Consider the following 54,529-nt stretch of genomic DNA (forward strand, 5'->3'; position numbering starts at 1 on the left):
TCAAACTCTCCAATAAAGTATTGAAAAGAGCGATAAGCTCATTTTGAAACTGACGAGATTAAAAATCTCATTTATTTTGCTTCGAAATCATACAGTCCGAAGACTCGTACCGATTTCTCAGCGTCGATCTTGCAAGCAAGATCGTTACTCACTCGTTGTTCAGTTTTCAAAGATCAAACTTGATAATTTCCTTGCTTTTTCGTCACCATTTTCTCTCAGCGGCGACTTTTATAATATACCATGCTTCGTTTGTTTCAGTCAAGCTTTTTTTTGAAATTCTTTTTTTAAGTTCTCATCGAACCAATCATTTCGTCAAAAGCATTAACCAAGCAAGCAAAGCAACGAGATATAATGTACCATATAAACATCGCAGGAGTCAACTACCCAAACAAAGAAATTTTCAAACCTAATAATAAACCAACACCCGGCAATCCCAGAATGCTTACAGTACCTATTGTAGCAGGGTTCAGTGGTATGTAAGCTCCTGTGATCCACCCTGAATAATTAACAACATATATCCCCACTGCAGCCAGTACCAGATGAATTCCGAATGATGTAAAAAAGGATAGCCCAATCCGTTTTCTAAACAAGATGATTATCAGCCCTAGTAATGACACAACAAGTACACTGCCTAAAATAAGACTCTTCATACTTAGCACCCCCATAATTGAATGTCAAACCTTCAACTACATGCCCATCCCCCGATCACCTATAACCGCCTTTTTAATCCCTACACGTTTAGCCCGCTTCAGATGAATCTGATATTTACGCTCCGCGGCCTCCAGCACATAGATCGCATAATCGATCTCATCCTGCCCCTGCGCCTCTTCAAACTGTCTTACAGCCCTTTCCCACTCTGCCTTGGCTTTCTGAATATCTGAATAGATCTGGTCCTCTTCCATCTCCTTTAGCATTCTTTCACGCTTCTCCACCGATCTTCCTACATTTCGCCATGTAAACATAAGCCCTCCCCCTCCTGATCAGCACGCATATTCTCATACATATCAGGGAAAGGACAAACTTAGAACTGAGCTAAATAATTTAATGAACAGTTAATTTGATCTCAACGCAATTCTATGGATTAATATCCATACATCAGCAGAAGTGAAGACTTCACATTTGGCCAATGTTAAAAACGAGTATTAAAACAAAAAAAGAGAGCCAAATAGGCTCTCTAATTAATCCAAACTCATCTATTCTATTCTTTTTTTCAGGAAATCGAACATTATATGCGCATGCTCTCATCAAGAAACACGCATAACTATCTCATTTCCCTGCGCCCTTCCAGCGCCTTGGAAAGAGTCACTTCATCCGCATACTCCAGGTCGCCCCCAACAGGCAATCCATGGGCAATCCGAGTCACTGAGATCTCAAACGGACGGACCAGACGGGATATATACATCGCCGTGGCCTCTCCTTCGATATTCGGGTTTGTAGCCAGAATCAGTTCCTTAACTCGCTCATCGCTTAAACGGGTCAAAAGTTCCTTCAGACGGATATCATCCGGACCTATTCCCTCCATAGGAGAGATTGCACCCTGCAGCACATGATAGTATCCGTCAAATTCCTTGGTACGCTCCATAGCCACCAAATCTTTGGAATCCTGGACTACACAGATTACCGAGACATCCCTGGATTTATCCTGACAGATCCGACACGGGTCAGTATCCGTAATATTACAACACACCGAACAGTAATGAAGATTCCGCTTCACACTGACGAGTGCTTTGGCAAAATCAATAACGTCATCTTCCTTCATGTTAAGCACATGAAAAGCTAGTCGCGCTGCAGTCTTGGGGCCAACACCTGGCAAACGGGTGAAGGCGTCAATCAGCTTCGCTATCGGTTCGGGATAATACAATCGATTGCGTCTCCTTTGATAGGATCAATTTAAATTAAAATAATCCCGGAATTTTCATGCCGCCTGTGAATTTACCCATATCCTGGTTCGCAATTTCATCAGCTTTGGTCATTGCGTCATTGACTGCTGTCATAACCAGATCCTGCAGCATTTCTACATCTTCTGGATCAACCGCTTCTGGCTTGATGGTGATAGCCAGCAATTTCTTATGTCCGTTAACTTCAGCAGTTACAACGCCGCCACCGGAAGTACCTTGGACTGTTTTGTCCGCCAGCTCCTCCTGTGCCTTCAGCATTTGCTCCTGCATTTTCTTCACTTGTTTCATCATTTGGTTCATGTTGTTCATGATTATTCATCTCCTTTGGTATAATTATCGCGCCAGGCGCATGTATATCTATTCTTTGATCACTACAAGGTCCTCACCAAAGAGCTGGATGGCTTCATCAATCCAAGGCTGCTTGTTGCCTGAACCGCCGTCTTCATGCTCAGGTTCAAGCTTAAAGTCCTCCTTTGGCGTTTCAGTAGCTCCTTCCATCGCTCCAGTCCAATCTTTGAGCATCATCGTCACAAGACGCGCTGAACGTCCAAGCTGTTCAGACAGCACCCGTTCAATCACTTCACGATTAGCCTGCTTCTCCGTAGTTTCACGGTGGATGTTGTTCTTAAACGCCACCAGAACATTGTCTTCCAGCAGCGATACCGGTTCACCATCCATAAACCAGGCGTGAACGGTTACTTTCTCTTCTTTTACACGCTGCAGGATCTGCCCCCACTTCTTGCTGACCTCCACAAACTCAGGAGATCCCTTACGCGCAACATACTGATCGAGCTGTGCAGGCAGCTTCGCTGGCGAATTGCCTCTCGACACCGGAGCTCTTGTTGCTGGACGTGAAGGAGCACTTGATGCAGCCTCTCCCCCAGACAAACCACCCTTAAGCGCACGATCCAGCTTTTTCTCCAGTTCAGCAAGCTGTTGCTTCAATCGGTTGATCTCCCCGCCATCCGCTGGCGAGGATACAGCAGGAGCAGCGCCGACCGAACCCGCCACCTGACCCGATGACGCCCCTTGAGCAGGAATACTGCACAGTTTAAGGAGAGCTACTTCAAACAGCGTCTGCGGCTGTACTGCATATTTCATTTCACTCTGGTACCGATTAAGGGTATCAATCATCTGGAACAGCTGTTCCTTGGTGAATGATTCCGCCATATCACGGAACGACTCAGGATTAAGCACCCGATCCGTCAATTTATCTGCATCCGGCACCATCTTAATCATAAGCAAATCACGGAAATAATAAAGCAAATTTTCCATGCACTTGTCCGCACTCTTGCCTTCATGCATGAACCCTTCGATCATTTGCAAAATATGACCTACATCGCCCTTGAGCAAAGAAGCAGCCAGCTTTGCAAACTGTTCGGAAGGAATGCCTCCGGTCATATCCATAACCTGCTGATAGGTTACCCTTCCATCTGTAAAGGAAGAGATCTGATCCAGGACACTGAGTGCGTCCCTCATCCCTCCGTCAGACAGGCGGGCGATATACTGGAGTGCGTCCTGATCGGCTTCCATGCCTTCCTGTTCGCAAATCAGCGTAAGTCGTGCTGTCTGTTCTTCCAAGGACACCCGGCGAAAATCAAATCGCTGACAGCGAGAAATAATCGTCGCCGGAAGACGATGGGGTTCTGTTGTTGCCAAAATAAACATCACATGTGGCGGAGGCTCTTCCAATGTTTTGAGCAGCGCATTGAATGCCTCTGTCGTCAGCATGTGCACTTCGTCAATAATATACACTTTCTGCCGGACTTCAGTCGGGGCGTATTTCACCTTTTCCCGAAGATCGCGGATTTCTTCAACGCCACGGTTGGATGCGGCATCAATTTCCTGCACATCCATCACAGCGCCAGTCGTAATCCTGCGGCAAGCTTCACACTCGTTACAAGGCTCAGGCGCAGGCCCGCGCTCGCAGTTTACAGCTTTGGCCAAAATCTTGGCGGCACTCGTCTTCCCTGTTCCTCTGGGCCCGCTAAACAAGTAGGCATGGGAAGTCCGCTGTTCACGAATCGCGTTCTGCAAGGTCTGAATAATATGCTGTTGTCCCACCATATCTTGAAACGACTGGGGACGCCAAGCCCGGTATAACGCGATATGCTCCATGATGCGTTACCTTCCTTCCACTTCGCATTCGAGTCCTTTGTCGTTCCCCCATTATACTATATTCCGGGGTGAATCCAAACTTTATCTGACTCTTCATGCTTGGTTTTTTTAGACATATCAAAAAGACCTCTGCATACATACAACTGCAAAGGTCTCTACATATAAATGGTAAGCCGTGCACCTGCTATCGATATTTGCGATCCAAGCGGCACCCCTTAACAACAGCTCGGGCTAGGCGACCCTCCGGCACAAGAGTGATCTCACTTATGGCTGCTTCCTTCCGGACCTGACCAGGTTCATGAGTACTCATTGCGGAGGACCCAACCGTCAACACCACGTTAAGGGACCAAACCTCACATCGACAAAACCTCTAGCAGGAATTCAACCTCGCTGTAGCGGATTGCGAGTTACAGGGCACCGCTACCTCCCCATCTAGCACGGTAAGAAATAGTATAACTTAAGGCTGTCTAAATTGCAACCAGAGCGAAATGAGTGGCATTACAATCACATAAAAACATATAAAAACCCCTGCCGGAACGGCAGAGGTGATTTGGATGTAATAGTCAGACAATCCCCAAGGAATTGCTGAATTAGATTCCGTATTTTTTCTTGAAACGATCAACACGGCCGCCAGCATCGATAAACTTCTGTTTACCGGTGAAGAACGGGTGGCACGCGGAGCAAATCTCTACACGAAGTCCGTCTTTAACCGAACCAGTTTCAAAAGTATTCCCGCAAGCGCAAGATACTTGACCAATCGTGTATTTAGGATGAATTGCTGCTTTCATTACCTTTCACCTCTTTCCGCCCTGAGCCTCAAGCGGACCCAGAGTAAATGGCACAACATCGAAGATTATAACACGGCCTAATGCCGGTTGCAATCCATTATTGTCAAGAGGTGATCAGGCGTTTGGGACGTGCCATTCCAGCTGGGGGAACATGCGTATAGGAGCCGATAACGACATCAGGCAGCTCTTCCTCAAAGATCTCAATCATTTGCTTCATGCCCAAAATATCACCTTGAGCTGGAGGAATCAATTCCAGATAGCTCTCCGGGTCTATATTAAGATTACGCATTTGAATAAGACGCAAATCGGTTCTGCGAGCAAACTCAATCATCGCTTCAATCTCTTCCTCACGATCCGTTACTCCCGGGAAGATCAAATAGTTGATCGACGTATATACACCCTGGGAAGCAGCGTATTTCATCGATTTTTCTACATTGGCTAGTGTATATCCACGAGGTTTGTAGTATGCATTATAGTGGTCATCCAGTGCACTAATTGTACTTACGCGCATTAGATCAAGCCCTGCATCTACAATACCTCTCATGTGATCATTCAAACCAGCATTGGTGTTAATGTTGATATATCCCATGTCAGTAATGGAACGCACTTCGCGGATGGCTTCAATAATCAATTTGGCCTGTGTGGAAGGCTCCCCTTCACAACCTTGACCAAAGCTGATAATCGATTCCGGCGTCTTCAAGTGCTCCAGCATTACTTCAACGATTTCGTCCACACGCGGACGGAAATTCATACGGGTCTGCGGGGAAACGAAGCCACTATCATCCGGTTGCTCGGAAATACATCCGAAACAGCCAGCGTTGCAGGAATAGGATACCGGAACTCCGCCTTCCCAACGATTCAGGAAGGTGTTGGACGAAGTCAGACATTCATATCCGAGCGCACAATTGGACAGGTGGGTATAGAGGCGGTTTTCGGGATATTGCTTCGTTAAACGTTTAACACCCGCACGCACGTCATCCCGATCACAGTTCAGCGGGTTCCATTGGTCTGGATGATCCGACATCCGGGCAGTGACGTAAAACTGACCATCTTTCCACACAACAGCCGAGTATCCGAACAAAGGCAGTTTGTACTCCTTATCCGTTTTTACATACCCCGGCAGACACAGCCGAGTGAATCCTTGCGGAAGCAAAGCCCCAACCGCCTGTGTATCACTAGGCATTGGCAGCATTTCGCCAGTATCCGGGTCCATACCAATCGGACGTGTACTCGGCAGCCCAACCAGCGTTGCACCTTCCGGCAAAGGAATCAGCTCATCCTCCATAATTTCGACGATCATATCTCCACTGCGGGCAAGCCCGTACAGGGAAGGGTGATCAAATACATTACCTTTTTCATCTGCGTATACTAAATACATGATGTTCTCCTCACATCTAATGGGTTAAAGCCAAACGACGAGTATATTGTTAATCAGCAGCAACGCTGCAAAATTTGAGTTAATATCAACGACGTAATTCTAGGTGGTTGTACCGGACGCTGCAGTCTGTCTTGGCGAGCGCCGAGTCGTAGTCGATCCGGAGTTGCTGGTCGGACTGCTGCCAGCTGTATCAAATGCCGCCAAGAACTCAGCATTCGTTTTGCTATTACGCAGTTTCTTCAAGAAGCCTTCAACAAAGTCGTGGGAATCGTTCATGTTTTTACGAATCGCCCAGATTGTATCCAGTTCTTCCTTGCTCAGCAACACTTCTTCGCGGCGTGTACCGGAACGACGAATATCGATAGCCGGGAAAATACGACGCTCTGCCAGCTTACGGTCCAGATGAAGCTCCATATTGCCCGTACCTTTAAATTCTTCATAAATGATATCATCCATACGTGATCCCGTATCAATCAACGCTGTGGCCAGGATCGTCAGGCTTCCACCCTCTTCCACATTCCGCGCAGAACCGAAGAAACGTTTCGGGCGATGGAATGCCGCCGGGTCAATACCCCCACTAAGTGTCCGTCCAGACGGTGGAATGACCAGGTTATATGCACGAGCAAGACGCGTAATGCTATCCAGCAGAATAACGACATCTTTTTTTGCTTCAACCAGACGGAGCGCACGTTCAAGCACCAATTCCGCAACTTTGATGTGGTTCTCTGGCAGCTCATCAAACGTAGAAGCCACAACTTCCCCTTTAACCGAACGCGACATATCCGTAACTTCTTCCGGACGTTCATCAATCAACAGGACAAATAGTTCGATTTCTGGGTTGTTGGTTGAGATGCTGTTGGCGATTTCTTTGAGGAGAAGTGTTTTACCCGCTTTGGGAGGTGCTACGATCAATCCGCGCTGTCCCAGTCCTACCGGGGCGAGCACATCCATAATGCGTGTGGACAAATGGTTGGGGGATGTTTCGAGAACCAGTTTCTTCTGCGGGTACAATGGGGTTAATGCCGGGAAGTGAAGTCTTTCCGCAGCCGCCGATGGATTCTCACCATTTACAGCGTTGACTTGCAGCAAGCCGAAGTATCGCTCGTTTTCTTTAGGTGTTCTACACTTTCCTGATACGAGGTCACCTGTTCTTAGGTCAAACTTGCGAATCTGTGAAGCTGAGATGTAGATGTCTTCCGTACTTGGCAGGTAATTGATCGGACGAAGAAATCCGTAGCCTTCAGGTAGAATTTCGAGCACACCCTGCATAAACATCAATCCGCTCTGTTCAGCTTGTGCACGTAGTATGGCGAAGATCAATTCTTTCTTTTTTAATGTACCGTAGTAGGGAATTTGATATTTTTTGGCCAGTTTGTAGAGGTCCGTTAGTTTCATTTCTTCCAAATCGGAAATTTGTAGATCCATATAATAACCACCTATTCAATTAATAAGTCCGTGAAATGGATAGTTTCGCTTGATGTTCCGGCTATAAGAGCAGCATCGTTCTGAACTTCTCTTCTGTCCATTGTACGGAATGTAACCGTTATAATGCAAATACTTGTCTTTGAGTGTGAGTTTCCGGGCGGGATGGCCAGCTTTCGGCAAGATCCGCTAGTGAGTGAACACGAATATATGAGGCGTTCGATCCGGGCAGACCGGCTATGGAGCGCAGTTCAAACAAAACCGGGGTTTGGGGAAAAGGCAATGATGTTCTTACAGCCATATGAAGTCTCACTCAAAAAAAGACCCTCCGGTAAAGGAAACAGGAACATTCCATCTTATCCCGGAGAGACTGAGAACTCTATTAAAACAGGTTTACCCAATTACTGAAAGGATATGCAGTTCTGTCAAAATAATTACTTTAATGCCGTAAAACTCGTCATACAATACAGAATTAATCGGTTTCTCGCCACACATCTGCACCTAGCAGACGCAGATTGGTTACTAGATGATCGTACCCACGATCAATAAACTCCACGCCTGTCACTTCGGTCACACCTTCACTGACGGTGAGACCTGCGATCACCAGCGCTGCACCGGCGCGAAGATCGGATGCTTTTACCTTGGCCGCATTCAATGCACTGCCTTCAATAATAGCTGAGCGCCCTTCGACACGAATCTTTGCGCCCATGCGCAACAGCTCAGGAACGTGCTTAAACCGGTTGCTATATACAAAGTCGCTCAGAACGCTCACACCCGTTGCCTGTGTTAACACACTGGTCATCGGGGACTGCAAATCCGTCGGAAAACCGGGATATACGAGCGCCTTAACATCTACATGATTGTAACTCGGTTTGCCAATGACACGAATACTTTCGTCGAGCTCTTCAATGCCAACACCCATTTCCAGCAACTTTGCCGTCAAAGCCTCCAGATGTTTGGGAATGACATTGTCAATCAGAACGTCGCCACGCGTCGCAGCCGCAGCGATCATATACGTGCCCGCTTGTATACGGTCCGGAATGATGGAATGACGGCAACCCTTGAGCTCCGACACACCTTCGATACGGATCGTTTCGGTACCTGCACCCTTAATGCTGGCACCCATTGAATTCAAAAGTGTTGCTACATCTATAATCTCAGGCTCTTTAGCCGCGTTTTCGATAATTGTAGAGCCTTTGGCACGAGTAGCCGCCAGCATGATGTTAATGGTTGCACCTACACTGCTTACATCAAGATAAATCTTTGCTCCGCGCAGCTCTTTGGCATGCAAATGAATGGAGCCATGTTCGTTCGTTACGGTTGCGCCAAGCGCTTCAAACCCTTTTATATGTTGATCAATTGGACGAGGCTCAAAGTTGCAGCCTCCTGGTAAACCAATGGTTGCTTCTTTAAAACGCCCAAGCAGTGCTCCCATCATATAATACGAAGCACGAAGCTTCTTCACGGGACCATTCGGCATGGGAATGGATTTAATATCGGAAGGATCGATCTTCATCTGACTGCCTTCCCAGTGTACACGAGCTCCGAGTTCCTCCAAAATTTCTGCATAAACCGCCACGTCACTCAAAAGCGGCAGGTTGTCCAGCACGACTTCTGACTCGGCAAGCAATGCTGCAGGAATAAGCGCGATGGCGCTGTTCTTGGCGCCGCTTATAGTTACAGTTCCCTGTAACGGACGTCCGCCACTAATCATTAATTTTTCCATAAAGCTTAATGTCCCCCTACGTGTTTTGCAGCCGGTTAACGGCAATACGTGCTGTTGGCTTACGATGTAGAAATAAGGCGTGAAAATGGAAAGACACCGGCTAGGCGGTGTTCTTTCCACTTGCACAGTATGGAACTGGTAAAGACAAATTACGCTTTGTTGTTGGAACCAAACTCGCGAATTTTACCTTTAACGGTTTCTTTGATTGCATCACGGCCTGGTACGATGAATGTACGTGGATCGTAAGCATCCGGTTTAGCTGCAAGCACTTCGCGAACCACTTTGGAGAACGAAATTTGGTTCTCAGTGTTCACGTTGATTTTGGAAGTTCCCAGGGAAATGGCTTTGTCGATATCATGTTTAGGGATACCTGTACCACCATGCAGTACCAGTGGAACGTTAACTGCATCGCGAACTTCTTCCATTTCTTTGAAGCCCAGGTTAGGCTCGCCATGGTAAGGACCGTGTACGGAACCAAGAGCTGGAGCCAATGTGTCGATACCTGTTTCTTTAACGATACGTACACACTCGTTCAGGTCAGCGTACATGATGCCACCGATAACGTCGTCTTCTTGTCCACCAACAGTACCTACTTCGGCTTCTACAGAAACGCCTTTAGCGTGTGCATATTCAACAACTTTTTTAGTCATTTCGATGTTTTCATCGATGGAGTGATGGGAACCGTCGATCATTACGGATGTAAATCCAGCATCGATCGCTTCTTTACACTTATCAAAGCTGGAACCGTGGTCCAGGTGAATAGCAACTGGAACGGAGATTTTCATGTCGTGAATGAGTCCTTCTACCATTTTAACTACTGTGTAGAAACCGCTCATGTGACGCGCTGCGCCTTCGGATACGCCCAAGATTACTGGGGATTTCTCTTCTTCAGCAGCAGCAAGAATCGCTTGAGTCCACTCAAGGTTATTGATGTTGTATTGACCAACTGCATATTTTCCTTCGAGTGCTTTGTTCAACATGTCTGTCATAGATACTAATGGCATGGTTTCAATCCTCCTAGGGGTGTTGGGTTGTGTCTATGGTTTTTAGCCGAAATCACATACGGGCTTATTATACCACATCCCATGTCAAATACTAAACAAGCATTTGCAAAAATGCTGTGCTTTGCAGCACAGTTTTCATAGACACAGCATGACGATGTCCCTATTTCCAATATTCCCCGGATAATTGACTGAAATACCCTGTATGCCCACCCGTAAACTCTCAAATCTCCACACACAAAAAAATCCTGTATCTACAGGATTCAGCTGCACTTATTCGCAGTATCGTTTCGAAACTGCATATTGACTGCCACTCGCATTTCATCGATATCAAACGGTTTCGTAAAATGCATGAGCGCTCCAAGATCCGTAGCTTCCTTGATCATGTCCAGTTCACCATAAGCCGTCATCATGATGACTTTAATATCCGGATCAATTTCCTTAATATGTTTCAGAATTTCCAGGCCGTCCATGCCAGGAATCTTCATATCAAGCAGCACAAGATCGGGTTTGTCATTATTTACTATCTCCAGGGCAATCTTCCCATTAGGCGCTTGAAACGTGTTATATCCTTCGCTGCTGAACACTTCCATTAACAGGATTCGAATACCGTTTTGGTCATCGACAATCAACACTTTTTTATTTTCCACTGATTAACCTCCTAGAATTAGGAAAGCATGTACGTCTGAATCTGGATAACAATCCCATAGTCGTCATGATAAGTATTCTACCTCCCCCATTGAAATCCTGCTTACATCCCAAAATGCCAAAAACCATTTTCGCTTCTCTGGACGCACTAAAAAAGGATGTCCCCGGCATCCTTATTGGTTGCCAAGAACATCCCTTTATTTATAGCTTAATGTTCAATACTTATTTTCCAGCGCTCTCCAGAGAAGCTTTTACAAACTCACGGAACAACGGCTGTGGACGGTTCGGACGGGAAGTGAATTCCGGGTGGAATTGTACTGCCAGGAACCATGGGTGTCCCGGAAGCTCCACGATCTCAACCAGACGTCCATCCGGGGATGTACCCGAGATAACCAGACCGGCTTTTTCAATCGCTTCACGGTATTCATTGTTGAACTCGTACCGGTGACGGTGTCTCTCATAGACCAGCTCATCATCATAACAAGCCATTGCCAGGGAACCTTCTTGAAGCTTACAAGGATACAGACCCAGACGCATTGTACCACCAAGGTTTTCGATATCTTTTTGTTCAGGCAACAGGTCGATTACCGGGAACTCCGTAGCCGGATTGATCTCGGAGCTGTTCGCCCCAGTCAAACCAACGATTGAACGTGCATATTCAATAACAGAAACCTGCATACCCAGGCAAATACCGAAGAACGGAATTTGTTTCTCACGGGCATAACGAATCGCAGATACTTTACCTTCAATACCCCGATCACCAAATCCGCCTGGAACGAGGATTCCGCCTACGCCGTGCAGCAGATCACCTACATTCTCATCAGTGATATCCTCGGAGTGAATCCAGCGGATCTTCACATCAGCATTGGATGCAAATCCTGCATGAGACAAGGATTCAACAACACTCAAATAAGCATCATGCAAAGCTACATATTTACCTACAATGGCAATCTCCACTGTATGCTTCAGCTTGTTGATACGGTCAACCAGCCCTTCCCACTCGCTCATATCCGGTGCAGGAGTAGTCAGCTTCAGGTGGTTCACCACGATCTCGTCCAAACCTTCTTCACGCAGGTTCAAAGGCACTTGGTACAATGTGTCTGCATCACGGCATTCTACCACGGCATTTTCATCAATATCACAGAAGAGAGCGATTTTGGCTTTCATGTCTTTGGACAGCTCATACTCTGTACGGCAAACAATGACGTTCGGCTGAATTCCGATGCTGCGCAATTCCTTCACGCTGTGCTGCGTTGGTTTGGTTTTCACTTCACCGGCAGCCTTGATGTAAGGAATAAGTGTTACATGGATGTACATGACGTTGTCACGACCTACATCACTCTTGATTTGACGAATAGCTTCCAGGAACGGCAAGCTCTCGATATCACCCACCGTACCGCCGATCTCCGTAATAACGACATCCGAACCCGCTTCACGTCCTGCGCGGAATACGCGCTCTTTGATTTCGTTCGTAATGTGCGGAATAACTTGTACCGTTCCGCCCAGATATTCCCCGCGCCGCTCTTTGCTGATGACGGAGGAGTATACTTTACCAGTCGTGACGTTGCTGTTTTTGGAGAGGTTGATGTCAATAAAACGTTCGTAGTGGCCAAGGTCAAGATCCGTTTCCGCGCCATCATCCGTTACAAATACCTCACCATGCTGATAAGGACTCATTGTTCCCGGGTCGATATTGATGTATGGATCAAATTTTTGAATGGTTACCTTCAACCCTCTGTTTTTCAGCAATCTGCCCAGCGAGGCAGCCGTTATCCCTTTGCCCAGGGAGGACACAACTCCGCCCGTCACGAAAATATACTTTGTCACTGTTATTACCCTCCTAATATAAGTACAGAAATTCAGGCGATATATGGTATTATCGTAACCCGTTTCCCAGGTAATCATCGTTAAAAAGAGCAATGGCAGAAATTCCCTGCATCTGCGAACTGCTCTTTCATGCGAAGACCGTGTGTAAACAACGTTGTTCTACAGCGTAGAATGGTGCAAACCTTCCGGGAGCCATCGTTCCGGGCCTGCTCTAAATAGTTATCATTGCATCGATCCATTTGGTGTTTTGGATATACAAAAATAGACCACGGATTGTTGGCCGGGAGCATGCGGAATTCAAATCATTTTGCAAAATTCTGCCTCTAAAAATACAAAAAAAGTACTCCCGCAGGACGGGGCACTTTTTATAAAAAACATAAATATTTTGTCGCTCATTCATAAGCCCATGCAATAGTTTACCCGTTACCCCGTCTGCTGTCAAGGCTGACTATGCGGGGAAAACGGGTAAACTATCGCTGTCAAAAATGACTGTTACTTATCGGAATCGTCGTCAAATTCACCCTCGTTTTCGGACTCTTCTTCATCGTCTTCATCGAGGTCTTCCTCTTCCAAATCGTCATCTTCAACTAGAACTTCTTCATCGCCATCTTCTTCGTCAAAGATGTCGTCTTCCTCATCATCATCATCTTCATCATCATCTTCGTCCTGATCATCGTCAGAATTATCGAAGTCTTCGTCACTGTTGTAGCTGTCTTCTTCCCCGAAGTCCTCATCTTCCAGATCATCGTCTTCATCGTTGATGATGCGCGGACGCTTCGCACCCGTCATGGTATCTTCCGATCCAGCTACCGGATACCAGCGCTTCAAGCCCCACAGACTTGTACCGACGCAAGCAAAACGGCCATCGATATTAATCTCGGTATATAGCTGGGCGATAAACTCGTTAATTTCTTCATCAGTCATTCCGCGCTGCTTAGCTACCTCATTCATCAAATCACGGTAGTAATACGGCGTATTGGCCGCTTTCAGCACCATAAAGGCGAGGTCCACCAAAGGAATCTCTCTGACCTTTTCTTTATCAATTTTCAAATTGAGCGAGGTACTCACTGACAGACACTTCCTCTCACACAAAATTCACTTTATATCCCTACGAACTGGAACGTTACGTATAACATATCCATTAACAAACCTAAGTAAAACCTATTTAGCGTTAAAAAGCAAGTTTTTATGTATCGATGTCTCATAATTCCAAGAAGCGACTTCAAACGAGCAATATACAGACCGTAAGAGACATCTAACTCGCATGCATATCGTCTTTGGGCAAAAAAAGGCATCATCATATAAAAAAGACGGAGTCCCCTCCGCCTTCTGACTGTATACCCTTGAAGGATCGCTCCTCACCAGGGTCCCCGCAAGAGCCCTCTAGCCCTCCATCCATCATATGTCCCTGCGCCCGTTTTGACACGAAGAGAATGTGTTTTTGTAAAAAAAGGGCATGTTCCCCATGCGGCGGGATCAACGCATTCATAGAATACCTCAGCATGTTCATCCCGAAGGGGGCTGCCCATTATGGACTATACTGGTTTTCTACATCAATTGGTTGAAGGAATGCAACGTCCCGAACCAGAACAGGGGCGGCGGTACCTGATCCGGTTCGCCAAACCGAAGCAATATGAAGCCTGCCTCGTGGAACTGTCGCGGATGAGGAATGAATTTACGGATCTTGGTGCGATACGCTCCTCCCGACTGGCCCGCTCCATTATCGCCCCGGTGCATGACCCAGAAGAACTATCTCGCTACAGCGATGAGATTACAGTAGAAGAAGATGTGTCGGTCTCCCTTCATGCCACCGCGCTTCACAGTAAACCGAGCAGTGCTCAGGGCATACCTTGGGGCGTAAAACAGATTCATGCTCCCAAAGTATGGTCCGTATCCACGGGACACCGGATCAAAATTGGCGTGATTGACACAGGTGCCGATTATCAACATCCGGATCTTCGCTATTCGCTGGCACGTGGAATCAATCTGTTAAACCGCAGCCTGCTTCCTCATGATGATAACGGTCATGGCACTCATATTGCCGGAACCATTGCCGCAGCCAATAGTACGGCAGGTATGATTGGCGTAGCTCCTCGCTCCCTAATCTATCCGGTGAAGGCATTCGACCATAATGGTTCGGCCTTCGTGTCAGACATTGTGCTCGGCATCGACTGGTGTGTGCGCAATCGGGTTGATATTATCAATATGAGCTTTGGCATGAAAACGCGTAGCAAAGCATTGCTTGATGTCGTGAACCGTGCCTATCAGGCCGGGATTGTCATTGTCGCTTCGTCAGGAAATGACGGCAAACGCCGCAGCATTGATTATCCGGCACGTTATCCGCAAACGATATCGGTTGGGGCAACCGATAAAAACCGGCGGATTGCCTCGTTCAGTAACCGAGGTGCATACGTCGATGTATATGCGCCAGGGGACAAAATTGTCTCCTCCTGGGTGCAAGGCAAGCACCATGAGATGAGCGGCACCTCCATGGCGACATCGCACGTCAGTGGCGCGATAGCGCTCTTACTTGCGAAGCATCCCGGCCTGTCGCCAGCCGAAATCAAAACGTTCGTGAAGCGTGCGACCGTTCCGCTTCGCGCACGCAAGACCACCACCGCGAAGAGCAAAATACGCGGTGGCGAGATTGACGCCCTCAAGCTAATGCAGGAGGGCGGAGGGTAAAGAGCGCTGCCTGCCACAGGGAGCCGTACCGTGAAGCATCGCTAAGCGCAGCACTGCTGCGCGGTGTGATGCTTCACGGTGGTTGCCCACGGCGGCAGGCGGCGCTGGCTCTGGGTGCCTCGGGACCGTGTGAACTCGGCCGCGGGCACAGCAAAAAGTCTCCATGTCCACGCTGCATTGCAGGCGTGGTGCATGGAGACTTTTTGCCAAAGCCATAGGGCGGCTGAGCACCGCCAAGGCTTGAATTACATTTTGTCCGGTGCGGATACGCCCACCAGACGAAGCGCTGTTGCGATGACGGTGCGTACAGCACCGATCAGCGCCAGACGCGCCTGAGTTTGTCCCGCGTCTTCAGTAATGACGCGCTCTGCACGATAGTAACTGTGGAACAGGGATGCCAGTTCATATACATAACGAACAATACGATGCGGCGCATATCCCGTAGCAGCAGTCGCGATTTCTTCAGGCAGTTCACCCATTTTGCGAAGAAGGTCATATTCATGTTCCGTTGTCAGCTTCGAAAAGTCGATCTGTGCCAATGGCAACAACTCAATGCCTTGTTCTTCTGCCTGACGGTATACGCTGCATACCCGAGCGTGAGCGTATTGTACATAGAATACAGGGTTTTCATTGGACGTCGAAATCGCGAGGTCCATGTCGAAGTCCAGATGAGAGTCCATGCTGCGCATGGTAAAGAAGTAACGAATGGCATCAATGCCTACTTCGTCCATCAGATCTTCCATCGTCACTGCCTTACCTGTACGTTTGGACATCTTCACTTTCTCGCCGTTCTGGAACAAGCTCACCATCTGTGCAATCAGTACGACCAATTTCTCAGGATCGTTGCCCAGTGCCTGCATGGCCGCTTTCATCCGCGGAATATAACCGTGGTGGTCTGCTCCCCAGATGTTAATCATCGTGTCGTATCCACGCGCATATTTATCACGGTGATAAGCAATGTCCGGCGTAAGGTACGTGTACGTACCGTCATTTTTGATCAAAACACGCTCTTTGTCGTCGCCATACTGCATGGTTTTCAACCAAGTTGCTCCGTCTTGCTCATAGATTTCATTACGATCACGCAATTCGTCAAGCACACGCAGCACTTCTCCGTTATCATACAGTGAAGTTTCGCTGAACCAGATGTCGAAATTGACACGGAAGCGATTCAAGTCACGTTTGATCTTGTCCAGTTCTTTCTCCAAACCGAAGTCGCGGAAATAAGCTGCACGGTCACCTGGATGCATGGACAGCAAAGAATCGCCTTTCTCAGCCACTAGCTCCTTGGCGAATCCTTTGATATCCTCACCATGATAACCGTCTTCCGGCATCTCTGCGTCCTGGCCCAATTCCTGCAAATATCGAGCTTCAATGGAGCGAGACAGATTAAATACCTGGTTACCCGCGTCATTAATGTAGTATTCACGTGTTACATCATATCCGGCATAGTCGAGGATGTTGCAAAGCGCATCACCCACAGCCGCTCCACGCGCATGGCCCAGATGCAGACTGCCTGTCGGGTTGGCACTGACAAACTCCATCTCGACCTTGCGCCCTTCACCAACATTGATTCTTCCATAATTCTCACCCTGCTCATGTACAAGCCCCAGCACAGGATAGAGATAACTCTTGTCCAACTTAAAGTTAATGAATCCCGGTCCGGCAATTTCCGCCTTCTCGATTCCAGCTTCAGTCAGGTTGAGATTGGCAATAATCTCTTCTGCGATCTGGCGTGGATTACGCTTGGCAATCTTGGTCAGTTGCATAGCCGCATTGGTCGCCAAATCGCCGTGTGTTTTCTCGCGTGGTACTTCAAGGGTGATGGTCGGCAGGTCCCCCTGTGCAACAATGCCAGCAGTCACAATGGCATTGCCGATGGCTGTACTTACCCGTTCGTTAATCGTATCTAATGGATTACGTGTCATGAAATTGGTTCCTCCTGTATATGCAAACTAATCGCGAAATGTCCGGATTCTTCGTCAAAGCGGTAAAAGTCATAGCTCCACGCTGCGCGTGCGCTCAATCCCTGAATGGAAAGTTCCAGCTCCTGTGTATGCGTGGACAAGGCAAACGACATATACGGCGAGCGGTAAAAACCAGGGAGCTTGCGGTTTAATTCAAACGTTTGCTCCGATTCCACCTCGCCGTGACGTATAATCTTGATGGATTGTCCGCCCAGCTTCAAAGTTGTGCGGGTAATACCGCCCTCAGGTCCAGCCTGTGGCTCTTCATAACGAACATAGAGCACAGATCCCTTCAATACAGCTTCACCCTGCATTTCCTGCAGTACATCTTCACCTTCATAACGGCTGTGCAGCCGGATCTGAACCGGTCGCATGTTCGACATGAATGTTAACCTCCATTATATTCGAGGCGACGCAAAATCAGGCACGGCCGGTGAGAACAGCCCTTCCTGTATTGTTGTGCCGCTATACGCGCTCATATTCCCGGATAGCTCGCTATCCTACACTCTACTGTATAACTATATCCAGTTCACCCGCTCAATTCAAATCCAAATTCAGAGTTTTTGCCCATCAGCGCCAAAAAAAGCAGAGCCACACCTGTAAAGTGCAGCTCTGCCTTGCTTCATTAATAAAGAAATACGTTCTGGATCAGGTCCATCGCGGCTCATATGGAAATGGACAGGTTGACTCTACCAGCTTGGCTCGCACCCGTACGAGACAGCCACAATAGCGGCAAGTCGTACCGTATTGTAACCCTGGACAATCAGAGCAGATGGATAAACGCCGCTCATATTCAGCATCCTCGACGGCCGGACGTGAGCATGAGGCCAACTCCACGAGCCGGGCCATCTTAGCTTCACTAATCTTCGCATCATATTGATCATTACACCCCTTGCATGGTTCACGTTTCCCAGCACTTCTACTCTGCAAGAATGAATCCATCTGATCAAGCCTTTATTGCGACCACACCAACCGAGGCCGGAGGCAGTACAAAACGCAGTTTGTTATTTTCGAGTGTAATACCCTTCCAGTCCGCAGGTTGAACCTGATCCGGCTGTTCAATTGTGTTGAATGCACTATAATCTGCGTGATGCAGAATTCGTCCCGATACCGCAGAAGTTTCCGTTGATTCAATCTGACAAACCACTTCAAGCTCATCCGTGTGACTCAGGTTACACGCCGTCACATGGATAACGCCATCATTGCTGCGAGAAGCCGACAAACTCAGTTGAGGGATGGTCTCTTCCCCGAACGTGTATCCAGGGCTCTCGTAATTCAGTTCCAACCGCTGCGCGTCCATGTGTACCTGATACATATCAAACACATGATATGTAGGCGTAAGAAGCATCTTCTCTCCTTCTGTCAAAACCAACGCCTGGAGAACATTAACGATCTGGGCCAGATTGGCCATATGCACTCTTTTATTATGTTGGTTGAAAATATTCAGATTGATCCCTGCAAGTACAGCATCACGCATCGTATTTTGTTGATACAGGAACCCTGGATTAGTACCTGGCTCAACGTTATACCACGTTCCCCACTCATCCACGATAATACCTACTCTGCCCTCAGGATCATATTTGTCCATAATCTCGGAGTGCTTCACAAGTAACTCTTCCATATATAGCGTCTTTTTCAATGTGGTGAACCACTCAGCTTCTCCGAAACCTGTAGCCTGACCTTTATCTGCCCACTCACCTGTTGGAATGGTGTAATAATGCAGGCTGATTCCGTCCATAAAACGACCGGCTTCCCGCATTAACACCTCCATCCAGTGATAGTTGTTGTCATTGGGGCCGCAGGCAATTTTATAAATTTCATTTCCGGAATAGTTGCGTACATATGTAGCATAACGACGGTATTCATCTGCGTAGTATTCCGGACGCATATTACCGCCGCAACCCCAGTTCTCGTTCCCCACACCAAAGTATTTCAGCTTCCATGGCTCTTCACGACCGTTGCTCTTCCGCCAATTCGCCATCGGTGATTCCCCATCAAACGTGATGTACTCCACCCATTCCTGCATCTCCTGCACTGTACCGCTCCCCAGATTGCCACTGATATATGGCTGCGTATCAAGTAACTCACATAGTCTCAGGAATTCATGCGTACCAAAATGATTGTTCTCTTCTACCCCGCCCCAGTGCGTATTGATCATCCGGGCGCGCTCACTTTTTGGACCCACGCCATCTTTCCAGTGATATTCGTCGGCAAAACAACCTCCAGGCCAGCGAAGTACGGGAATATGGAGTTTTTGTAGTGCAGTAAGCACATCATTTCGGATACCTTCCGTATTGGGAATAGGTGAGTCCTCCCCTACCCAGATGCCTTCATAGATACAGCGTCCCAGATGCTCTGAGAAATGACCATATATATTGCGATTTATTAATCCTTGTTCCGAATCAGCCTTTAAAATAACATCAACCATAATTTCAACCTCCCAAAAAGTATTGTTATCGCTTACAATAACTTGTTTCTGAACAGGATTCAACCGTTTTTATTTAAGCAAAAACAAGCCCTTTCCGGCTTCATTTGTCCGGAAAAGACTTGTTTGTTTGCGCTGGCCTCATCAGGCCAAATAATTTAAGATTTATCCCATTTTAGATTGAAATCGCCTTGAAATTATTCCATGGCATGACGCCATTTACTCGTTTTCAGCGGGCAATAACATTTTTTGCTTCCATGTTGTTCCACCATCTGTCGTCTCATAAATTGCAGGAGAATTGTCGCTCGTTACGACGAGCCAGCCTGTTTTGGCAGAAGGAAACGAAATGCGCGAGCTATAACCTGGATCTTTCAGGTCGATATTTTTCCACGTGGAACCTGCATCATAAGAACGTCCAATCCCCACTTTGCCTGCTGCAGGTGATCCTGCGGAGAGATAGGCCGTCTGATTACCGATTAACGCCATGTTCCCTGGGTGACCCCCTGGGTCTGCGGGGCCTTTTCCATTCCCTGTGCTGCTTGCACCTGGAGCCGGGCCACCACCTGCTGTGGATTGAGCGAAGACCTGTCTCCAGTTCTTGCCCTCATTCCCGCTCGCATAGAGGGAATACGACTGCTGAGACATCCCTGCGTCGCCATAAAGAAGGGCCCATACCTGATTACCACTTGCGTATAAATCTCCACCGCTCCAGGTTGTCGAGGCTACCTTCAGCGATTGCGTCCAGTTCTTACCGCCGTTACTTGTCTGCATGATACGATAACCCGAACCAGGAGCCACTACAATGGCATAACCTTGCTTCTCTGTCGTGAACACAGCTCCGCGTGTATTGGCTGGTGTGGAGATCCGATTCCATGTTTCACTGCCATCCTTCGTCAAATAAGCCCCATTATAGGTGTATCCAAAGCCTTCGTTTTTATTGCGAAAATCAATACGTTTAAATTGTATGCCTTTAGTATCCATCCGTGTCCAGTGCGCGCCGCCATCCGTTGAGCGGATGAGATACGTCGTTGGAGAATTCTTCACCTTTGCCAAAGCAAATCCATTCACGTTATTCGGGAAATCAAGTTGTGTGAACTGCCATTGGCCTGTATAGATGGACTGCCATGTGCAGCCTGAATTTGATGTGCCAATGAGGAAGCCTTCACCAGCAGCTCGTCCGGTTGTATTGTTTAGAAAATCGATATCCGTAAATTGCAGGCGCTGATCTTCCACGCCACTGCCCTTTTTCAACGTAGCCGTTAATCCATGATCTCCAGTTCCACATGTTGGGGAGGATGCAGCGTTAGCTCCTGGTAGTGTATGTACCGGACCCAGTCCCCAAGCCAGCGTTACCGATAGTGCGAGTGCGCCAATCCGTTTCCATGTCGTTCTGCTCTTTGTTGTCATCGTGACACCTCCTTTTATGTTTTTACCCTATTTTGCAGGATTTAACGTAACAATTTGTTTATCGCGCGTGACATTATTGCAATAAAAAAACCACTCATGCCCACATTTTTTATCTCATGGGCATGAGTGGTTCATCATTAATCTCTACTAAGAGCTGATTTAAATGGGATATGTCTTAAACGCAATAATCACAAAAGTGATACTTAAAATAAGGCACAGTACAAAATGCAATTTATTGTATTTAAGTGTCTTGATGCTAAAGGCAATATATAACATGGCGAGATTAACCAGTATTAACGTTAAATTGAGGAATAAAGTCATTGTTAATATAAGATTGATGGTAAATATCATAAGTACCGCTATGAACCATCTGGGATACATACTCAATTGAGCCCGGATTGCACGCATAATATACCCCCTTTCCTCTATTTCCATATTATACATAAATATTAAGATAGGGTCATCCCAAATACTTGTTTCTGCATAACGCGTGGGCGGAATCATATATACAACATATGGTAGAGTCATAGGAACATACGTGCTATAATCAATGTCATGGACTTTGAATAACGGTGGATGTTTTCTTGATCACGGCGCAGCTTCCCGAAAGGGGGTGACGTCGATGGTCAAACTTGTGGCGTTGCTTGATGTAATCCGATGGATTGCTGCGATCCTCAGCATTGTACTGAGTGGGCGAAAGCTTTACCGTTGGTTGCGCAAAAAGTTTCGTAGCAAGCGAAAACCCACCTCATAAGGTTAGCGCCTACGGTGGGTTTCGCTTGAATAGCAATATTTAATTCTTGCACGCCGTGGCAATCCACAGCCTTTCGGGTCCTAAGAGTCTTTACCGTTGGTAGCGGTGAAGACTCTTTTTAGTATATGGTCGAACCCGATCACCATATACTTCACGAATGTAATATATCAATTAATATACTACTGAGTACTTATGTAGTCAGTATAACACAGCTCTGGACAGAAGTTAAATTAAGTTAACTTAATTTAACTTCGTTGTTCCGCTTGGCAGAATAGTTTCAGATCAATCATCCAGTCAGTGCCTCAATGAAAAACGCCCTCTCCTACGCAGGCTTCAACCTGACGTAGACAGAGGACGCTGTAATTTTGCTATTACTTCACGAATCCAAGCAGCATTTCACGGATCATCTTCGCAGCCACAATTTGTGTCTGTTCCGTTGGATCGTAAATCGGCGCCACTTCAACCAGGTCACAACCCACCACATTTACATCTGATCCTGCAATCATGTGAATGGCTTCAAGCAGTTCCTTGGACGTAATACCACCCGCTTCTGCTGTTCCTGTACCCGGAGCCGCAGATGGATCAAGCACGTCGATATCGATAGTAACGTACACCGGACGGTTACCCATTTTCGGAAGAGCTTCCTTCATCGGTGCTGCCACTTCAAAAGGATAGAAGTTGATGTTCTCCCGTCCGAATTGGAACTCTTCACGGGAACCGGAACGAATTCCGAACTGATAAATATTTTTGCCGCCCATCAGTTCAGCTGCTTTACGCACTGGTGTCGAGTGGGACAATGGCTCGCCTTCATAGTTTTCACGAAGGTCTGCATGTGCATCAATATGAATCAGGATAAGGTCGGGATATTTTTTGTACATCTGCTGAATGACAGGCCAAGTGACGAGGTGTTCACCGCCGAGACCAATCGGGAATTTGTCGTCAGCTAGCAGGCCACCGATATATTCTCCGATGACTTCGAGACTGCGTCCTGCATTACCGAAAGGCAAAAGCAGATCCCCAGCGTCAAAGTAAGTCATATCCACAATACTTTTATCCAGGTAAGGGCTGTACTCTTCAAGTCCAACCGAAGCCTGACGGATATGGGAAGGACCGAAACGGGACCCTGGACGGAAGCTGACGGTGTAGTCCATCGGCATACCATAAATGACCGCTTTGGAGTTCTCATAGTCCTCCGAACTGCAAATAAACACGTTACCTGAATAAGCTTGATCCAATTTCATCTAATTATTCCTCCTTATTTCGTAAGGTCTTCCACGAATTTAGGAAGAACAAACGCCGCTTTGTGCAGACGTGGAGAGTAATATTTCGTATCCATCTCTGGAATCTGCGTCTCGTCCACCTCAAGCGGATTATGTTTTTTGCTACCCATTGTAAAAGTCCACAGACCACTTGGGTACGTAGGGATATTACAGCCGTACACATGTACGATCGGGAAGATTTCTTTAACGTCTTTGTTTACCTTTTGGATCAGATCCGCTTTGAACCATGGGTTGTCCGTTTGAGCAACGAAGATCCCGTCTTCTTTCAGCGCTTCATAGATGCCCTGGTAGAAACCACGCTCAAACAGCGGAGCAGCCGGACCTACAGGCTCTGTGGAGTCAACGATGATTACATCGTATTCATTTTTATGCTCTATAATATGCATGTAGCCGTCGTTCACCAGCACTTCAACGTTAGGCTCGTCCAACTTACCGGCGATTTCAGGCAGATACTTTTTGGAATATTCGATCACTTTTCCGTCGATTTCGACGAGAACTGCTTTTTCTACAGCAGCGTGCTTAATGACTTCACGGATAACTCCGCCGTCACCGCCACCGACAACCAGCACCTTTTTCGGATTCGGGTGTGTATTCAGCGCAGGGTGAGCCGCCATTTCGTGATAAACGAACTCGTCTTTCACCGTCGTCATCACCATGCCGTCAAGCAGCAACATATTGCCGAATTCTTCGGTCTCTACCATAGCCAGATCTTGAAAATCCGTCTTTTCGCTTACATAGGTCTGCTTAATCTTCGCGGTGATTCCGAATGCGGGGGTCTGTTTCTCCGTAAACCACAATTCCATAATCTCTACCTTCTTTCCGTGAAGTTAATGATCAGCCATACCTGACAAAGCGCGTGCGCTGCCGGTTCGCTCAAGCACGTCCAGCGTTCGGCGCCATACAGCGTTATGGTTGCTGGCTGCGGGAAAGGTCCGCGGTTCACTACATTATATAGATTAAATTGACCAGAGCGTATATAGCGTCTGACTGATCAAAGAATCACTGACATTTGGTAATGTTCGACCTTCCTTGCCTATTGTATGTTGTGCCGAACTGTACCTTTTCATTACCCTTTTGCATTATACGCGATTGACGTTTATACTGCAAAACGGTTTTCTTCTGTAAAAAAGCTATATTTTAAACCGTTAAACGGGCGGATTGAATATCCGTGTCACTGAATTCCCATACTGGAAAGAAAAGAAAGGAGCCCGTTCCATGACCCAATCAAGCCAAAAGACCCGCAAACGCGGGTTCCGCATATGGAAAGTCATCAAAAGCCTGACTCTGCTCGCTATTCTCGGCCTAATCGCCATGGCAGCAGGATTGGTCTATCTATACGCCACCAGCCTGCCACTGGCCGACTCCGATCGCAATTCCAGACTGCTGGACGGCCAGGGCGAAGTCATTGCCACTTTCTCGGCAGGCGGCAAAGACTCGGTCCCTGTGCAGTTGGGAGATATCTCACCTGATTTGGTCAACGCTACACTTGCTGTAGAGGACCGCAAGTTCTATGATCATGTCGGCTTCGACATCCGAGGAATGGGACGGGCTGTACTCGTCAACCTGGAACATATGCAGATGTCCCAGGGCGCAAGTACACTGACGCAACAGCTCGCGCGCAACTTGTATTTGTCTCATGAAAAGACATGGGCCCGCAAAGCCAAGGAAGCCATGTACACAGCACAACTGGAGATGAAGTACAGCAAGGATGAGATTCTGCAGATGTACCTGAATGAAATTTATTACGGTCACGGCGCCTATGGGATTGAAGCAGCCTCACGGATGTATTTTGGCAAATCGGCCAAACAGTTGACGCTCGCCGAAAGCGCCATGCTTGCAGGGATTCCAAAGGGTCCGACCTATTATTCTCCATATAATCATATGAAGAACGCCAAGGACCGACAGAAGGTTGTATTGAATGCCATGGCTGACATCGGCAAAATTACGCAAGCGGAAGCGGACAAGGCATATGAGGAAATGCTCTCGTTCAAGCCAGAAAGTGAACGCAAAACCGTGGAAAGTGCACCTTATTTCCGCGACTATATCCGGAATCTGGCTATCAAGGAGCTGGGAATCAGCGAAGCGATGCTGGATCATGGAGGCTTGAATATATACACCACGCTGGATCTGCGTGTACAAAAAGCGGCGGAAGACGCCGTAGCCAAAGGCATGGACGCCAAAAGCGAGCTCGAAACCGCTCTGGTATCGATCGATCCCCGTACCGGATACATCAAAGCGATGGTGGGCGGCAAAAATTACCGCACCAATCAGATTAACCATGTACTGGCGACTACACGCCAGCCGGGATCTGCTTTTAAACCGATTATGTATCTGGCTGCTCTGGAATCCAAACAGCTCACCAGTGCGTCCATGTTTAAAAGCGAGCCGACCCTGTTTCATTATGACAATGATCGCAAGACCTATAAACCCGGCAACTTCGGGGATAAGTATTTAGGTGAGATTGATCTGAGACAGGCGATCGCCGCCTCGGACAACATCTACGCGGTAAATACGATTATGCAGATTGGACCTGAACAAGTGGTGAAAATGGCCAAAAACCTAGGGATTACGAGCAACATGAGCCCGGTACCCTCCCTTGCACTCGGCACCTCGCCTGTTAGTCCACTGGAGATGGCTTCAGCATTCTCCGCTATCGCCGCAGGCGGGCAGCGAACACCTCCTGTGGCCATTCTGCAAGTGACGGATGCCGCAGGACGAGTCATCTATGAAGCACCTCAGACCAAGGCCGAGAAGGTCGTTGAACCCGCTGCCGCTTATGTATTAACACGGTTGATGGAAAGTGTGTTCGAAAATGGCGGAACGGGCAATCGGGTATCTGCAACCATTAAGCGACCTGTCGCTGGTAAAACGGGGACAACCAATACGGATGCTTGGCTAGTCGGCTTCACCCCAGAGCTCTCAACGGCTGTCTGGGTCGGTTACGATCAAGGCAAAGCCATTTCCACATCTGACGGACGCCGTGCGGCACCCATGTTTGCCCAGTTCACGGAACAGGCCCTCGCCAGTGTTCCACCGAAGATTTTCACCGTACCGGATAACGTCGTCAGTGTATATATCGATCCTGAATCCGGCAAACTGGCTGGCAATGGCTGCGCCGAGAAACGGCTGGAAGTTTTTATTGATGGCACGGAACCGACCGAGGTCTGTCGCAGCGCTTCGGACGATTCGGGTTCAGGGAATGATAAAGACAGTCGCGAAGTGCAAAACCAGCAGGGGATACAGGAAGAGAAGCATTCATGGTGGAAGGATTTTAAACGCTGGTGGGTGGAATGACCAAAGTGACGTAAATACGTAATGACGTAATTGCGTCAGCGCCCGTAAAATTCAATTTTAGCATAGAAGCAAAAGCCCCGAACCGATCATCTCGGTCACGGGGCTTTTGCTTCTTCTTTTTGAACAGCTTTGATCATTAATTAGGCGAGCGCTTCTTTCAATTCATCCGGAGAAGCGTTCCACCATTCTTCGTTATGCGTAGTCAGCAACGTCTTGAGTGCCGCGCGATCCTCAGGTCCAAGATCATCCAGCATGAACCGGCGCTTCATGGCATAATCCATGCGATTCACATGATCCGCCAGCAGTTTCCATCCACGACGCGCTTCTGTATCAATCCACATCTCACACGCTGTTGCTCCACCATAGAACTGCCCCTGTTCGTTACGGTCCACAGCTACCCATACCAGCCATACCTGGCGTCCATTGGGTACTTCCTCGCGGTTGGTCGAGAACTTGATGTTGCGCTCTACCTTGCTCTTCGCATGCATCGCACCAATATCGATCTTGGCTTCTCCGTTATCAATAATAACTGGAGACAGGTTGTTCAGATCAATGGAGCCTGCACCGAAGCCTTTGTGTTTGCTCTTTGCACTAACGATATTCAAGGCAATCTGTTTTTTGCCGTTTTGCTCGTTTTGGTCCATGTTTATAGCCTCCAAGGGTTGATACAAATATTTTAACTAATAATCGCCCCAATGCAAACATATACATGCTGTAGATGCTTGTCAACGGGAGGTATTTAACGATGATTCCACGACGCGCCAAGAGCTGGCTCACCGCAATTATAACCCTGTGTGTAGTTGCCGGGGGGATATGGCTTGGTCTGGGTTCCACACGCTCCATTCATTCTGACTTGCCTGCGCTCGCCCCGGAATCGGGCAAGCCTACGGCACCCGTCAAAACCCAAACATCTCCGGAAAGTATACAGACACCTACCGCTGAAGTGTTCAGCAACCGCGTAGTGGAATATCACATGGATGTGAAGCTGGTAGACGGAAATGTACTGCAAGGGACTCAGACGATAACCTGGACACATCCAGGTAAGAAAACCGTCAGCGAGCTTTATTTTCACATGTATCCCAACGCCTTCTCTTCTGCCGACACCACTTTTATGAAAGAATCCGGGGGAAAGCTTCGCGGTGATGTCATGCCCACGAACGGTTATGGTTCCATGCATATTACAGAAATGAAAACAGAGGACGGGCTTTCTCTCTTGCATCGGCTGCAGTATGTGCAACCGGATGACGGAAACATGAAAGATACTACCCTCATTAAGGTACGGCTGCCCAAACCCGTTAAAGGCGGCGAAAGCATCACACTTCACACCCGATTCGAGGTCAAGCTACCGAAAATTTTTGCCCGTATGGGAACAGCAGATAACTTTGTTATGGCAGGTCAATGGTTCCCTAAACTTAGCGTATATGAGCCAGCAGGCACGCGAGGTCGAACGACCGAAGGCTGGAATCTGCATCAGTATCACGGCAATTCAGAGTTTTACGCTGATTTCGGTATCTATAGTGTGCGTATTCGGGTACCGGAAACATACAAAGTGGCTGCTACTGGATTCCCAACCCAGCAAGCTGTTGTGAAGAACGGCGAAAAAATATATCAGTTCTATGCCGATGATGTGCATGATTTTGCCTGGTCAGCCTCTCCTGATTTTGTTTATGCGGAAGAGCCCTTCTCTGCCCCCAATGTGCCAGGCGTTCGAATCAAGCTGTATCTCGACCCTGCTCATGAGGATCTGAAGGAACGTTATTTCTACGCCGCCAAAGCAGCACTATCCAATTATAGCAAGTGGTTTGGCCCTTATCCGTATTCCACATTGTCCATCGTTGTCCCGCCCAAATCGGGGAATGGCGCAGGGGGAATGGAATACCCTACCTTGGTCACCGCCTTCGGTGCGGATGATTCTGCTCCTGGTTACGATCTGGAACGCACGGTTGTGCACGAGATTGGGCATCAGTATTTTTACGGCATGGTCGCCAGTAATGAATTTGAAGAGGCTTGGCTGGACGAAGGATTCACCTCCTATGCAGAAGATAAACTGATGGAACAGGAATACGGACTTATCCCGAATCTACCCGTACAATCAGGTCTCATTACTTCTCCAGCTTCACTAACACAGGACTCCTGGAAGTTTGATTCCCAGAATCAATATGCTGCCAACGTATACACACGAGGCAAGCTTGTATTACTCGGGATAGAACAGCAGGTTGGTGCAAAAACAATGGAACGTATTCTCTCGACCTACGTGAAGAAATACCGTTTCAAACACCCTACTTCGTCTGATTTTCAAAAGGTAGTGGAGCAAGTAACCCGTACATCCTGGACCGATTATTTTAATCAGTATGTATACGGAGACGGCATGGCTGACTTTGCAGTGGAGAAGATCGCAATCAACCCTATCCTGAAAGACGGCCAAACGTTGTACGAGTCGTCGGTTACATTGCAGAAAAAAGGCAGTGAATATAAGAAGGTGCCTGTTCGAATTATGTTCGAAGATGGGAAAACCATGACGAAAGAATGGAATGGCAGCGAGGAGCGCATTACTTACAAACTGACCTACACTTCCCCTGTTTCCTGGGCTATGACTGATCCGCTATACACGATTGTGCTGGAGAACCATCATATGAACAATTTTCTGAAAGCCGGACTGGATGAGCCAACCAAATCCCGCTGGAGCATGAGTGCAACCAAAATTATAGAAGCCATATTCGGAAGTCTGTCATGGTGAGGTGGATGGATACAGTGAAAGTAAAAATACGCGAAGGCTGGTTTCTCGTCCGTCAGCATATGTTCATTGCAGCACTCTTATTTCTCTATCAATTAGTATGGGGATACTTTCTTTATCGAATGGTACAGTCCGCTGTGGTTCCGCTGCTCCTGCGTTATCCTGACCCTGATGCAGGGGAACTCAGTACGATTTTATTCAAAATGGAGAGCCAACTCAGCCTGACAACGAATCCGGAGGTCCATCGCTATTTATGGATTTTAGGGGCTATGCTGCTGATACGGATGCTGATTAGCCCTCTCATTCAGGCAGGGCTGCTCTACTCGCTCCAGCATTATAATCATTCGGAAGAGCGCATTCCTTTCATTCGTGGCATTAAAAATCTGTGGAAACCGATGCTGTTGCTCCACACCATTCGCACCCTTTTGCTACTGCTACCGGCTTATTGGCTCGCACCAAAGCTCTATTCCATCTTTATGGAAGGTTTTCATTCCCTCCATCTGCTCTTGCCTGGAATTCCCTATATTGCTGGTTGGATTGTATACGGGTGGGTTATCCATCATGTCCTGCTCTACATGCAGTTTGGTATCTCGGCTCCTGATGGGGAAGGTGGAGCGCGTGGTACGTTTCAAGCTCTATGGATTGCAATACGCCAGGTCATCACTCTAATAGGCATTGCTGTCCTGCTGGGCGGACTTCATCTGCTGGTCTTTGGTGCCTTTACTTCTACTTCATGGTTAGTAACGGGCTTAACTGGCCTTATACTACAACAGACGTATCCACTTGCCCGGTGCTTGCTGAGCCTGTGGAAAATATGCGCCCATTTCCGGTTATGGCAGTCCAACTCGGTCAAGGATTAACATGAACAGCTAAAAATGGTTACCATCTCTATGTAAAGTTGTATTCATCAAATGCCGTTAATCAAGCAAACCTCGACCTTCCCCCGTCAAAGGTCGAGGTTTTTTTTGCTAATTTTGTTGTTAAACGTTGCCAAAGTGTTATACCTCTGTTACAATAATCGCAGTGAGTTTTTAGTAACAACTTTGTAATCTTTACCTTCATATTTGTAACTACTTAAAATTTAAACGTCATTTCTTGATTTCGCAGGTGCATAACTAGCATAGCCAAATTCCTAGCACCTGGGAAGCGGGGGAACCAGTTATGGGTGAATTGATCTTGCAACAGAGGGATCATAGGGGACCTTCAACCGAATCCTTAAGCTAACCTCGCAGGCATTGGAAGGGGTATATCTCTTGTTTAAGAAGAAATTAACCGCAGCTGTACTCAGCCTCACATTCGCATTATCGCTTGGAGCAGGCAGCGCATTCGCAGATTCAAAAATGGACCAAGTCATTGATTCAGCAATGGGAACTACATACAAAAGCGGAGGAACAACGCTTAACGGCTTTGACTGCTCTGGGTTCACAAGTTATGTATTCGACAAGCTGGGCATTGATCTGGCTCGCCAATCGAGTTCACAATTCGACATGGGCGATTCGGTTTCCCGTATGGAAATGAGACCAGGTGATCTGGTATTCTTCAATACAACGGGCAAAGGAGTCTCGCACGTAGGGATCTTTGTAGGGAATGGAAAGTTTGCACACTCCTCTTCTTCCAAAGGAGTTACAATTAGCGAATTAAGCGAAAGCTACTGGGCCAACCGCTATGTTGGCGCTAAACGGATTATGAGCACGGACGCATATGAGACATTGGCCATAGACTAGGGACAAGGTGAGCAACGTCATGCTGTAACAATACACTACTGTAACGAAGCATAATAGAACCGTCTGGTACATTCTCCGCAGGAATGTATCCGGCGGTTTTTTTGTGCTTCGTTTCCTTTAACGTATTCGGGATAGCTATCAAAACTAACTTTAACTTTTTTAGAGCTATTTTTCGTTGCTTCGTCCGTGCTCTTATAATGTTTTTACCCATCCCACTATAATATAAACGAAATTACCGGAACTTTTGTTTCACTTTTTTTCTAAAACGGGGGCTTGCCAAATGAACGCCTCTTTTGTAGAGTGAAAACAAGCTTAGATATGGAATGACATATGTATATGGACAAATCAAAATCATTATAGCTTGTTCACAATGAGAGGAGCGTGCAGTTGTATGGATGAAGCCCCTGTGACGTTTCACGTTGTGCCCATGCAAGAAAAACATGCGGAGCTAATCTGCGATTGGCAGTATGACCCGCCTTATAATATTTATAGCTGGCTGCCTTGGGAGCAGATGAAAGCACTTGAAGTCGAATTCGGGGATCCCCATCTACGGAAGGAACAATATGCGGTAGTGCTGGGAGAGGATCATCAGATTTGCGGTTTTGCTCAATACTTCCCACTTGAAGGCGTCACCCGCATTGGACTTGGCATGCACCCTGAACGCTGTGGTCATGGTCAAGGAACGGCTTTTGTCTCGGCCATTGTGCAGGAAGCAATTCGTCGGAACCCTGCAAACGAAATTGATCTGGAAGTTCTGACCTGGAATGACCGGGCCATTCGCGTCTATTTCAAAGCCGGATTTGTTACACAGGATACATATGAACGACAGACGCCTAGCGGTTTGAAACCTTTTTACTGCATGGTCTATGAAGGTCCACGCGAATAAATAGGGCTTGAAATCACCCTAAAAAGTCCCCGGTTATGTGATTAGTTCAAAAAATTACCACAAAATGCTATGATGTCACTACAGGTTCCGTTATAATGATATGGATAGTTTCAAGTTAGATGATCTTTCATTCTGGAGGGGACATAAGGGATGCACAAATGGATCATGAGCGGGGTATTTTTTGCAGCGTGCGCTTTAGCTATTGTACTAATGTTTACGCTTCCAGGGAAAGAGGAAGTTGCAAAAGAAGCGAAACCGACGATGCCACAAGTTACAATGGATGCAGGACAGGCTGAGGCACTAGTCAAAGCAAACTGTATTACCTGCCACGGTGATCAGCTTCAAGGGGGCATGGGCCCTAGTCTGCAGAAGATTGGTAGCCAGGACGATGTGGAGAAGATTTATACGACCATTGTCAAAGGTAAAAGCGGCGGTATGCCTTCGTTCAAAGACAAGTTAAAGGATGAAGAAATCGCGAATATTGCGATGTGGCTGGCGGAGAAGAAGTAATCCAAAACGTTCAAGGCAGTCAGTTTGTGGGGGGTTGCACGTGTAGTAAGTGCGGTGGCTTCAATCGCCCCTTGCTCTTTACGCTTGCTCTACACCACTCTGACGCTAGACGCACAACGTAAGCAATCCGTATTCGTATTACAGGGTTAGTGGATTTATTGATGATCATAACAAAGAAGAGGCTCTTACTCTCCCGTACTGGGTAGTAAGAGCCTCTTGGTCATTTCAGGGATGTTCCGATGAAACCATATACCACGCTATGGCTCCTCCGATTGCATTGGCGCATCCCGCCTGCTGCCTCTGATTCACCTAAAACATTCATGGATTACTGGGTCTTTGCCTTCTGCTCGGCAAGGAAAGCCTGCACTTCACGTGCGGACGGCATCCCAGACTGGGCGCCGAGCTTCGTCACGGACAACGCGGCTGCGCCCATGGCGAAGCTTACCGCCGCGTCCAGCGTCTCTCCGCGCGCGAGGGCTACTGCCAGCGCGCCGTTGAAGCAATCGCCAGCGCCGGTCGTGTCGACGGCGCTTACGGCGTGGCCGGGCGCACGGCACGCGCCAGCACGCCCTGCCTGTACGCGGCCGCTAGGCGCTGCCGCGTACACAGCCCCCTCGGGGCCGAGCGTCGTGACGACAGCGGCCCCGAGGGATGCGGCGAGCTCTGCGACCGCCGCATCCACGTCTTCCGGCCGGAGATCATCCCGGCCGGTGAGCACGGCGAGCTCGCTGCGGTTCGGCGTGACGACGTCGACGCACCGCAGCAGCTCCTGGGGCAGACCCGGCACGGCAGGCGCCGGGTTGAGCACCACCAATGCGCTGCCTTCAGCCGCCAGTTGGGCGGCGCGGGTGACCGCAGGCAGCGGGATCTCCAGCTGCAGCAGCACCGCTGCGGCTGCAGTCAGGCTTTTTACCGTATCAGCCTCTTCCAGCATCGCAGGCATAACCTGCCCATTCGCTCCGGGAATGACAATAATCCGGTTATCTCCTTTGGAGAGCCAGATGGAGGCCGTACCTGTAACGGTATCATCCAGAATGCGAACCTGCGAGGCATCCGCCCCACTTTCCGTTAGACTGTGCAGCAGGCGTTCACCAAAACCATCCGAACCTACCGCACCAACCATCGTTGTCTGTCCGCCCAGTCGTGCAGCAGCAACCGCCTGGTTGGCGCCTTTGCCCCCGGCCAGATAATGCAGCTCCTCCCCGCTCACCGTCTCCCCTTCCTCGGGAATGATGTCCGTCTTCACCACCAGATCCATATTAAGGCTGCCTACGACAGCAATAAGAGGTTTGTTCTGATTATCGTCTGACATGTATGCTTCACTCATTTCCGGTAGTGCGATAATAACCGATCCGGGTTATTCCGACCTCATTTTCTCAAAAGCCTCATTATATTGCTCTGCTTCTTTAATATCTACAGATGTGATGCCACCTTCATCCCATGATGTGAGACGCAGTGTGACCGTTGTATAGTCAATCGTAATGAAAGGGTGATGATTGAACGCTTCCGAAATCGCTGCGACCTCGTCCACAAATGCAATCCCTTTCATGTAGTTGGAAAATACGAACTTGCGGACAATCCATCGTCCCTCTTCCAGTTCCCAGCCTTCCAGCCTTCCCAGATGAGCTTCGACTTCCTCTTGCGAAAAAACCATACGTTATCTTCCTCCCCATATGATGGCTCATCACAGACATATGTCCATGCTGCCATCGAAACCTTTGGTGCTACCCATAGCAACCCAAACGCATAGGTCCACCGCCCTGCGGTTCGCCCGTTTCATGACTATCATCTTACCACGGACAAGCCTCAAATTCCAATAGTACAAATGGCGCTAGATCCACTAACCATAAGGCTTTAGGGAGATTCTCCAACTCAGTTTTCCATGCCAAATATCTTATGAAAGCCTACTAAATGAGCGGCACAAAAGTCAGCTCTTCTTCCCCAATTAAGATATGAATTCGGTGCTGATCCTTGTCATGAATGACCACTCCACTTCCTACCGGAATGACCGACTCCTCACCCAGCGCATAGAACAGATCTTCCGCCAGCGCCTCATCCACTTCGAGTTGCTCTGTTACACCAAGGCGTGACCATTCTTCCTCATCCATCTCAAAGAAAACATAGCGGTCCGGTATTCGGCCTATAGCCTCTGTCAAATCTGTCAATATTCCTTCATAATCCCGTCCATGCTTTACGCCCATTGGCTTTTCACTCCTATTTAGCCCCTAAGGAGCAGATTTGATCTTATTATACCTGAAAATAACCCTTAAAAAAAAAGGCCATCTGGTCGATAAATACTATACATGACCGTTTTAACTGTTTCTGCAACCCTAAAGGATGCCTAACATTAAACGGATTGCGGTGTAACGTTCGTCCGGAAGCCCGAATAAAGCCGCTTGAAAGGATTCAATTTTATCTCATGGATGAGGTGTATGATGGAAATTTCAACGATTATCGGACTAGTTTTAGGGCTGGTTTCACTTGTATTGGGTATGTTCCTGAAGGGTGCGCCCTTAATCAACCTGGTTAACAACCCGGCAGCCTACGTTATTATTTTTGTTGGTACGGCAGCAACTATTTTCATGGCATTTCCTATGTCTGAAGTTAAAAAAATCCCCAAGTTATTCGGGGTACTGTTCAAAAAACAGCAACTGATTGACCGTGTTTCTCTAATTGGCACATTTATGGACTGGGCTTCCACCACCCGTCGTGAAGGTTTGCTTGCACTTGAATCGAAAGTCGAAGATATTGATGATCAGTTCCTGCGCGGCGGTATGCGTATGATTATTGACGGCAATGATCAGGAATTTGTAAGTGATGTACTCATGGAAGATATTCATGCTACAGAAGAGCGCCATCGTGGCGGTGCCTTGATCTTCGCCCAAGCGGGGATGTATGCACCAACACTCGGGGTACTCGGGGCCGTTGTGGGTCTCATTGCAGCGCTTGCCGATCTCAGTGATATGGAAAAGCTCTCCCATGCGATTGCAGCGGCGTTTATCGCGACACTTCTCGGTATCTTTAGTGGTTACGTGTTGTGGCATCCGATGTCCAATAAACTGAAGCGGATGTCCAAAAAAGAGATGGAAATTAAGCTGATGATGGTTGAAGGCTTGTTATCCATACAATCCGGTGTATCCACCATTGCCATTAACCAAAAATTATCTGTATTCCTGACACCTTCCGAACGTAGACAGTTGGAAGAGAAGGAGGGCTCATCAGGTGAAAAAGGCTAAAAAACACGAACCGCATGAAGAGCATATAGACGAGAGCTGGTTGCTTCCCTACTCCGACTTGATGACGTTGTTGCTCGCTCTGTTTATCACATTATTCTCTATGAGCTCTATAGATGCAGCGAAGTTTGAACAGATGGCTTCCGCACTGAGCAGTGCATTGAACGGTGGGTCGGGTGTATTGGATCATACCTCCATGAACCCTACAGAATCCACTACAGATTTGGGCAAAAACAAACAGCAGCCTGAAGATATCACCAAGAAGACACCAGCTCAGATTACAGATGCGCAGATGGCTCAGAAAGAGCAGGAAGATCTGGAGAAACTCAAGAAACGACTTGATCAATATATTCAGAAAAACGGGCTTTCCGATCAGCTGAATACAAAGCTGAATCAGTCTGAGCTGAAGATCACGATCAGCGATAACGCCCTGTTCTCCTCAGGCCGGGCTGATGTTAAACCCGAGTCACGCTCACTGGCTAAAGCCATCTCGAGCATGTTGCAGGAGTTCCCGGAATATGAAGTCGTTGTGTCCGGCCATACTGATAATGTTCCCATTTCGAACAGCCAATATAAGGATAACTGGGATTTGAGTGCCGATCGTGCACTGAATTTCCTCAAAATTCTGTTATTGAACGAGGCGCTGGACCCTTCGAAGTTCACACCTAGTGGATATGGAGAGTATCATCCAGTCGCTAGCAACCAAACGGATGCTGGCCGAGCTCAAAACCGTCGGGTAGAAGTTTCGATTATCCGGAAATATCAAAGTAACAATACGGCCGTGAAAGCAGTCGGGCAAGGTAACTAAAGAGTCGTTGGTTGTAGCAAACTAATGCTTAAGTCACTCTCCTTCATTACAGGAGAGTGACTTTTTTTCTATCAACTGATATTCAAAAGCGCTGCTTCCCTCGAGGGGAGCAGCGCCTTGGATCATCATCATTTATTCCATCGTATAGTTTAGCAGACTGCTTAATTCAGATTTTTCTGCGGGTGTCAGTTCTCTCCAGGTTCCTGTGGCCTGTTCCCCGAGATGAATGTTCATAATACGAATCCGCTTCAACTTCCGAACCTCATAGCCAAATGCACTGCACATCCGGCGAATTTGGCGGTTTTTCCCCTCCGTCAGAATAATACGGAACACCCGCTCGGATATACGAGTCACTGTACAAGGAAGCGTCATTTCGCCCAGGATCTTGACTCCTGTGCTCATACCTCTCAAGAAACTCGGCGTTACCGCACGATCCACGGTGACAATATATTCTTTCTCATGACGACCTTCTGCCCTCAGAATTCGATTGACGATATCACCGTCATTGGTCATTAGAATCAAACCTTCCGAATCCTTATCCAGGCGACCAATGGGGAAGATGCGCTCTTTATGCCCTACAAAGTCAACGATATTCCCTTGAATGTGCTGCTCGGTTGTACTCGTTATTCCGACAGGTTTATTGAGCGCAATATATACGTGTTTCCGCTTTTCCTTAATAGGTTGACCATTAATTCGTACATCATCGCCATCTTCTGCTTGACTGCCCAGCTCTGCCGTCACTCCATTAATTGTTACTTTCCCGCTTTCCACCAATCTGTCGGCTTCCCGACGGGAACAAAAACCTGTTTCACTGATAAATTTATTAATACGCAAAAGGTAATCTCACCTCGTCTAGTTCTCTTCGTCTGTAGGTTCATTGTCCGTCTTATGCTCTTCCTCTATACTCTCCGTTTGCTGTTGGGAAGCAGGCAGCTCGATAATGACAGTCGTCCCCTTGTTCATGACGCTTTTGATATCCATCATGCCCTTATGTGATTGAATAATGCGCTGGCTGACCATCAGGCCAAGCCCTGTTCCCGATTCCTTGCTTGTAAAGAATGGTTCCCCCAGCTTAGGCATCAGTTCTTCTGGAATTCCAGTACCTTCGTCCTTAATTTCAATCCGAACCCGACTATTCTCTTCGTCATGATTGAGTTTAATTCGAATATTACCTCCGTCTGGCATGGCCTCCATGCCGTTCTTCAGCAAGTTAATGAAGACCTGCTTCAACTGGTTCTCTTCACAGTGTACCATAGCTGAATCGGATGAAGCATTTAGTATAAACTCCACACCATGCAGATGCGCCTGGCTGTCCAACAATGATATAACATCTCCCAGAATGAAGCGAATATCCCGTTCCTGAAAATGAACCGCCTGTGGTTTGGCCAGGATCAGAAACTCACCCACAATGAGATTAATTCGATCCAACTCGGACAGCATCAAATCCAAGTGACGATGATTAAGCTTGTTCGTCTCTTGTTGGAGCTGGAGAAACCCACGCAGGGTCGTAAGCGGATTACGTATCTCATGCGCAACCCCTGCTGCCAGCTGACCAACCGTCGTCAGTTTCTCGGAACGTCTGAGCAGTTCCTCCATACGATTACGGCTGGTAATATCCCTTGATACACTGATCAGAGCTGTAATCTCACCTGCTTCATCCCGGACTGGTGCTGTACTTACACTGACTTCGACACGACTGCCGTCCTTCTTCATCCATGTCGTTTCATTGGACGTAATTGACATACCCTCAATCAACTGGGCATGCTGCTCTTCCATCTCCTCTTCAGTACCAGGAGGGATAATCTTCAATTTGCGGCCTTCCACTTCACGACTGCGCCAGCCGTACAACTGCTCAAAGGCACGATTTACCCGCAGCACATTCCCATCCAGATCCGTAATATGAATCGCATCTGCCGTTTGGTTAATGATCGATTCCAAATGCTCTTTTACCGCACGGTTTTCTTCATACATCTGTTTCAAGCGATTCGTATAATGACCCAAATTACGAATCATGGCATTAATGCGATTCGCTAATTGGCCCAGTTCATCTTTCCTTCTCACTTTCAGACGGAAATCAAAATGACCGTCAGCCACATCATTCACTTTGCCCAAAATAGATTGAATAGGACGCGTAATGTATCCCGCAAGCAAATAGCTGCCAAAGATCACAATCTCCAGCAAAACAAGCGAAATCGAGGCATGGCTAACCAGCTGCTCCGATACCATGGAGGATATTTGCTTATAATCCATGACAATACTAATCACATAAGATGATTCATTGAGGGTGAATATCGGAATGAAACTTTTGAGCACCTTCTGTTCATGAGTTTCACTCACAAAGGATACATTCTGCCCAGTACGAATTGCCCTTACAACCGCCTTGTGATCCTCTTCTGCGGCACCATATTGATATGTACCGAAACGAATTGGCCTGTTATTCAGCTTGCTGTGGTTCGTATCCCTTCCGTCATTGCTCATGCTCGAGCTACCGAAGGTCAATGGATTAATACCTGTAATCTCCAGAATCGAAGGATTCACTTCACGAATCTTATTCAAAATCTCGTCTGGACCAGAGATCTTCACATAGTCGTCAACAGCGGCATTATTATAGAAGGGATTGATTATGTAATTCCTCTTCCCATCGTGATAGTAACCCCAGATATCAACATCTGACGGATTGGATGTAGAGTATTCGAATCCATCTGACCAAAAATGGTCCAGTTTCTGTCCCTGTGAAATCGTAACCTGATGATTTTCGAACAGCTGTTTAAATGCCTGATACCAATACGTCATGGATTTGGTAGACAATCCAATCTCCTTTGGATCGGAAGACCGGGTAACCACAATATCATCAGCCGTTTGCTCCATCAATGAAATGTGGGAGACACCGACTTTTTCGCTCATACGAACCAGATCTTCATTTGTGATATTATTAATATTCGGGTCCAGTTCTTCCGCTGCCATTACTGAGGCCAGCCATAGATTGTTCCCAATTTGTCGTTTTACATATTCTGAACTGGACTGACTCTGTTCGACAGCGATTGCAATCTGTTTGGCCGTAAGCACCATCTTGGTTTCGCTGTCCTGCCTTAGATTCTCTTCTGTAGTATAATAACTCAGTGCTATATTCAAAACCAAAATGACGAGCACCGAGCACGACATAATCATGGATAATTTCGTTTTAATAGACAACTTTTTCGTTCACCTCTCGGCTTGTACCCTCTGGCGATATATGGCAAAACCTATATCCATCATAACTGTTGTATGACTATTTGAAAAGGATAATTGACCCTTGTCCAAAAGTTACCGCTTGGCTGAAAAACGCGAAATCAATTGTATTTTGTCTTTTCCATGCCTACAATGGGAATAACCGCTAAAAATTATCCACAAATCCACAGGCTTGTGGATAGTATGTTCATAACTTTGTGAGCAACCCGTTAGTTATCCACAAACTTATGCACAACATGTTAACAAACGAATGTTTGTTCGCCGCACAAAATGCTCTTTGGAAGGAGTTTTACATTTTAATGAAGGATGACGTTCTCCAACCTGATCTTTCGCATCTCTCGGAGGAGGCTCAGCACGAGCACTGGATGCGTGAAGCCATTGCTGAAGCATACAAAGCGGAAGCACTCGGGGAGGTGCCCATCGGGGCTGTAATTGTTCAACATAACCGTATTATCGGCCGTGGATACAATCTGCGCGAAACGACACTTGATTCCACAGCACATGCGGAGATGGTAGCCATCCGGCAGGCCAGTGAAGCCATCGGTGCATGGCGACTGCTGGATTGTAGTCTGTACGTCACACTGGAGCCCTGCCCCATGTGTGCAGGTGCCATTGTGCAATCCAGAGTGCCTCGAGTCATATATGGTACCGCTGACCCCAAGGCCGGATGTGCAGGAACACTGATGAATCTGCTGCAGGAACCTCGTTTTAATCATCGAACTGAAGTGGTTGCTGACATTCTGCAACCAGAGTGCTCTACCATGCTGACTCAGTTTTTCCGGCGTTTACGCAAAAAATAGAATTTTACATCCATCTGGAAGGGAAGTGCATTCCATGCCGCTTACACTATACGACACACCAAAAGGAATAAGTCTTCGTTTACTTACTCCACAAGATACGGATGCGTATCTTGCTCTTATTCAAATCACACGTCTTCCCTACCAAGCTGTAGAGCCTATCCGGGATGATGAATTCTATACGCTGCATGCGCAAACCAGACGCATTCAGGATAGAATGCAGGCGGCAGAGGAAGGAACAGGTTACCAATTCGGAATTTTTACAATCAATGATGGCCTACTGATCGGTCAGGTTAGCTTGAACAATGTCGTTCATGGCGTTGCCAATTATGCAGACATGGGATACTTTATCCATCCAGACTACCAAGGCGGCGGACGAATGACCGCAGCCGTGAAGCTCGCTGTATCCTACGCCTTCCGTGCCCTGAAGTTAAATCGTGTTCAAGCAGCCATTCTATTGTCCAATACCGGTTCCAAACGTGTTCTGGAGAAGAACGGCTTTCAAGCTGAGGGCATTGCTCGTAAATATCTCAAGATTAACGGAGAGTATCAGGATCATCAGATCTACGCTGTGCTCGCCGAAGACTTGGGTGAATCTTTACAGTAATTGAACAGACCATGTAACAACATACAAAGAGCCGCTCAACCTTAAGGTCGAGCGGCTCTTTGCTTTAACTAATGAATTGGAGAACTTAGTATCCGTAAGATGCGTTCATTAGTTCTTCAAACTCATCCATTGTAATAACGTCTTCGCCAGTAGGAATATTGATTTTGAATGCTGGCTTCTCGTTAATTTTGGTGTATGTGTTCGAACCAGTGAATGCAAGTTTAATTTCATCCTTGGTATCAGGTTGTTTAATCAACAGATCAGCAACCAATTTTTGATATACCGGGAAATCTTTTTTGTCCAAAGCAAAATCAATGTGGAACTGGTTAATGGTCAGTGTATCTTTCAATTGATCCAGATCTTTAGCCATTTCAGCTTGATCCGCTTCAGTAATTTTCAGATCCTCTTTAGCTTTGTCGATATCTGCCTGACTCATTTGCAACATGTCACGGTACTCTTCTTTAGAGATGATATCCAGTACTTTTGGAAATGCTTTGGTTACCAGGACAGTAACGGCCTCTTTCACATTGTCATTGTTGACCGAAAATTGAACAACTTGCTTGGCATCCAAACCTTCAGGAAGCTGCGCATCCTTCACGTCCAGGTTTTTAAAGAATTTATCCTGATCGTACTCGCTCAGAACGGCATCCATAACTTCATTGCTCAGCTTTTGCGTTTTCGCTGCATCCATAGCATCCGGATTCCATTCCGTTCCTTCTTGCTCAGCCAGTTCTTTCAGATCCAGCTCTAGGAATTTACCAACAACCGTTTCCGGAATCGGGAAGAAAGGAATACTTGGTACCTTAACATATAACTTCTCAGCGGTCATAACCATTGGAATGTTAAATGTCATCCCCATATCGCCTTTAAGCTCAATACCTACCGTCATTTCGGTCTGCATTGGTTCGCTTTGGTATACGCCAGTTACATTCAACTGAGCATCCTTCAGCATGCTCATAAACTGAGACATCGTTGGATCCTGTTGTGACTCGTCTGCAGCTTTATAGCTCAATTCATTAATAGTGAAATTAGAACTCATCTCATACGAAGTCAGTTTGGAAGCATTGGCTGCCGCCGTCTTCAATGCCTCTTTTGGCTCTTGCTTGCTGCTACATGCTGTCAGTGCCATGGATACGGTTAACAGCAACGTAAGAAGAAGTGCCCCCATACGTTTAGTCATTTGTTTCTCTCCTCTCGTGATAACCCCAAAAAAATAATTCAATATCAATGATATACCATTTATTCTGAAACGGAAACACGATTTGGGAAATTTGTGAGCTTTACTCTCTAAATTGGCTACAAAGACCTATGTAAGCTTTAGATATCAATGGCGTGCTCCTCTAAATCATGTATGAACGCGCAAAAACCCCGGTTTGTTAACCGGAGTTATAGGTTATGGTTATGCATCTAATATGTGCTAAAGAGAGGAATGATTGTTCCTTTAACTTAGCCTTGAGGATTGTGATGATCCACATGGTTCTGGTTTTTCACTTTTTTGGAGCCTGACAACGGTTCCTGCATGGAAGAATGCTTCTCAGGTTTTCGTTGCTGCACAGCAGCCTGAGCTTCAGGCACAGGTGTTGTTTTGGGTTTGCTCATGTTGTTCCCCCCTCTTCATTGGATTAGGAATGGGATGGGTCCATATCTTCCGTTTTGTCATGATTCATGGAATCCTGATGCCGACGATCATTCGAGTCCTGTTGAATTTGCTGGGCATGGTGACTATTTACAGGTGTCTGATCCAGATCTGCGACTACATTTTGCAGGTTTTTATCTGTTCCAGCTTTGGCTTTGCTCACGTATTACCACTCCTTTGACGTCTGCCTAATGTCTGGTTTTGGATTGCAACGACTGGGCACATTCATGAATATGACGCGTGTAATCCTGAGCCAATTCCTGAATGGGTTCTGTACGCTCATCTGTCGTCCTTCCATCGCGCTCCACATCAATCAGCTGCACACTGACTTCACGAGAATCCACATAGGCACACTTGAAATCAAAAGAGTACATCTGGTGTCCCGCTGTTGCGATGTGAATTCGAATAGCTTGTTGATCAGCCTCGTCAGCCATAACCTGAGCCCGATCTCCGACATTTAGAACTTCAGGCAACCTTTCCTGCCAAGCACCTACAAGCTCCGTCTGATCTATGTTTAATTCGCGGTTCATCTTACCACCTCCACTCTTATATAAAGTGCGGCGATTCGGATGTTTTTATGCATCACACGGATATTGAGACAAACTGAATTTCTGTCGTAAACATGCTCTGGAAATACAGCCTGCATGCAGCTGCGCTAGATGTATAAATAAATGCAAAAAAGGACCCGAGCTTATCGCTCGAATCCTTATCATAATTGTAGTATGGCGGAGAGGGTGGGATTCGAACCCACGTGGAGTTGCCCCCTAACGGTTTTCAAGACCGCCCCGTTATGACCGCTTCGGTACCTCTCCAGGACATTAACTTTTATAAACTTGCCACGAAATAGATCATACCATAATTGTATACCAGAAAGCAACCTTTTTATACGACTTTATATATTCGATACATCAAAAAGGGAATTTACACCTACTAAGTAACGGTAACCAGCGCTACCTAACAATTGAAATGGTTGTTCAGAATCGGTTCAGCCCTGCTCTGTATAATCGAATTTAGACTTTTCATTATGGGGTGATTGATTGTTTATAGGTGTGTATCGTAAAAATGACCCTTTGAACACATTGCCTGAGGAGAGAATCAGTGAATTGATCTCGGAGGGAATAAAACAAGGCGCGAATGTTTTCTTCTTTGATGCCAGCAGCATTGATATGGAACAGGAATTGCTCCATGGTACCTTCCATGAGGGAAACGCATGGGTGCAAAGGAATGTGTCTCTCCCTGACGTGGTACTTAATGAAGCACCTGAGCCTGTTAATAACAGGCCGGAATGTGAGAATTGGCTGCGCCGCAGGGTTCCCTTTACAACATTTCTGATTCACGGAAAATACGACATTCAGAAGAAGCTGGACCCCCTCTTCAAAGATCACCTCATTCCGACGGAGCGCTTGCAGGATTTCGATCAATTTCTTGCTTTATTGGATGTTTACGAAGAAGTTTTAGTTAAACCTGATCAAGGTCGCCGAGGCAATTCCATTTTCACAGTCAAAAAGATACATGATCGCTATGTATGGCGTCAGCAGAACGAAGCAATCTGGCTTGATTATTCTGGTTTACAGGAAGTTTTGCAGGAAAAGCTCGCTCAAGGCTCCTATATTGTTCAACCCTACCTTCCGTGCCTGACCGAAATGGGAGAAGTTGTTGATTTCCGAATACATATTCAGCGCGACGGAACGGGACGATGGGCCCTGACCAAAATGTATGCCCGCACGGGGATTACGGATTCCATCATCAGCAATATAAGTAAAGGTGGTCGCATTGAGGACGCGGCTGATATGCTCTATCGTTTATTTCCGGTTCAATCCGACCAGCTCAGAGATGAAATGGAGGGGCTTGCTAACCGTATGGCAGAGGAAATTAACCGTTCGTATTCCTTTCTTATTGATGAGCTGGGCATGGATTTTATCGTGACTCCGACAGCGCAAATTCTGTTCTTGGAAGCCAATATAAGCCCCCAAACGCGGTTTCATGAGCAGGCTCGAGCAGCAAGAGCGATTGAATATGCGCAATATGTAGCCAAAGCCGGGCAAATAGCACCCCATCCCGTTATTGCCATGCTGACCAATGACCCCAGTGATAAGCAACTCGCAGCCGCCTGTGCGTATTCCGCAAAATGGAATGATGCAGCGTTTTATTATTTTGCTCCACACGATGTTCATGCAGAATTGCGTTATATCAAAGGATATGTCCTGGAGGACGGGGAGTGGGAGGCTCGGTATTGTCCATTCCCCGATGTGGTCTATGACCGATTGAAAGCACGTGGAAACGCGAATTACAGTTATGTGTACGAGGCTTTAAGACATGTGCCTTTCACCGATGAACGAATTGGAGGTTCCTTTAGCAAGAAAAAAAGTTATGAAATGCTTGAGGACAATGCGCAGCTTGCCTCCCATCTAATCCCGTATACTGCCGTTGAGAACGTCCAAGAGATTTTAGCTTTCATCGATACTTACGGAACTTCCATCATCAAGCCCTCTATAGGCTCGTTCGGCAACGGAATCATCGTTGTTCAACGTGAACAGGAAGGCTTCGCCGTAAAGGCTCACGAGCATATTCACAAAGTGAATGATGAGGAGTTCGGAAAACTGATTTCCATGCTTGCAGCTAAAAAGGGGTTTATTATTCAAAAGTTCATTCGAAGCGAAACCCGGAACAGACTTCCTTTTCATATAAGACTACATCTGGTCCGGAACGGAAGAGGGAAATGGTCTTTCATTTCCGCATTTCCTTTTCTCTCTACCCAAAGCGAGCATAAGGTAGTTAACCACGCTGGGTCACTCCGTGCATTTACGACATGGGACTGGCTGTCTCGGCATGAGTTTCCTCAAAAGAAAGAAGTTATGCTGACGAGATTGGAACAGATGGCGATAATGACGGCTAATCATATTGCTGACCATGTGAAGGAGCGGATTTGCGAGTTGGGCATTGATGTAGGGATTGATTCGTCGGGTGAGATTTGGATTTTTGAAGTGAATATGAACAAAATCGGTTCTACGCATAGGGAGTTTGAAGTCGCGCAACATATGATTCCGTTTGCTCTTTCTTTGCGTTAGTTCTACATATAATAAGGAGTGATGAAGATGAAAAAGAAAAGTAAGAATGTACATCAGCAAATGCTTAAAGCCGGAAACGCTAGAAAACGTGCCGTTAAGACAACCGTATTGGCTGCCGGCCTAATGACACATGTATTGGCGGGTAACGCCATTGACTATAAAGCCGACGACGTATACAAGGGAGATTCGATTAGCTATTTTCAGCATTTCTTCGGAATGGAGAAAGCATCGGCAGATCCTGATGAAGGTGATGAGGGGAGCAGCGAGCCTGAATCCGGCGGCAGTGAGCCTGAGTCCAGTGGTGGTGAGCCCGAGTCTGGCGGCAGTGAGCCCGAGTCTGGCGGCAGTGAGCCCGAGTCTGGCGGCAGTGAGCCCGAGTCTGGCGGCAGTGAGCCCGAGTCTGGCGGCAGTGAGCCTGAGTCTGGCGGCAGTGAGCCTGAGTCTGGCGGCAGTGAGCCTGAGTCCGGTGGTGGTGAGCCTGAGTCCAGTGGTGGTGAGCCTGAGTCTGGTGGTGGTGAGCCCGAGTCTGGCGGCAGTGAGCCACCACAGACTGGAGGAAGCAGACCTGAGAGCAGCAGCTCATCATCACAAACTACCAACTCCACCACGGTTAGCAACTCGATTATTGATTCCTCCGCATCTACGGGTTCTGCGGCCAATAGCCTAAACCAATGGATACATGGGAAACTGGAGAATGGCTCTGTTTCCGTATCCGTGGATTCGAGTGTCGTACGTAAGTTATCTGCTCTTGATCATCTGGATGATTTGTCTGTAACCATATTGCCAAACGCTTCGCACATTCAAATGACACTGCCGAAGGAAGTTCTTTCTTTCCTGCGCTCACAGGAAAAAGTTTCTTCATTCACTCTGTATAGCAATCAGTCCAAAATGGCGTTAGCTTTGAACAAATTAAATATTCAACGTGCATCATCTCTACTGCATGTGCCAGCCGAACAGCTTGATCTCCAGATCAACATTGATGTCCTGTCCAACGATGAGTTGTCTGACCTAAAACAATCACTACCAGCCGGCCTAAAATTGTTGGAACAGCCTGTACGTTTCAATATACAATGGGTGGCTAGCGACCAAACGCTCAAGCTGGATCAAGAAGAATTGAAAAATGTGACTCGGATAATCCACCTTGGTACTACAGATCTTGACCCACAAACAGCAACCGTTCTCGGGTTCAATGAAGAAACGCGGACATATACTTACGTGCCAGCCTATTTCGTCCAAAATAAAGGACAATGGGAGGTAAGAATACGAGACATGCAATACAGCACTTATGTTATTGCTTCGAATGAACAGATAGATACTTCAGACAATGGTTCATCGATAAACAGCATTGAATACATGCAGAGCAAACAATTACTTGCTTTAAATCAATTCAAGACCGGTGAACCGGTCACACGCGGAGAGGTCGCCCAATTATTGGTTTCTGCCTTAGGGGCAAACGGAATCGCAGCTAAGGATGCCTCTTTCCGGGATGTGACTGAGGAACAATCGTATGCAGCAACCGCTGCACACTTTGGACTTGTTAAAGGCTATGCAGATGGAACATTCCGTGCCGATCGCCAGGTTACCCGGGAAGAGCTGGCTAGCATGATCCATCGGACAATTCAGTTTGCAGGAGGAGATTCTGTCGCTAATACCTCAGCTGCGATATCCTATCAGGACCAAGACTCTATATCTCCATGGGCCACAGCTCAAGTCCAGGCTCTGACATCGCTCGGTTTGCTTCAAGATACATTCGGGACCTCCTTCGAACCGAAAAAAGCAGCAACCACAGACGAAGCACTTATGATCTTGGTGCGTACGCTGCGCTCCATTGAATATGTGAACTAATATATTATGCGTTCGCATAGGTAATGATCATGGCTAACATATAGTCGTTATAAGCAATAAACTACACAAAACCGTCTCCTTGTGAAAATGGAACGTTCTAAACTTCCATTTGTCAGGAGACGGTTTTCTATTTCATTCATTTAGTTGAACATCTTAGGAACGACGGGCAATCACGTTGGCTCCACCCATGTAAGGACGAAGCGCTTCAGGAATAACCACTGTTCCATCCTCTTGTTGGTAGTTCTCCAGAATAGCAGCTACGGTACGCCCCACTGCCAGTCCTGAACCATTTAACGTATGAACAAATTCCGGTTTCGCTTTTGGCTCTCTACGGAAACGGATATTAGCCCGACGTGCTTGGAAGTCTTCACAGTTGGAGCAAGACGAGATTTCACGATACGTATTGCTTTCCGGCAACCAGACCTCAATGTCATACGTTTTGGCAGACGTGAAGCCCATATCTGCTGTACACAACGTCAGAACACGGTAAGGCAGCCCCAATAATTGAAGCACACGTTCCGCATTTTGAGTCATGTTCTCCAATTCCTCATAAGAGGTCTCAGGAGAAGACAGTTTCAACAACTCAACTTTATTGAACTGATGCTGACGAATCAAACCGCGTGTATCTCGTCCAGCAGAACCTGCTTCGGATCGGAAACATGAGCTGTATGCTACAAAGTGTTTAGGCAACTGGTCCGCATTCAAAATCTCTTCGCGGTGATAGTTCGTTACCGGAACTTCAGCGGTAGGGATCAAATAATACTCGGTATCTTTCAGCTTGAACAGGTCTTCCTCGAACTTCGGCAGTTGACCTGTCCCAAACAAGCTGTCACGGTTAACGATGTATGGCGGCAGAATCTCTTCATAGCCATGCTGATCGCTGTGCAGATCCATCATAAAGTTGATCAAAGCGCGTTCCAAACGTGCACCGAGCCCTTTATAAAAGGTAAAACGGGAGCCTGTTACTTTGGCAGCCGCTTCAAAATCAAGAATGTCGAGGTCCTGTGCAATTTCCCAGTGTGCTTTTGGTGTAAATGAAAATGACTTCGGCTCTTCCCAACGACGAATCTCCACATTATCATCTTCGGACGCACCAACAGGTACACTCTCGTTAGGGATGTTCGGAATCGCCATAGTCAGATCGTTGATCTTCACTTCCAACTCACGCACTTCTTCATCCATTGCTTTGATTCGATCGGAGACTTCGCGCATCTCAAGGATCAACTCGTCGGCATTTTCACCACTCTTTTTAAGCTTGGCAACTTCTCCGGATACCGTATTCCGGCGACTTTTCAGGTTTTCACTCTCTTGCAGCAACTCGCGACGCTTGGCATCCATGTCCGTGAACCCGGCGATTAGATCCAGCGATTTGCCACGTTTCGTCAACGCTTCTTCAACACGTGCGTACTCATTCCGCAATATTTTCACATCAAGCACTAAATACCCCTCCTAAATAACACCACAAAGTAGAAACCTTCTGTATTAACTCCTGCCAAAACTTTGCAGCTCCATATATCTTCATCATTCCTCAATAGTAAAAAAACAACCTATGGCCTCCAGTGCTACCCTACGCTGCGATTCCCGCTTTGGAAGCAGATACGGGCAACATCAGGTATCTGATCAGACAGCACCGAGCCAGCAAGCCTTGTGAGCCTCTGGAGGACTGATCCAATTCACCGGCAGATCATAGGTTTGTATATTAATCACTATTGGTTCTGTACAGGCTGTTTATACGACCTAGCCATGTCTACAAAGTAAGCATGCAGTCGATAATCATCTGTCAGTTCAGGGTGATAGGAGCAAGCCAACAGATGCCCCTGACGAGCAGTAACAATCTCATCCTTGTACGTGGAGAGAACCTCTACTTCTTCCCCTACACACTCAATCAGGGGTGCCCGTATGAACACAGCCCTTACCGTCTCCTCAATGCCTTTTACCGGGAGATCCGTTTCAAAGCTTTCCCTCTGCCGTCCAAATGCATTTCTGGAGACGGTCATATCCATTAGCTCCAAATGAGCTTCCTCTTGTCCTGCAATATGTTTAGCCATAACAATCAAACCAGCACAGGTGCCGAATACCGGTTTACCCTCAGCAGCGAATGCCCGAATGGCCTCCATGAAACCATATTTGCGTATCAGCTTGCCAATCGTGGTACTCTCGCCACCAGGAAGAATCAACCCATCCAGCTCCTCGAGTTGCTGAACCTGTTTGATCGCCAATCCTTCTGCTCCGGCCCGTTCAATACTACGAATATGCTCTGTGACTGCCCCTTGAAGTGCTAAAACGCCGATCTTCATTTAAAATCCACCTTTCTCTTACCAGCCGCGATCCTGCATGCGCTTGGAAGGTGCAAGTTTGGAAATCTCAATACCTTTCATCGGTGCTCCAAGGTTTTTGGACACTTCAGCAATCAGCTTGTAGTCTGTATAATGCCTTGTCGCTTCTACGATGGCACATGCAAATTTCTCAGGGCTGTCCGATTTGAAAACCCCTGAACCTACAAATACACCATTTGCGCCCAGGTGCATCATAAGTGCAGCATCTGCAGGAGTCGCTACGCCACCAGCTGCGAAGTTAACTACAGGTAGCTTTCCATTCTCATATACACCCAGCAAAAGCTCATATGCCACGCCCCGGTTTCCTTTGGTACGGATCATGGAAGCCCCTTCGCCGGTCCAGCCCAACGCTTCACCCAAGTCTTTGGCGCCACATACAAACGGTACAGTGAACTCATGTTTGTCGATATGGAATACTTCATCAGCTGGAGTCAGTACTTCACTCTCATCAAGGTAATCCACTCCTAGTGATTCTAAGACCTTGGCATCAACTTAATGTCCCATCCGCGCTTTGGCCATAACAAGAATTGTACGACTTCATCACTTCTTCCACAATTCTTCCACAATGGTTGGATCGGCCATACGGGCTACCCCTCCTGCCGTGATGTATGTGTCGTTTTTGTCCATGAACAGGAGGTGAAATCTTTAGTTAACGTAGAAGAACAATAGACTTTTTAACTAATTCGTACGTAGAATTCTAACTTGATATTTTACCGGAAAAATTGTAAATATACAATCCATCCGGTTGGAATTACTTGTATTTTGTCAATGGTCTAACGACACTATATTAAAAATGTCATATTATCCCGTCTTCTTTCGCCTTGTCTATTAGAACAGGTTTTTGATGCCATCAAACAAATCAACGAAGAAATCTTTCACTGCACGGAAGAAGAGACGGAACCAACCGCCTTTTTCAGCTTCTTCTGCGGTGATGAGGTTCACTGTCTTCTCCTGGGGTTCGATTCCCTCCGCTTTATACGTATAAGTAACCGTCCCAACCTTGGTTCCGGCCTTGATTGGTGCAACTAGCTTATCAGCTTCAGTTACATTCGCTTTAAATGTCACGTCCAGGTTTTGAGTACCTTTAGGTACAACGAAACTTACTGCATTATCCGTCACAACAGGTACTGTTGTTTCCTTCCCTTTTTTCAAAGGTACAGCTTCCCAGCCCGTGACTTTAGTTTTGGCAGCAACCGCCTGTTTCACTTCAAAATTGTTGAATCCGAAGTCCAATACTTTCTTTGTCTCTCTGAAACGCGCCGGCTCTGAATCGGTACCCATAACAACACTGATCAGACGCATGCCATTACGCTCAGCCGTACCGGTAAAGTTATTCCCCGCGTTTGTGGTATGTCCCGTTTTCATTCCGTCCAGACCCTCATAAGCATAGCTTTTGAAGTTGGTTATATTCTTATTCGCTTCCAGCATCCAGTTATAGTTAATAATCGGATCTTTGTCATTGGGGCGGAATTTATAGGATTGAATTGTCGTGAAATCTTTGTAGTCCGGGTGATCCATGATGATATATCTGCACAAAATGGCTGCATCCCGTGCCGACATAACGATTTCCTTATCTTCAGTTGGGCGGAAATCCGCAGGCATATCTGCACGATCCAGTCCTGTGGAGTTGATGAAGTAGCTATCTTTCATTCCCATACGCTTCGCTTCATCATTCATCATTTTCACAAATGCTTGCTCGGAGCCTGCAACATATTCAGCCAGAGCAACCGTAGCATCATTGGCTGAACCTACAGCCATAGCAATGTACAGCTCCTTAACTGTATGTTGGTCACCTTTTGCAAGGAAAATGCGGGAACCTGTACTCTTGGCTGCATTTTCACCTACAGTTACAATATCATCCCAACTAAACTTTCCTTGCTTAACCTGTTCAGCCACAATATACTCGGTCATCATTTTCGTCATACTGGCAGGCGGCATAGCTTTATCCGCATTAACATTGAGTAGAATCTGACCCGTTGAAGCCTCCATCAGTACGGCAGATTTAACATCGAGTCCAAGTGAGTCTGCCGAAGGAATGTCCACGGCTTTTTCTGTCTTCGTTGTTGTAGCTGCCGCGGTCAACACCTGTCCTGAATCGTTTGCAGCAGCCATAACAGGCATTACCGCAGACATGCAGAGCATATTAATCAGCATAACCGAGGCTACGCTTTTTTTGAGCATTTGACGTTTTTTCTTATTCATTTGTTTGGCTTCCAATGATGAATACTCCCTTCGGTCCGAAGCGTCCTATTGTGTGCTTCAGTGCAGCTTGAGCTGCAATATTTTCTTAGTCCCTAACAGGTGGAGATGATGTGTGAGATGTGAAGTATATGCGCTGTATCGAAAGAGCAATGTCATTGCTCCTAAAGATCGAATCGATTGTCACTTAGTTAGCATTAAATGAAATGCTTATGTAAAAGGACGTCCGCGCTTCTTTTTTAGCTGGGCAACCTTTTTCTATCACTCAAAATTCATTTTCAGAAGCAGTTTCATAGACTCACGTCAAAAAACCGCCGCAACGCCCTAATCCATTAAAGGATCATCACCGCTTGTTCTATTCTATCACAGGGGTATCCGCAAAAAAAGACAGGCCCGGCGAAAATCGCCAAGCCTGTCCTGGAAATGATTAACACAATTCAGATTACAACGAGTAGTTAGGGGCTTCTTTCGTAATCTGTACATCATGTGGATGACTTTCGCGAAGCCCCGCACCTGTAATACGAATAAACTGAGTGTTGTTACGAAGCTGCTCCAAACTGCTTGTACCACAGTATCCCATCCCTGAACGTAGACCACCAATCAACTGATGAATCGTATCAGATAATGGACCTTTGTAAGCAACACGTCCCTCAATTCCTTCCGGAACCAGTTTCTTGTCATCATCCTGGAAGTAACGATCTTTACTTCCTTGTTTCATCGCAGCCATTGAACCCATACCGCGGTAAACTTTGTAGCTACGTCCTTGGAAGATTTCCGTTTCTCCCGGGCTTTCTGCCGTACCTGCAAACAAGCTTCCCAGCATAACTGCATGAGCACCTGCAGCAAGAGCCTTGGTAATCTCACCGGAGTACTTGATACCACCGTCAGCAATGATTGGTACGCCATATTCACGCGCTACATTTGCACAATCGTATACTGCTGTAACTTGAGGAACACCAATACCAGCAATTACACGCGTTGTACAGATGGAACCTGGACCAATTCCCACTTTGACAACTGACGCCCCTGCTTCGATCAATTCACGGGTTGCATCGCCTGTAGCAACGTTTCCTGCAACAATTGTCAGGTTCGGGAAACGCTCGCGCAGCTGACGAACCGCATCAATGATGTTAATGTGATGTCCGTGTGCCGAGTCTACCGTAATCAGGTCCACACCGGCTTGAACCAATGCATCTGCACGTTCAAAGGTGTCTTTGGAAATCCCGATCGCTGCTCCAACCAGCAAACGTCCTTGTGCATCTTTAGCTGCATTAGGGAATTGAATTGCTTTTTCGATATCTTTAATAGTAATGAGGCCTTTCAGTGTGTTGGACTCATCTACTAATGGAAGTTTCTCAATTTTATGCTTCTGGAGGATGCCTTCTGCTTCTTGCAGTGTAGTACCTACAGGCGCAGTAACCAAATTCTCACGAGTCATGACTTCGCTGATTTTAATGGAGAAGTCGTGGATAAAACGCAAGTCACGATTTGTCAGGATACCAACAAGCTTCTGATCTCCTTCAACAATCGGTACACCGGAAATACGATATTTCGCCATAACCGACTCTGCATCAGAAACCAGATGTTCCGCTGTCAATGAGAACGGGTTGGTAATAACACCACTCTCCGAGCGCTTAACCCGATCCACTTCCTCCGCTTGCTGCTCAACAGACATATTTTTATGGATGATACCAATACCGCCTTCACGGGCAATGGCAATAGCCAATGTCGCTTCAGTAACAGTATCCATACCAGCACTAATCAAAGGAATATTCAGTTTTACGCTGTCACTCAAACGAACAGATACGTCTACTTCTTTAGGCAGTGTCTCGGATTTCCGGGGCACCAGCAGTACATCGTCGAAGGTGAAACCTTCCTTACCAAATTTATCTTCCCACACGCGGGCGTTCCTCCTTATGTTTGCTCAGCTTTACGGTCCAAAACCCGAAGATCTCAGGCTGTATTTTATGCCGAAAATACGTTTTCTGAAAAATTTATTATTGCCATCTTAGCAAAGCGTTATTTAGACTGTCAAGGGAAACTCCCTGGTTATATTAGGTGTATTGCCTCATGCATACAACTGTATTTGTCATACGGACAGGTTCGTTTTATATATAAAAAACGCCACTCGATATGAGTGGCGTTTATCTATGTTAGTTCATTCTGTGCACTGTTTCTAAGTCTATAGTTAAACCTAGTTTTTGAATAATTAAACAAATAAAAACCACCACCGAATAACATCGGCAGTGGTTCTTTGCTTGGCGGCGTCCTACTCTCCCAGGACCCTGCGGTCCAAGTACCAT

48 protein-coding genes, 1 tRNA gene, 1 other RNA gene, 1 pseudogene and 1 riboswitch are annotated in these 54,529 nt (G+C 47.0%); of the genes and pseudogenes, 14 read left to right on the forward strand and 37 right to left on the reverse strand.

Annotation, left to right across the window (positions count from 1 at the left end; genetic code table 11):
- Positions 1-380: 380 nt before the first annotated feature.
- The 14 genes from ACFVQB_RS33695 to rpoE form a co-directional block, all read right to left on the reverse strand.
- Complete coding sequence (locus tag ACFVQB_RS33695; protein WP_090905314.1) at positions 381-650, reverse strand: pro-sigmaK processing inhibitor BofA family protein; 270 nt, start codon at positions 648-650, stop codon at positions 381-383.
- Between the two features lie 36 nt (positions 651-686).
- A complete protein-coding gene (locus ACFVQB_RS33700) occupies positions 687-914 on the reverse strand; it encodes a DUF2508 family protein (protein ID WP_379449733.1) in 228 nt (75 codons plus the stop codon).
- 347 nt (positions 915-1,261) lie between these two features.
- Entirely contained in the window at positions 1,262-1,861 is a 600-nt protein-coding gene (gene recR, locus ACFVQB_RS33705; protein ID WP_062329683.1) for a recombination mediator RecR, read from the reverse strand.
- Between the two features lie 34 nt (positions 1,862-1,895).
- Positions 1,896-2,207, reverse strand: coding sequence for a YbaB/EbfC family nucleoid-associated protein (locus tag ACFVQB_RS33710; RefSeq protein WP_024628773.1), 312 nt, complete (start codon positions 2,205-2,207; stop codon positions 1,896-1,898).
- Positions 2,208-2,255: 48 nt separating this feature from the next.
- Positions 2,256-4,016, reverse strand: a complete 1,761-nt coding sequence (dnaX, locus tag ACFVQB_RS33715) for a DNA polymerase III subunit gamma/tau (protein WP_379449648.1) — start codon at positions 4,014-4,016, stop codon at positions 2,256-2,258.
- A 173-nt stretch (positions 4,017-4,189) separates the two neighbouring features.
- An RNA gene (ffs, locus tag ACFVQB_RS33720) (signal recognition particle sRNA large type) lies at positions 4,190-4,457 on the reverse strand.
- A 149-nt stretch (positions 4,458-4,606) separates the two neighbouring features.
- Positions 4,607-4,804: a 50S ribosomal protein L31 gene (gene rpmE, locus ACFVQB_RS33725; protein WP_024628775.1), complete on the reverse strand. Its 198-nt coding sequence runs from the start codon at positions 4,802-4,804 to the stop codon at positions 4,607-4,609.
- Between the two features lie 103 nt (positions 4,805-4,907).
- Entirely contained in the window at positions 4,908-6,182 is a 1,275-nt protein-coding gene (locus ACFVQB_RS33730; protein ID WP_076292184.1) for a radical SAM family protein, read from the reverse strand.
- 99 nt (positions 6,183-6,281) lie between these two features.
- Entirely contained in the window at positions 6,282-7,607 is a 1,326-nt protein-coding gene (rho, locus tag ACFVQB_RS33735; protein WP_076292185.1) for a transcription termination factor Rho, read from the reverse strand.
- Positions 7,608-8,076: 469 nt separating this feature from the next.
- Positions 8,077-9,330 carry a UDP-N-acetylglucosamine 1-carboxyvinyltransferase gene (locus ACFVQB_RS33740; protein ID WP_379449665.1) on the reverse strand — a complete coding sequence of 418 codons (1,254 nt, stop codon included), beginning with the start codon at positions 9,328-9,330 and terminating at the stop codon, positions 8,077-8,079.
- A gap of 149 nt (positions 9,331-9,479) precedes the next feature.
- Positions 9,480-10,334, reverse strand: a complete 855-nt coding sequence (gene fba / locus ACFVQB_RS33745) for a class II fructose-1,6-bisphosphate aldolase (RefSeq protein WP_062329669.1) — start codon at positions 10,332-10,334, stop codon at positions 9,480-9,482.
- Between the two features lie 260 nt (positions 10,335-10,594).
- Positions 10,595-10,981, reverse strand: a complete 387-nt coding sequence (locus tag ACFVQB_RS33750) for a response regulator (RefSeq protein ID WP_379449666.1) — start codon at positions 10,979-10,981, stop codon at positions 10,595-10,597.
- Positions 10,982-11,201: 220 nt separating this feature from the next.
- Positions 11,202-12,806 (reverse strand): CTP synthase, encoded by a 1,605-nt coding sequence (locus tag ACFVQB_RS33755; protein ID WP_379449668.1) that lies wholly within the window; start codon positions 12,804-12,806, stop codon positions 11,202-11,204.
- Positions 12,807-13,298: 492 nt separating this feature from the next.
- Positions 13,299-13,874 (reverse strand): DNA-directed RNA polymerase subunit delta, encoded by a 576-nt coding sequence (gene rpoE / locus ACFVQB_RS33760; protein ID WP_379449670.1) that lies wholly within the window; start codon positions 13,872-13,874, stop codon positions 13,299-13,301.
- Positions 13,875-14,336: 462 nt separating this feature from the next.
- On the opposite strand from rpoE, the gene ACFVQB_RS33765 reads away from it, so the two are divergent.
- The gene (locus ACFVQB_RS33765; protein WP_379449672.1) at positions 14,337-15,491 is read left to right on the forward strand and encodes a S8 family peptidase; all 1,155 of its coding nucleotides are present in this window, start codon (positions 14,337-14,339) and stop codon (positions 15,489-15,491) included.
- Between the two features lie 245 nt (positions 15,492-15,736).
- On the opposite strand, the gene argS is transcribed toward ACFVQB_RS33765, so the two are convergent.
- The 5 genes from argS to ACFVQB_RS33790 form a co-directional block, all read right to left on the reverse strand.
- The gene (gene argS, locus ACFVQB_RS33770) at positions 15,737-17,416 is read right to left on the reverse strand and encodes an arginine--tRNA ligase (protein WP_379449674.1); all 1,680 of its coding nucleotides are present in this window, start codon (positions 17,414-17,416) and stop codon (positions 15,737-15,739) included.
- The gene (locus ACFVQB_RS33775; RefSeq protein ID WP_063567645.1) at positions 17,413-17,838 is read right to left on the reverse strand and encodes a YwiB family protein; all 426 of its coding nucleotides are present in this window, start codon (positions 17,836-17,838) and stop codon (positions 17,413-17,415) included. The genes argS and ACFVQB_RS33775 overlap by 4 nt, the downstream gene beginning before the upstream one ends.
- A gap of 265 nt (positions 17,839-18,103) precedes the next feature.
- The gene (locus ACFVQB_RS33780) at positions 18,104-18,397 is read right to left on the reverse strand and encodes a DUF6171 family protein (protein ID WP_379449676.1); all 294 of its coding nucleotides are present in this window, start codon (positions 18,395-18,397) and stop codon (positions 18,104-18,106) included.
- A gap of 4 nt (positions 18,398-18,401) precedes the next feature.
- Positions 18,402-19,883, reverse strand: a complete 1,482-nt coding sequence (locus tag ACFVQB_RS33785; RefSeq protein WP_379449678.1) for an alpha-N-arabinofuranosidase — start codon at positions 19,881-19,883, stop codon at positions 18,402-18,404.
- 216 nt (positions 19,884-20,099) lie between these two features.
- Entirely contained in the window at positions 20,100-21,287 is a 1,188-nt protein-coding gene (locus ACFVQB_RS33790) for a WD40/YVTN/BNR-like repeat-containing protein (RefSeq protein WP_379449680.1), read from the reverse strand.
- A 622-nt stretch (positions 21,288-21,909) separates the two neighbouring features.
- On the opposite strand from ACFVQB_RS33790, the gene ACFVQB_RS33795 reads away from it, so the two are divergent.
- Positions 21,910-22,041, forward strand: coding sequence for a hypothetical protein (locus tag ACFVQB_RS33795; protein ID WP_017691304.1), 132 nt, complete (start codon positions 21,910-21,912; stop codon positions 22,039-22,041).
- A gap of 371 nt (positions 22,042-22,412) precedes the next feature.
- Here the strand turns inward: ACFVQB_RS33795 and speB are convergent, their stop codons facing one another.
- Positions 22,413-23,282, reverse strand: coding sequence for an agmatinase (gene speB, locus ACFVQB_RS33800; protein ID WP_024628791.1), 870 nt, complete (start codon positions 23,280-23,282; stop codon positions 22,413-22,415).
- Between the two features lie 14 nt (positions 23,283-23,296).
- On the reverse strand, positions 23,297-24,124 hold the full coding sequence (speE, locus tag ACFVQB_RS33805) for a polyamine aminopropyltransferase (RefSeq protein ID WP_090905341.1): 828 nt from the start codon (positions 24,122-24,124) through the stop codon (positions 23,297-23,299).
- Positions 24,125-24,536: 412 nt separating this feature from the next.
- Here speE and ACFVQB_RS33810 point away from each other — a divergent pair, with 412 nt between their 5' ends.
- Positions 24,537-26,615 (forward strand): transglycosylase domain-containing protein, encoded by a 2,079-nt coding sequence (locus ACFVQB_RS33810; RefSeq protein WP_379449683.1) that lies wholly within the window; start codon positions 24,537-24,539, stop codon positions 26,613-26,615.
- 140 nt (positions 26,616-26,755) lie between these two features.
- Here the strand turns inward: ACFVQB_RS33810 and ACFVQB_RS33815 are convergent, their stop codons facing one another.
- On the reverse strand, positions 26,756-27,259 hold the full coding sequence (locus ACFVQB_RS33815; RefSeq protein WP_379449685.1) for a YwhD family protein: 504 nt from the start codon (positions 27,257-27,259) through the stop codon (positions 26,756-26,758).
- 101 nt (positions 27,260-27,360) lie between these two features.
- Here ACFVQB_RS33815 and ACFVQB_RS33820 point away from each other — a divergent pair, with 101 nt between their 5' ends.
- The 5 genes from ACFVQB_RS33820 to ACFVQB_RS33840 all read left to right on the forward strand — a co-directional run bounded on the left by ACFVQB_RS33820 (position 27,361) and on the right by ACFVQB_RS33840 (position 32,469).
- The gene (locus tag ACFVQB_RS33820) at positions 27,361-29,352 is read left to right on the forward strand and encodes a M1 family metallopeptidase (RefSeq protein ID WP_379449686.1); all 1,992 of its coding nucleotides are present in this window, start codon (positions 27,361-27,363) and stop codon (positions 29,350-29,352) included.
- Positions 29,353-29,366: 14 nt separating this feature from the next.
- Positions 29,367-30,209, forward strand: a complete 843-nt coding sequence (locus tag ACFVQB_RS33825) for a hypothetical protein (RefSeq protein ID WP_379449688.1) — start codon at positions 29,367-29,369, stop codon at positions 30,207-30,209.
- A gap of 252 nt (positions 30,210-30,461) precedes the next feature.
- Positions 30,462-30,599: riboswitch (cyclic di-AMP (ydaO/yuaA leader) on the forward strand.
- 3 nt (positions 30,600-30,602) lie between these two features.
- Positions 30,603-31,073, forward strand: coding sequence for a C40 family peptidase (locus ACFVQB_RS33830; protein ID WP_379449690.1), 471 nt, complete (start codon positions 30,603-30,605; stop codon positions 31,071-31,073).
- A gap of 391 nt (positions 31,074-31,464) precedes the next feature.
- Positions 31,465-31,959, forward strand: a complete 495-nt coding sequence (locus tag ACFVQB_RS33835; RefSeq protein ID WP_379449692.1) for a GNAT family N-acetyltransferase — start codon at positions 31,465-31,467, stop codon at positions 31,957-31,959.
- Between the two features lie 150 nt (positions 31,960-32,109).
- On the forward strand, positions 32,110-32,469 hold the full coding sequence (locus ACFVQB_RS33840) for a c-type cytochrome (protein ID WP_379449694.1): 360 nt from the start codon (positions 32,110-32,112) through the stop codon (positions 32,467-32,469).
- A gap of 325 nt (positions 32,470-32,794) precedes the next feature.
- Here ACFVQB_RS33840 and rbsK read toward each other — a convergent pair whose 3' ends face one another.
- The 3 genes from rbsK to ACFVQB_RS33855 all read right to left on the reverse strand — a co-directional run bounded on the left by rbsK (position 32,795) and on the right by ACFVQB_RS33855 (position 34,670).
- Positions 32,795-33,796 carry a ribokinase gene (rbsK, locus tag ACFVQB_RS33845; RefSeq protein ID WP_379449698.1) on the reverse strand — a complete coding sequence of 334 codons (1,002 nt, stop codon included), beginning with the start codon at positions 33,794-33,796 and terminating at the stop codon, positions 32,795-32,797.
- A 30-nt stretch (positions 33,797-33,826) separates the two neighbouring features.
- Positions 33,827-34,123, reverse strand: a complete 297-nt coding sequence (locus tag ACFVQB_RS33850) for a 4a-hydroxytetrahydrobiopterin dehydratase (protein ID WP_063567631.1) — start codon at positions 34,121-34,123, stop codon at positions 33,827-33,829.
- Between the two features lie 253 nt (positions 34,124-34,376).
- Positions 34,377-34,670, reverse strand: coding sequence for a hypothetical protein (locus ACFVQB_RS33855; RefSeq protein ID WP_063567630.1), 294 nt, complete (start codon positions 34,668-34,670; stop codon positions 34,377-34,379).
- 234 nt (positions 34,671-34,904) lie between these two features.
- On the opposite strand from ACFVQB_RS33855, the gene motA reads away from it, so the two are divergent.
- The gene (motA, locus tag ACFVQB_RS33860; protein ID WP_090905357.1) at positions 34,905-35,705 is read left to right on the forward strand and encodes a flagellar motor stator protein MotA; all 801 of its coding nucleotides are present in this window, start codon (positions 34,905-34,907) and stop codon (positions 35,703-35,705) included.
- A complete protein-coding gene (gene motB / locus ACFVQB_RS33865) occupies positions 35,692-36,510 on the forward strand; it encodes a flagellar motor protein MotB (RefSeq protein ID WP_379449703.1) in 819 nt (272 codons plus the stop codon). The genes motA and motB overlap by 14 nt, the downstream gene beginning before the upstream one ends.
- 132 nt (positions 36,511-36,642) lie before the next feature.
- On the opposite strand, the gene rluF is transcribed toward motB, so the two are convergent.
- Positions 36,643-37,344: a 23S rRNA pseudouridine(2604) synthase RluF gene (rluF, locus tag ACFVQB_RS33870; protein ID WP_379449706.1), complete on the reverse strand. Its 702-nt coding sequence runs from the start codon at positions 37,342-37,344 to the stop codon at positions 36,643-36,645.
- 18 nt (positions 37,345-37,362) lie between these two features.
- Complete coding sequence (locus tag ACFVQB_RS33875; RefSeq protein ID WP_379449708.1) at positions 37,363-39,702, reverse strand: PAS domain S-box protein; 2,340 nt, start codon at positions 39,700-39,702, stop codon at positions 37,363-37,365.
- Between the two features lie 335 nt (positions 39,703-40,037).
- Here ACFVQB_RS33875 and tadA point away from each other — a divergent pair, with 335 nt between their 5' ends.
- A complete protein-coding gene (tadA, locus tag ACFVQB_RS33880; protein ID WP_079345538.1) occupies positions 40,038-40,538 on the forward strand; it encodes a tRNA adenosine(34) deaminase TadA in 501 nt (166 codons plus the stop codon).
- Positions 40,539-40,572: 34 nt separating this feature from the next.
- Positions 40,573-41,142: a GNAT family N-acetyltransferase gene (locus tag ACFVQB_RS33885; protein ID WP_379449710.1), complete on the forward strand. Its 570-nt coding sequence runs from the start codon at positions 40,573-40,575 to the stop codon at positions 41,140-41,142.
- Between the two features lie 85 nt (positions 41,143-41,227).
- On the opposite strand, the gene ACFVQB_RS33890 is transcribed toward ACFVQB_RS33885, so the two are convergent.
- The 5 genes from ACFVQB_RS33890 to ACFVQB_RS33910 all read right to left on the reverse strand — a co-directional run bounded on the left by ACFVQB_RS33890 (position 41,228) and on the right by ACFVQB_RS33910 (position 43,590).
- A complete protein-coding gene (locus ACFVQB_RS33890; RefSeq protein ID WP_379449712.1) occupies positions 41,228-42,322 on the reverse strand; it encodes a hypothetical protein in 1,095 nt (364 codons plus the stop codon).
- A gap of 266 nt (positions 42,323-42,588) precedes the next feature.
- The gene (locus tag ACFVQB_RS33895) at positions 42,589-42,741 is read right to left on the reverse strand and encodes a small acid-soluble spore protein P (RefSeq protein WP_379449715.1); all 153 of its coding nucleotides are present in this window, start codon (positions 42,739-42,741) and stop codon (positions 42,589-42,591) included.
- Between the two features lie 23 nt (positions 42,742-42,764).
- A complete protein-coding gene (locus tag ACFVQB_RS33900; RefSeq protein WP_175382032.1) occupies positions 42,765-42,941 on the reverse strand; it encodes a hypothetical protein in 177 nt (58 codons plus the stop codon).
- A gap of 25 nt (positions 42,942-42,966) precedes the next feature.
- Entirely contained in the window at positions 42,967-43,308 is a 342-nt protein-coding gene (locus ACFVQB_RS33905; protein ID WP_247900174.1) for a hypothetical protein, read from the reverse strand.
- Positions 43,309-43,501: 193 nt separating this feature from the next.
- Positions 43,502-43,590, reverse strand: a tRNA-Ser gene (locus ACFVQB_RS33910).
- A 225-nt stretch (positions 43,591-43,815) separates the two neighbouring features.
- Between ACFVQB_RS33910 and ACFVQB_RS33915 the strand changes: the two genes are divergently transcribed.
- Together ACFVQB_RS33915 and ACFVQB_RS33920 are read left to right on the forward strand one after the other, a co-directional pair.
- The gene (locus ACFVQB_RS33915; protein ID WP_379449719.1) at positions 43,816-45,846 is read left to right on the forward strand and encodes a YheC/YheD family protein; all 2,031 of its coding nucleotides are present in this window, start codon (positions 43,816-43,818) and stop codon (positions 45,844-45,846) included.
- A 27-nt stretch (positions 45,847-45,873) separates the two neighbouring features.
- Positions 45,874-47,691, forward strand: a complete 1,818-nt coding sequence (locus ACFVQB_RS33920; protein ID WP_379449722.1) for an S-layer homology domain-containing protein — start codon at positions 45,874-45,876, stop codon at positions 47,689-47,691.
- Between the two features lie 153 nt (positions 47,692-47,844).
- On the opposite strand, the gene serS is transcribed toward ACFVQB_RS33920, so the two are convergent.
- The 5 genes and pseudogenes from serS to guaB form a co-directional block, all read right to left on the reverse strand.
- On the reverse strand, positions 47,845-49,128 hold the full coding sequence (gene serS, locus ACFVQB_RS33925) for a serine--tRNA ligase (protein WP_379449725.1): 1,284 nt from the start codon (positions 49,126-49,128) through the stop codon (positions 47,845-47,847).
- 269 nt (positions 49,129-49,397) lie between these two features.
- Complete coding sequence (gene pdxT, locus ACFVQB_RS33930; protein ID WP_379449728.1) at positions 49,398-49,988, reverse strand: pyridoxal 5'-phosphate synthase glutaminase subunit PdxT; 591 nt, start codon at positions 49,986-49,988, stop codon at positions 49,398-49,400.
- A gap of 18 nt (positions 49,989-50,006) precedes the next feature.
- Positions 50,007-50,627: pseudogene (locus ACFVQB_RS33935) on the reverse strand (beta/alpha barrel domain-containing protein); the annotation flags it as partial.
- Positions 50,628-50,855: 228 nt separating this feature from the next.
- On the reverse strand, positions 50,856-52,229 hold the full coding sequence (locus ACFVQB_RS33940; protein ID WP_180287253.1) for a D-alanyl-D-alanine carboxypeptidase family protein: 1,374 nt from the start codon (positions 52,227-52,229) through the stop codon (positions 50,856-50,858).
- Positions 52,230-52,668: 439 nt separating this feature from the next.
- Positions 52,669-54,126, reverse strand: coding sequence for an IMP dehydrogenase (gene guaB, locus ACFVQB_RS33945; protein WP_024628817.1), 1,458 nt, complete (start codon positions 54,124-54,126; stop codon positions 52,669-52,671).
- Positions 54,127-54,529: the final 403 nt, after the last annotated feature.

The sequence above is a fragment of the Paenibacillus sp. NPDC057886 genome, from assembly GCF_042796655.1.
Lineage (GTDB): Bacteria > Bacillota > Bacilli > Paenibacillales > Paenibacillaceae > Paenibacillus.

Excerpts from the sequence above, each read along its gene's own strand:
- ACFVQB_RS33785 (WP_379449678.1), bottom strand. The coding sequence starts at position 19,883 with ATGGTTGATGTTATTTTAAAGGCTGATTCGGAACAAGGATTAATAAAT.
- ACFVQB_RS33820 (WP_379449686.1), top strand. The coding sequence starts at position 27,361 with ATGATTCCACGACGCGCCAAGAGCTGGCTCACCGCAATTATAACCCTG.
- ACFVQB_RS33940 (WP_180287253.1), bottom strand. The coding sequence starts at position 52,229 with ATGAATAAGAAAAAACGTCAAATGCTCAAAAAAAGCGTAGCCTCGGTT.
- ACFVQB_RS33780 (WP_379449676.1), bottom strand. The coding sequence starts at position 18,397 with ATGGATTCATTCTTGCAGAGTAGAAGTGCTGGGAAACGTGAACCATGC.
- ACFVQB_RS33730 (WP_076292184.1), bottom strand. The coding sequence starts at position 6,182 with ATGTATTTAGTATACGCAGATGAAAAAGGTAATGTATTTGATCACCCT.
- fba (WP_062329669.1), bottom strand. The coding sequence starts at position 10,334 with ATGCCATTAGTATCTATGACAGACATGTTGAACAAAGCACTCGAAGGA.
- rbsK (WP_379449698.1), bottom strand. The coding sequence starts at position 33,796 with ATGAGTGAAGCATACATGTCAGACGATAATCAGAACAAACCTCTTATT.
- ACFVQB_RS33840 (WP_379449694.1), top strand. The coding sequence starts at position 32,110 with ATGCACAAATGGATCATGAGCGGGGTATTTTTTGCAGCGTGCGCTTTA.
- rho (WP_076292185.1), bottom strand. The coding sequence starts at position 7,607 with ATGGATCTACAAATTTCCGATTTGGAAGAAATGAAACTAACGGACCTC.
- speB (WP_024628791.1), bottom strand. The coding sequence starts at position 23,282 with ATGAAATTGGATCAAGCTTATTCAGGTAACGTGTTTATTTGCAGTTCG.
- argS (WP_379449674.1), bottom strand. The coding sequence starts at position 17,416 with ATGACACGTAATCCATTAGATACGATTAACGAACGGGTAAGTACAGCC.
- ACFVQB_RS33835 (WP_379449692.1), top strand. The coding sequence starts at position 31,465 with ATGGATGAAGCCCCTGTGACGTTTCACGTTGTGCCCATGCAAGAAAAA.
- dnaX (WP_379449648.1), bottom strand. The coding sequence starts at position 4,016 with ATGGAGCATATCGCGTTATACCGGGCTTGGCGTCCCCAGTCGTTTCAA.
- speE (WP_090905341.1), bottom strand. The coding sequence starts at position 24,124 with ATGGAATTGTGGTTTACGGAGAAACAGACCCCCGCATTCGGAATCACC.
- ACFVQB_RS33790 (WP_379449680.1), bottom strand. The coding sequence starts at position 21,287 with ATGACAACAAAGAGCAGAACGACATGGAAACGGATTGGCGCACTCGCA.
- ACFVQB_RS33815 (WP_379449685.1), bottom strand. The coding sequence starts at position 27,259 with ATGGACCAAAACGAGCAAAACGGCAAAAAACAGATTGCCTTGAATATC.
- ACFVQB_RS33700 (WP_379449733.1), bottom strand. The coding sequence starts at position 914 with ATGCTAAAGGAGATGGAAGAGGACCAGATCTATTCAGATATTCAGAAA.
- ACFVQB_RS33740 (WP_379449665.1), bottom strand. The coding sequence starts at position 9,330 with ATGGAAAAATTAATGATTAGTGGCGGACGTCCGTTACAGGGAACTGTA.
- rpmE (WP_024628775.1), bottom strand. The coding sequence starts at position 4,804 with ATGAAAGCAGCAATTCATCCTAAATACACGATTGGTCAAGTATCTTGC.
- ACFVQB_RS33810 (WP_379449683.1), top strand. The coding sequence starts at position 24,537 with ATGACCCAATCAAGCCAAAAGACCCGCAAACGCGGGTTCCGCATATGG.
- ACFVQB_RS33885 (WP_379449710.1), top strand. The coding sequence starts at position 40,573 with ATGCCGCTTACACTATACGACACACCAAAAGGAATAAGTCTTCGTTTA.
- motA (WP_090905357.1), top strand. The coding sequence starts at position 34,905 with ATGGAAATTTCAACGATTATCGGACTAGTTTTAGGGCTGGTTTCACTT.
- pdxT (WP_379449728.1), bottom strand. The coding sequence starts at position 49,988 with ATGAAGATCGGCGTTTTAGCACTTCAAGGGGCAGTCACAGAGCATATT.
- ACFVQB_RS33855 (WP_063567630.1), bottom strand. The coding sequence starts at position 34,670 with ATGGGCGTAAAGCATGGACGGGATTATGAAGGAATATTGACAGATTTG.
- ACFVQB_RS33795 (WP_017691304.1), top strand. The coding sequence starts at position 21,910 with ATGGTCAAACTTGTGGCGTTGCTTGATGTAATCCGATGGATTGCTGCG.
- ACFVQB_RS33850 (WP_063567631.1), bottom strand. The coding sequence starts at position 34,123 with ATGGTTTTTTCGCAAGAGGAAGTCGAAGCTCATCTGGGAAGGCTGGAA.
- ACFVQB_RS33920 (WP_379449722.1), top strand. The coding sequence starts at position 45,874 with ATGAAAAAGAAAAGTAAGAATGTACATCAGCAAATGCTTAAAGCCGGA.
- ACFVQB_RS33775 (WP_063567645.1), bottom strand. The coding sequence starts at position 17,838 with ATGTCGAACATGCGACCGGTTCAGATCCGGCTGCACAGCCGTTATGAA.
- ACFVQB_RS33895 (WP_379449715.1), bottom strand. The coding sequence starts at position 42,741 with ATGAGCAAACCCAAAACAACACCTGTGCCTGAAGCTCAGGCTGCTGTG.
- ACFVQB_RS33710 (WP_024628773.1), bottom strand. The coding sequence starts at position 2,207 with ATGAACAACATGAACCAAATGATGAAACAAGTGAAGAAAATGCAGGAG.
- ACFVQB_RS33890 (WP_379449712.1), bottom strand. The coding sequence starts at position 42,322 with ATGACTAAACGTATGGGGGCACTTCTTCTTACGTTGCTGTTAACCGTA.
- tadA (WP_079345538.1), top strand. The coding sequence starts at position 40,038 with ATGAAGGATGACGTTCTCCAACCTGATCTTTCGCATCTCTCGGAGGAG.
- ACFVQB_RS33905 (WP_247900174.1), bottom strand. The coding sequence starts at position 43,308 with ATGAACCGCGAATTAAACATAGATCAGACGGAGCTTGTAGGTGCTTGG.
- ACFVQB_RS33695 (WP_090905314.1), bottom strand. The coding sequence starts at position 650 with ATGAAGAGTCTTATTTTAGGCAGTGTACTTGTTGTGTCATTACTAGGG.
- ACFVQB_RS33765 (WP_379449672.1), top strand. The coding sequence starts at position 14,337 with ATGGACTATACTGGTTTTCTACATCAATTGGTTGAAGGAATGCAACGT.